Consider the following 57,671-nt stretch of genomic DNA (forward strand, 5'->3'; position numbering starts at 1 on the left):
GCCCCGCCGGCCCGGGGCGACCCGGCCCGGGTGGCGGCCAGGGGACGCGACCACCGGCGCGGACGGCTCCCCCGGCCCGCAGGCCCCCGAACTGGCGACGTCGCATACGCGTCCTCCTCGTCCTCGTCCTCGCGGTCCTCGTCGCCTGGGGCGCCTTCCTCGTGTGGGTCCCCATTCATGCCTGGAACAGCGTGACGCGGATCGACGCGGCACCCGCCGGTGATCGCCCGGCGCCCGGCAAGGGGCACAACTACCTGCTCGTCGGCTCCGACAGCCGCGACGGCCTCACCGCGGCGCAGCGCAAGGAGTACCGGACCGGCGGGGACGTCGGTCAGCGGACCGACTCGATCATCCTCGTCCACACGTCCTCCAGCGGGAAGTCGTCGCTCGTGTCGATCCCCCGCGACAGCTATGTGCCCATCCCGGGTCACTCGTCCAACAAGATCAACGCCGCCTACTCCCTCGGCGGGGCCAAGCTCCTCGTCCAGACCGTCGAGCAGGTGACCGACCTGCGCATCGACGGGGTCATGGAGATCGGCTTCGGCGGGTTCGCCGGCCTCGTCGACAGCGTCGGCGGGGTGTGGATCTGCGTGCCCTTCGACATGAACGACAAGGATGCGGGGATCAACCTGAAGAAGGGATGCCAGACCCTCGACGGCAAGAACGCCCTGGGATACGTCCGGGCCCGGCACTCCGACCCGCGTGGCGACATCGGTCGGGCGGCCCGGCAGCGGCAGTTCCTCGCGGCCCTCATGAAGAAGGTCGCGACGCCCTCGACCGTCCTCATCCCGACCCGCTACTACCACACGATGATGTCCATCGCGTCCGCCGTGCGGGTCAGTGACGACATGTCGATATCCGACGCCGTCCGCGTCATGAAGACCCTGCGGGGCACGAGCAGCGGCAACACCCTCAGCTTCACCGTGCCGCTGTCGACGTGGAACTACCCCACAGCCAATGCCGGCAGCGCCGTGAAGTGGGATACCGAGCTCGCCAAGCAGCTGTTCCGGGACCTGCGCGAGGACAAGGCCCTCACCGCGCCGCCCAAGGGCACCGACGGCCAGCCGACCGGCTGAGCGCGCGGCACGTCACCCGTCGAGGAACGCCTCGACGAACCGGGCGGCCGCCTTCCCGTCCTCGAGGGACGCGAAGCGCTCGCGGAACCTCGCATACGACGCGGCATGCTCGGCGCTCACCTCGTCGAGACGGGTGAGCGCCTCGATGACCTCCATCGTGTGGGTGAGCAGCGGCCCCGGAGCCTCGGCCTCGAAGTCGAAGTAGAAGCCGCGCAGGTCGTCCCGGTACGACTCGAGGTCGTAGGTGAAGAAGAGCATCGGGCGCCCGGTGTTGACGAAGTCGAACATGACCGACGAGTAGTCGGTGATGAGCACGTCGGACACGAGATAGAGGTCGCTGATGTCGGGGTAGCCGGACACGTTGCGGACGAAGCCCCCGAACCGGCCGGTGTCGATCTGGGCGGCCACGAGCTGATGCCCGCGCACGAGGACGATCGCCGAGTCGCCGAGCTCGCGGTGGAGCTGCTCGAGGTCGAGCTTGAGCGTCATCTGGTACCGGCCCGCCGCGTCGTACTGGTTGTCACGCCACGTCGGTGCGTAGAGGACGACCCGACGGCCGGGTGGCAGGTTCAGTCGGGCGCGCGTCGCCTCGGTCCGAGCCCGGCGCTCCTCGTCGTGGAAGAACACGTCGTTGCGGGGATAGCCGATCTCCAGGACCGGCCCGTCGTATCGGAAGGCACGGCGGAAGATCTCCGTCGAGTAGTGGTTCGGCGAGACGAGGCTGTCCCAGGTGTTCTTGTCCCGCTCGAACTGCACGAGGTACCTCGGGTTCGACATCTGGAGGTTCTCGATGTCGAACCCGATCCGTTTGAGCGGCGTCCCGTGCCAGGTCTGCCCGTATCGGGAGCCAGTCCGCTTGACGAAGCCGGGGCGCATCGAGTCGTTGGTCACGAGCCACCGGGCGCGGCCGAGCCGTCGGTAGTACTCACGACCGCCCGCGATGACCGTCTCGACGCCCTCGGGAACCTCGACGCCGTGGTCCTCCACGGCCCAGATCATCCGGCGGGTGTCTCCTCGGCGGACGAGCTCCTCGTGGATGGCCCGGGGGTTGTCGGCATACTGCCGGCCCTTCCAGGCCTCGAAGAGGATGACATCCTCCAGCGGCAGGCGCCGAGCGAGCCGGTAGTCGTACCGGCGGGCCCGCTCCCGGTGGAGCTTCCCGCGGTCGCTCCACGACCCGGCGCCGTCGACGGCCAGCCGGACCTCGTGCGCACCTGACGATCGCAGGAGCAGGCGGATCGGCGGGTAGTCGCCCGGCTCACCGAGGCGCTGCTCGGTGTCGCCGGACATCCGGAGAGGCAGCACGGGCCGCGCATCGTCGAGCCCCTCGACGACGAGCGACCATTCCCCTGGAGTGAGCCACCGCAGCACGGCCTCGCCGGGGCGGCCGTCTCGGGGAAGGAATGCGCTCCACCGCTCGCCGGACACGCTGAGCGGCAACGACCGGCGCTCCGCATGGTGGACGAGCTCGATCGTCCGTGCCGTGGAGCCCATCATGAGCCCCTCCAGGCGCAGCCCCTCGGGCTCCCACGCGAACGAGGTGACGAGGGGGCGGCAGGAGGTGTCGCGGATCGTCGCGCCGAAGAGACCACCCGCCTCGACGACGAGGAGACGTCCCCGGACGGTCGCCACGATCTCGGGGATCCCCGGGTCGAGCTCGAGCGGCAGCGCGAGAGGACCGTCCTTGCCATCGGGTCCGGCGAGCCGCAGGCCCGACGCGTCCGACAGCCGTGCGCGCTGCGCCGCCACGAGCTCGTCGATCGTCGCGTCGTCCACCGCCTCCCCCGAGTCGGGAACGACGACCCAGATCCGCACGAACCGATCGGCCACCGACTCGGCATGGACTCCCAGGCGCTCCAGGGGTATGCGTGCGCTCCACTCGCCGTCCGACTCGGTGACCGGAACCGTCGCACCCTCCATGGACTCGTCGGAGGACAGATAGAGCCGGGCGCCGCTGAGACTCGCGCGACCGATCGGACGCAGGCGGAGCACGAGGTCCTCGGCGCCGAACTCGGCGTCGGTGAGGACCGCAGGGGTCCGCCGGACGGCGATCCGCAGCCGCCGTCCCCGGTATGCCGGGATGGCGAGCTGGTCCTCGGCGACGAACGACCGTCGCGGGTGCCGGGCGCGGCTCAGCTCCGGGCGCTGGACGTCGGACCCGCGCTGCGCGATGGGGGTCGCGACCTGGGTCAGGACCTCGAACTCGGTCGCCGACTCACCGGGGGACAGCCGCAGGGCGGCGGCCGGGATGGTGGCGAGGAAGCCGGCACCGTCGTACGTCACGGCGGCCCCCGTCGTCTGCGCCGTGAGGTCCGGCCGGCGGACCCGCTTGGCGGGCACGGTGTGCCGCTGGCCGCTGCCCGCGCGGCGCAGCTGGATCCGGTGCAGGGAGGTGAGCGGGCCGTGGTCCGACACCCGGTGGATGAAGGCGTGCCCGTCGATCCTCAGGTCCCCGCCCTCCCACCAGACGTCGCGGATGCCGGTCGTGAGCGGCTGGGACCGCGACACCCGGTAGACGCTGTCGGGCACCCCTCGGGAGGAGTCCCGCAGGAAGGGCAGGTCGGCATACAGGTGGATCCCGTGCCGGACGAACCGGCCGCGGTGGGCCGGCACGCGGAGGAATTCGACGAGCTCGTGGAGCTCCTCCTCCATGCCGTGGGCGATGAGGTGGTACTGGAGCCTGCGCAGGGGGACGAGCTCGGCGACGACCCCCGGGTCGACTCCGCGGAGGTAGGCGCCGCACAGCTCGACGACCTTGTGGAAGAACTCCTCGTCCCCCGCGTGGAGCACATCGACGAAGAGGGGGATGTCGATGCGGAGCGCCTTGCGCTCGTGGAGTCGCTTGTCCTCGGGCGTCCCGGCGCCGTCCAGGAACCGGTCGACCGCCTCGACGGCCGCCATCCGGTCCTCGAGGTTCTTCACCTCGGCGCGCCGCTGGGTGATCGACTGCTCGGCGGTCTGCCGTTCCCGCCAGAGGTAGACCGGTTGGGTGATGACGTCGACCGACCGGGCGAGGAAGTGCGCGGGAAGGGTGAAGGGGATGTCCTCGTAGAACACGCCCTCGGGCGCTCGCAGGCCGTGCTCGAGGAGGAAGGCTCGGCGGAACACCTTGTTCCACGCAGTCGTGTCGTAGATGAGGTCGGTGGTCCGGCGGATGTGGGTCCGGACCCGGGTGCCGGTGATGGCGAGCCGGTGCAGAGGGGAGGGGAAGGTCTGGGCCCCGTCGAAGCGCAGCACGCCGCCGCTCACGATGTCGCTGCCGCTGCGGACGATCGTGCGCATCATGAGCTCGTAGGCGTCGGTGGGCACGAGGTCGTCGGAGTCGACGAACGCGATGTAGTCCCCGGTGCTCGCGTCGAAGCCGATGTTGCGGGCCCGGCCCAGCCCACCGTTGTCGACGTGCAGCACGGTCCAGTGGTCGCGGCCTGCGGCGAAGTCGTCGGCGAGCCGCCCCGATCCGTCCGTCGACCCGTCGTCGACGACGACGACCTCGATGGGGTCGTAGGTCTGCCCGGCGAGGGACTCGAGGCAGGCCAGCAGGTAGTCGCGGACGTTGTAGACCGGCACGACGACGCTGAGCAACGGCGCCTGTCCCTGCCCGAGGTCGACAGACGAACCGCGCTCGGAGTGGGTCGTGGGCTCCGGCGGTGTGGTTGCAGCAGGCACGGACAGTGAGTATGGCAAGGGAAGCGGTCCGCGGGTCACTCAGGCGCCGATCGCGCGCGCGAACTCCGCGAGGGCACTCTCGTTGTAGGCCATGGCGTCGAACGGCGGAGCCGGCACCTCACCGCGCAGGGCGGCGCGCATCCCGTCGGCCAGGGGCTCGACGTCGCATCCGACGATGAGGCCCTCGTCGTCCCCGAGGGCGCCGCGCACGGACCCGAAGGCCGTCGTGACGATGGGCAGGCCGAGGACCCGGGCCTCGAGGATGGTCATCGGCTGACCCTCGTAGTCGCTCGACAGGACGAACACGTCGCATCTCGCCATGACGCCCCAGGGATTGCGGACGAGGCCGGTCAAGGTGACCGCGTCGTCGAGGCCGAGCTCCGCGACGAGCGCCTCGACCTTCCCCCGCAGGGGTCCGTCGCCGACGATGACCAGGCGGGTCGTCGGAGACTCGGCATGGACGGCGGCGAACGCCCGGATGAGCCGCTCGTGGTTCTTCTCCGGCGAGATCCGCCCGACGCTGACGAACCGTCGGCCGCCGGGCGGAAGGGCGGGCAGCACGACGTCGTGCTCGCCGGCGCCGCGGACGACGCGCTCGGCGTCGATCGTGTTCCGCGCCGACACGTAGTGCTCCGGTGGAGCGAACTCGGCGAGCTTGCCGGCGTTGATGTCCCGCAGTGCGCTGCTCACGCTGACGAGGCGGTCGTAGAGCCGGTATGCCGTGAAGACGGCGCGGAGGGACCGCTCGTTGGCCCGCTGGCGGCCGTGCATCCGCATCCGGTCCGCCTCGAGGTCGTTGTGCAGCCAGACCGCCCGGGTGGTCGACCGGCCCTGGGCGAGGAGGAAGACCCAGAAGGGGGAGTAGCCGCTGTAGTCGACGATGTGGTCGAACGCCGCATCGCCGACGCATCGCCGCCACTCCTGCTCGAAGAAGACATCCATCCTGCGCATGCCTCGCGCCCCCATCGCCGTCCCTTGGGAGAGCAGCCGGCGGTAGTCGACCCACAGACCCATGCGTGGCGGTTGCCCGGCGATCCGCGGGATGCGGCGGATGTCGCCGGGGATGGCCCGCACGTTGGCGCGCTCGTCGTCGCTCTCCGGCTCGCGGTAGAACGCGGTGACGTCGAACCGGGAGCGGTCGATGTGGCGCAGGAGTCCGAGCCCGGCCGTCGTGATCCCGTTGGACCGCATCCCACCGAGGTAGAGGAGCATGGTCCGCCGGCCGTCGCGCGGCAGGGGCGCGACGGCATACCCGTCGTGCCGGCCCCGCAGGACGATGTCGACGACCCGCTCGGCGGCGTGTCCGTCGTCCTTGGGCGCGAATCGCCGGGCCGCGTCGCGCACGGCCTCCCCGTGGGTGACCACGGGGTCCCCCGGTCCTCCGGAGTGCGCCTGTCGCACGACGGCAGCCAGCTCCTCGACGGTCGTCACGACGGGACCGGGCAGCTCGGAGGGCGCGAGGTAGGTCCCCCGGTCGGCCCGGTAGCGGTCGTCGTCGGGGGTGAAGAAGACGACCGGGCGACCGAGCGGGAGATAGTCGAAGAAGATGCTGCTGTAGTCCGTGACGAGGACGTCCGCGAGGGCGAGAGCCGACCCCGTGGGGAGGGAGTCCGGGACGAGAAGTCCGCGCAGACCCGCTCTGCTCGCGGCCCCGGCCGCGAGCGTGTGGTGGATCTTGGCGAGGACGCAGTAGCCCTCTCCGAGGCGCGTGGACAGCTCCGCGACCTGGCTCTCGAGGTCCGCGAGGTCGTCCTCCGGCCGGGCGAACGACGCCCCGTGCCAGGTCGGCGCCACGAGGACGACCCGGGACCCCTCCGGGATCGAGACGCCACCAGCCGCGAGACGACGGGCCACCTCACCACCTGCCCCGTCGAGCCACTGCCGGTCCGTCCGCGGCCCACCCTCCTCGATGACCAGGGCCGGGCAGACGTTGTCGAGGCGGTAGCCCGACACGTACATCCGCTGGGTCATCCACGGGCTCCCGGAGAGGAGGTAGTCGCACATGAGGAAGTTGCGGACGACGTTCCGGGTGGCCACGCCGGGGTCGGGCTCGTCGTAGCCCATGACCTTCAGGGGCGTCCCGTGCCACGTGTTGAGGTAGACCTGTTCCGGGCGCTTGACGAACTGGGGCGGGAAGGTCGAGTTGTTGACGAGGACACCGGCGGTCGCGAGGACCCGGTCGTATGCCGCGGAGTCGCGGCGCACGAACCTCACCCGTGGGTGGCTGCCGAACTCGGCGAGGACGTCCGGATGCCGCTGCGGGTCGTCGAGCACCCACACGTGGCGCAGGTGGACGAGATCGGGGGCGGCGAGAGCCGCACGGAACACCGCCTCGGGGTGGCACGCCATCCCGTGCCCGAAGGAGGACTCGTAGAGGACGACGTCCCGCTCGACCGGCCGGCGCCGGTCGCGGGCGCGACGCTCGATCGCCGGAGCCCGACGCAAGGCCCTGGCAGCCTTGCGGATGACGTCCACCACGGCGGCCGTGCTCCTCTGGTGTGGGGGCCGAGATCCGGTCTCGGCCGTGACCCGCCACACCCTAGATGATCTGTATGACCGCTCTGTGTACGCGCTCGGCGGGGCTCCATCGGCCGGGGGCGAGGCGTCGCCACGACCCGCGGGTGTTCGGGCGGACCCCGTGTCGGCCGCGACACCTGGGGTAGATTCAGCACGCGCGGGCGCCGCCCATCCCCACCCGCGCGGGAGGAGATGTCGCGTGGCCGAGAACGACGTCGTGACCAGGAGCGTCGCCGAAGGACGCGAGGAGTACTGGGAGCACTGGTACGCCCGCAGGTCCTCGGCGGGTCAGGCGCGCCCCGTGCCCTCGCAGTTCGCGGCCTTCGTCGTCGGTGAGCTCGACGGGCCCCACGACATCGTGGAGCTCGGGTGCGGCGGCGGGAGGGACTCCCTCTTCTTCGCCTCGTACGGGCACCGGGTCGTCGGGGTCGACGCGTCCGCCGCGGCGGTCTCCTCGTGCGAGCAGCTCGCCGACGGCTTCGGCGTCGACGCGCGGTTCGTCCATGCCGCCGTCGACGATCCCGGGCTGCCCGATCGCGTCGGCGCTCCCCAGCATCCCCGGGCCGTCTACGCGCGCTTCTTCGTCCACGCCATCACCGACGAGGAGGAGGAGCGGTTCCTCGATCTCGCGGCGAGGCTCACGACCTCCGGCGATCTCCTCGCCGTGGAGTACCGGACCATCCGCGACCGGAGCGGCGAGAAGGAGACGGGTGCGCACTATCGCCGCTTCGTCCTCCCCGCTCGCTTCCAGTCCCGTGCCCTGGAGCGGGGTTTCGACGTCGAGTACGACGTCGAAGGGTTCGGTTTCGCGAAGTATCGCCACGACGACGCCTACGTGGCGCGGACGATCTTCCGGAGGCGGTGACGTGACGGACTCCGCCCGGCTCGAACCGCTCCGTCGGGTCGCCGAGGCGGCTGCGGATCGGTTCCCCGAGGTCGGACATCTCGGTCCGGGCGGTGTTCTCCACGTCGACGTGCCGCACTCCGCCGTGACCGCGGTGCGGCTCGAGGTTCCCGGCAACGAGTTCCTCCACGTCCAGACCATCGGGCTGCTCGGTGAGGGCGGCGTCGATCTGTCGGCCGGCGCACGGGTCGCCGTGTCCTCCTGGTACGGCCAGTACGAGGCCGCGTTCAGCACCGATCGCCTCTTCGACACGGAGCATCCCACCGGCACCGTCGTGCACACCGAGCGCGGCAACCCGGCCTGGCTCGAGATCACCTTCCCCCGACCCGTTCCCCTGCGGCGGATCGTCATCCGGAACGTGCCCATCCGCACCGCTCGCCGCCTGCGCGACCTGCGGGTGCTCGTCACGCGGAGGTGGCGCCGTCCCACCGTCGTGTTCGACGGAGGGCGTGCCTCCGCCGACCTCGAGCGGCTCACCGAGCCGCTCCGGTCGGACCCCGACGAGGCGGTCCGCGCACTGGTCCCGGTGCTCACCGCGGTCGTTCGAGGCGACTACAAGCAGGCCCGAACGGACCTGGACGGCGTCACCGACCTCGGGGCCGACACCCGCCGCGAGTTCGTCGACATCCTCAACACGACGCTCCTGCCGCGTCGACAGCTGTGGTGGACGACCCACGGGCCCACGCGCGCGTTCCGGTTCTGGTCGCCCGAGGAGCAGGTCCGCTACGTCCGCTCGGCCGCCGAGATCGCCGAGGCGCTCACCGGCCTCACGCCCAACGTCAGCCTCGGCTTCGGCTCGGTCCTCGCCGCCGTCCGGGACCACGCGCTCATCCCGCACGACGACGACCTGGACATCATCATCGGGTTCGAGCCGGAGGAGGCACGGACCCTGCAGGACGGTCTGGCTCTCGTGTCGGAGTTCCTCCAGGCCCGCGGATTCGTCGTGAAGGGGAACTTCTCGGCGCACCGGCACGTCTCACGGCCCAGGCGCAAGCATGTCGACGTGTTCGTCGGGCTCTTCGAGGGGGACGTCGTCTCGTGGTACCCGGGGCCGCGCGGCGGGCTCACCCGGGACGTCGTCTTCCCGACGACGACCATCGCGCTCCTCGGCGTGGACTGCCCGGTGCCGGCGCGTCCCGAGGCCTACCTCGAGGGGGTGTACGGGCCCGGTTGGCGCGTTCCCGACCCCGGGTTCGCGCATTCCTGGGACCGTGCGGCATACGCCGACATCAGCGGGAGTCCTGGCCCGGCCTGAGCGATGCGCCCGCGCGAGGGCCCGCGACGGTGGGCACCATGGCCGCCTCGTCGTGCGTCCGCGAGCAGTGCGTGAGCGCCGATGTCCTCGGCCTCGACCCTCGCCCGGGGTCTGTGCCACGCGGTGAGGGGGTACGCCCGTCACGCCGTGCGCGCGGCCGACTGCCGAGCCACGCCACGATGGCGGCCGCGAGCCGACTATCGCAGGAGCTGGCGGGCCATGACGAGGCGCTGGATCTGGTTGGTGCCTTCGTAGATCTGGGTGATCTTGGCGTCGCGCATCATCCGTTCGACGGGGAAGTCGCGCACGTAGCCGGCGCCGCCGAGGAGCTGGACGGCGTCGGTGGTGACCTTCATCGCGACGTCGGAGGCGAAGCACTTGGCGGCGGCGCCGAAGAAGGGCAGATCGGGCTCGCCGCGCTCGGACTTGGCCGCCGCGACGTAGACCAGCTGCCGGGCCGCCTCCAGCTGCATGGCCATGTCGGCGAGCATGAACTGCAGCCCCTGGAACTCGGCGATCGCCTTCCCGAACTGCTTGCGGTCCTTCACGTATGCGGTCGCGACGTCCAGCGCACCCTGGGCGATCCCGACCGCCTGCGCCCCGATGGTGACCCGGGTGTGGTCCAGCGTCGCCAACGCGATCTTCAACCCCTCCCCGACCGCCCCGACGACCCGGTCCCCCGGGATCCGGCACCGGTCGAAATGCAGCTCCCGGGTCGGGGACCCCTTGATCCCCAGCTTGCGCTCCTTCTCCCCGAAGGTGAACCCCGGGTCGGACCTCTCCACGACGAACGCCGTGACGTTCGACCCTCGCCGCCCGTCGGGGTCGGTCACCGCCAGCACCGTGTAGTAGTCCGACACCCCGGCGTTGGTGATCCACGACTTCTGGCCGGTCAGCACCCACCCGTCGCCGTCGGCGACCGCCCGACACCGCATCGAGGCCGTGTCCGAGCCCGCCTCCCGCTCCGACAACCCGTAGGAGAACGTCGACCGGCCCTCCGCGACCGGCGGCAGGTACCGCGCCTTCACCTCCTCGCTCGCGCCGATGATGAGCGGCATCGTGCCCAGCTTGTTGACGGCCGGGATCAGCGACGCCGACGCGTCGACCCGGGCCACCTCCTCGATGACGATGCACGTCGCCAGCGCGTCCGCCCCCACCCCGCCGTACTCCTCCGGGATGTGCGGGGCGAAGAAGTCGCTCGCCACGAGCGCGTCGTGCGCCTCCTGCGGGTACCTCGCCTGCTCGTCCACCTCCGCCGCATACGGCGCGATCTTGTCCCGCGCGATCTCCCGCACCGCTTCACGGACCGCCTCGTGGTCCTCGGACAGGCGATAGACGTCGAAATCGGGGTTCCCGCTCATGGTCCCCGATGTTACCCGCTGGTATGCCGACGCCTGGCCCGTCCTCTCCCCCCGGCTGACCTTCGCACGTGCCGAGCTGATGTCCTCGAACCGGCCACGGGACAGCAACAACTCGGCACGTGCAGAACCCGTCGTCGCACGTGCCGAGCTGATGTCCTCGAACCGGCCACGGGACAGCAACAACTCGGCACGTGCGGGGAACGCCGGCGAGGAGGAGCGTGCGGGGCCCGTCGGGGTCAGCGGACGACGATGCGGGGCGGGCCGGCCACCGTCTCGCCGATGACCGGATAGCCGGGGACCTCCCCGACGACGAGCAGTCCGCCGCTGGTCTGCGCGTCGGCGAGCACGAGGAGGTCCTCCTCGTCCACGCCCGGGCCGACGTCGAGGTCGTCACGTACCCATGCGAGGTTGCGTCGCGTCCCACCACTGACGAAGCCCTCGGCGACCGAGCCGCGGACGCCGTCGAGGACCGGGACGGCACCGACGTCGACGCGGGCACCGACCCCGGAGGCTCGGCACATGGTGAGGAGGTGTCCGAGGAGGCCGAAGCCGGTGACGTCGGTTGCCGCCACGACGCCGGCGGCGACGGCGGCGGCCGACGCGGCGGCGTTGAGGGTCGTCATCACGGCGACGGCGCAGGTGAAGACCTCCCCCGTCGCCTTGTGCCGTGAGTTGAGGATGCCCACACCGAGCGGTTTGGTCAGCGTGAGCGGCAGCCCGGGTCGGGCTGCGTCGTTGCGCAGCAGGCGCTCGGGGTCGACGAGACCGGTGACGGCCAGGCCGTAGAGCGGCTCCGGCGCGTCGATGCTGTGGCCGCCGCCGAGCGTTCCGCCCGCCGCCGCGACGACATCGGCGCCCCCGCGGAGCACCTCGCCGAGGACGTCGTCCGGCAGGATCGAGCGGGGCCAGCCGACGAGGTTGAGGGCGATCACCGGCCGGCCACCCATGGCATACACGTCGGAGAGGGCGTTCGTCGCCGCGACGCGGCCGAAGTCGTAGGGGTCGTCGACGACCGGGGCGAAGAAGTCCGTCGTGGAGACGACGGCGAGCCCGTCCGCGACACGCAGGACGGCGGCGTCGTCGCCCGTCCCGAGGCCGACGAGGAGGTCGGGCCCGGTCGTCGGACCCCGCAGCCCGGCGAGCACGCCCTGGAGCTCACCGGGAGGGATCTTGCAGGCGCAGCCGCCGCCCGCCGCGAACTGGGTCAACCGGACATCCACCGTCACACGCTAACGCCGAGCCCCCGTCGGCTGCCCGGCGGGCCACCTGTTCCCGACAGGCACGCACGTCGCGGCTCGACCGCGCGGCTGTCGTCTGTCCGCGACCCGAGGACCTCAGGCCGTGAGGGTGCCGCCCTCGAACCGGCAGCTCATCGTCCCGTCGGCCGCGGTCACGGTGTTCGCGAGGGGGTAGCCGTACGGGCCCGTCGCCCCACCCTCGGACTGCCACGCCGAGAGGATCCGCCCGACGACGGCATACGCCGCCTTGCCGGTGAGCGCCCACAGCTCGCCCTTCTGGAACGCCTGGCTCGTCCCTCGGGACCTGCTCGTCACGGCACCGGAGGGGAATCCGAGGATGCCCGTGTCCTCGCCGAGCGCGGAGTATGCGGTCCACATGACTCCGGCGACGACCTGCGTCGTCGTCGACGCGCTGTCGGTGATGCACCCCCGCTGGAACCGCTGGATCCACCGGGCGTCCGAACGCTGGACCAGCGGCCCGGTCGGATAGCCGAGGACGCCGGTCTCGCGCCCGTGCGACTGCCACAACGTCCAGCGGATGCCCCAGACGACCTGCGTCGTCGTCGCCGTACTGTCGACGATGCAGCCGTTCTGGAAGGCCTGGATCCAGGCGCCCGACCCGAGGTCGACGTATCCTGCCGTCGGATAGCCGAGCACGCCGTTCTCCCGCCCGTTCGCCTTCCAGACGGTCCACCGGTACCCCCATACGACCTGTGTCGTCGTCGAGGCGCTGTCGACGATGCATCCGCCCTCGAAGGGCTGCAGCCACCCACCGTCCTTCAGCCCGGTCGTCTTGTCCGCGGTGGGATAGCCCAGGACCCCCGAGGTGCCGCCGCTGCCGGCCCAGACGCCCCAGACGAAGGCGGTCACCGCCGACGCGGACGTGGTCGGCGTGTCGTAGATGAAGCCGTTCTGATACTTCACATAGGTGCCCCGCCGAATGCCGTCGTTGGGCACGCGCACGGGCCCGAGCGAGGCCCCGAGCCAGGAGGCGCGGTCGCCGAGGGCCTTGTAGTGCGAGGAGATCGGCCCCCACTGGGGCAGGTAGGGCGAGGAGTGTTCGGCGGTCCGGTCGTCGCTGAACGACGTCGTCGTGCACCTCTCCCACTGGTAGGGAGGGACGCAGCTGACGAGGCGGCAGTGCACGCCGCCGCTGCACGAGACCTGCGTGTTGCACTGGCCGTAGCGGAAGGCGTTGCAGCAGTTGAGGCGCTGGTCGCAGGTCGCCGTCGAGCCGTGCGAGCACGAGCAGCTCCAGCACCTGCTGTCGCAGATGTGGTCCGAGCACCCGCTCGTGCACTTCGAGCAGGTCGCGTTGCAGTCGACGATGTAGCGGTACCCTCCCCCGCACCACGACGAGCCGGCCGCCTTCCACCACCCGGCCGCGAAGCTGCCCGGCGGGCAGGTGTTGGCACCCTTGTTGACCGTCGCGCAGAAGATCGACCAGCCGCCGGACGGGGTGTTCCCCGGTCCGCAGATCGTGTCGTATGCCGCGACGGGCCGCAGGGCGTACGTGCGGGGGTTCGTCGCGAGCGCGGATCCGGCGACGGCCGCTCCGACGAGGACGTCGCGCCGGCTCACCGGCCGCATCCGTGCCGAGAGCCAGTGGACGAGGCGGCTCGCCCCCCGACCGCCGCTCGTCGCGGCCTCCAGGGCCCCGTCCGGCCGGGTGCTCATGGCATACCTCCCTCTCGCCGCATCGTCGCGGCGTCGGTGACGGAGACGGTCCGGACGACGGCGTCCGCCTTCGGCACGAGGGCCATCCGACGGGCGTGGCTGCCGATGACGGTGTAGAGGCAGAACGCGCGCCCGCCGACGCTGAAGAAGTGCTGGCTCGCGCTCATCCCCGGCAGGTGCCGCGGCATCCGGTTGCCGGCGAACTGCGACGGTGCGAGGCGGGGCACGCCCTGCGTGGCGAACAGTCCGTGATCGGCGGCCTCGGAGCCGTACTCGAGCAGGGCGACGAAGACGTCGTCGGGTCCGAGGACGTCGACGAGACCCCCGCCGAAGTCGCCGGTCGACGGCGGGATGGGGCGGGTGCAGGCCTGCAGGACCGGGTGCGGGACGCCGTCGACGGGCACGGAGGCCCTATCGCCGGTGGGTCCGACGCTCCGCACGCCCGCGCCGGCGCTCGGGCCGGGTCGCCGCCGGATCTGCAGGCTCCAGTCGCTCGGTGCCTGCGCCCGGATGCCGTATGCGTCGGCCCGTCTCGCCATGTCCGCTCACCCCTCCACCGGCGTCGCGTCCCATCGACCCTAGCGGACATCTGCGCAGGTCGGCGGCCCACGCGTCCGCGTCGTCGGGCCCTCTGGGCTCGACCTGACCGGTCGGCGGTCGCGATCCGCCCGCCCGGGGCTACCGTCGAGCATGTGCACGAACATCGGCGATTCGACGACGAGGCGGCGACCTGGGACGACGACCCCGGCCACGAGAGACGACAGGTCGCGGTGGCCAGGGCCATCGAGGAGGCCGTGGACCTCGGTCCCACGACGAGCGCCGTCGACATCGGCGGGGGCACCGGGCGGCTGAGCATCCTGCTCGCCGACCGGGTCGGCTCGGTGGTGGTCACCGACCCCTCCGCCGGCATGGTGCGGGTCGCGCGGGAGCGGATCGACACGGCCGGCCTCGGCGACCGACTGCGGGCCGTCCAAGCGGACCTGACGGTCGACCGGCTCGAGGGGACCTACGACGTGGCGTGGAGCTCCATGGCCCTGCACCACGTGCACGACCTCGACGGGCTGCTGCGCGCCGTGGCGGCGCTCCTGGCCGACGGTGGCCGGCTGGCCATCGCCGACCTTGACAAGGACCCCGACGGCGCCTTCCACGCCGACAAGACCGACTTCGACGGACACCACGGGTTCGACCGGCACCACCTCGCCGAGCAGCTGACCCGCGCCGGCTTCGCCGACATCCGCTTCCGCGACGCCACGACCATCCGCAAGGGCGACCGCGACTTCGGCCTCTTCCTGTGCACCGCCACCAAGAGGAACGAGCCGAGCGCACCTCGCTGAGCGGGACAAGGCCGCTCCGAACGCCCGACCGACGACCGACGACCGACGGACACCCAACACCCGACGAGCCTCGTGCTCGCCGTGCTCCAGCCGCGCGTCCTCCGCCGGCGCCAACGGCGTATTGGGTGTCCGTCGGCCCGACCGGTGGCGCCCAGGGCGTCGGCGAGGATCTCCCGACGAGCTCGGGGGCGAGCTGCGAGCTCAGGCGAGGGCGAGCCAGGCAACGACGACCGCTGCGAGCCCGAGGGCGACCTTCGCGGCGACGTCGGCGCGCGGCGCCCACCGCTCGACGCCGTCGAAGAGGCGATGCAGGTCCGCCGGCGCGACGACCCGGACCGTCAGCAGGAGCGGGAGCGCCCGGGCCAGCCCGAAGGCACCTCCGACGAGCGCGCCGACCCCCGGACGGCCGGTCCAGGCGGCGAGGAGGACGACGGCATACGTCGTCGAGCTCGTGACGATCGTGACGAGCCCGACGCCGAGCTGCGCACCGTAGCCGACCCCGGTGACCCATCCGCGGTAGCGCCCGATCCACTCGACGTCGACCTGGCGCGGCCAGGTGGGCAGACGCAGGCCGCCGATGCGCAGGTCGAGGGCCAGCCCGAGGACGAGGAGCACGGCGAGGAGGAGGAGACCCGTCGTCGAGCCTCGCCACCCCGTCGGCGCGAGACCGCCGAGCAGCCCGGCGATCGCACCGACGGCGAGCCCGCCGAGGAGGGAGGAGAGGATGTATGCCGTGGCCGTCAGCCACCAGCGGGACGCGCGTGCCCGCTCACCGAGCGGGCTGATGCTCGAGAGCATCGACTCACCTCAAGGGGACCACGTGGCGCGCACCGCGGCGACGACCGCCATCGGGAGCCCGACGACGAGGCCCACGCCCGCGGGGTTCATGCCCCGCCCTGGGCGCCGTCCCGATCCGCCGGCTCGCCGCGCGATCCGGAACCGGCCGGGCCGCCGCGTGAGCCGGAACCGGCGGGTTCGCCCGATCCGGTCGGGTCGCCCCATCCGCCCAGGTCGCCCGAGCCGGCCGAGCCCGCCGAATGCGGGTCACGGCCCGGCGCCTGCGGGTAGAGGCTGGGATGCCCGGGCGTGATGCCGGCGGCGCGCAGTTCGGCGTCCATCCGGCTCGGCTCGTCGCGCTCGCCCCGGTCGAGGACGCCCGCCGCGCCGGTGCCGTCGTCGACGCCGCGACGCACGAGGCCCGCGTCCTCGACGGCCTGGCCGAGCAGGTCGCGGACCTGCGGCCACGTCGAGGCCGAGCCCTCCCCGACGATCCTCCCCGCCTCGACGAGGACGAAGTACGGCGAGCCGGGGACGTCGTAGTCGGCCCACGCCTCGTCGGAGCGGACGAGGTCGAGAGCCGGCGGCGCAAGGCGGCGCAGCGCCGAAGGGCTCTCCTCCGCATCCCCCTTGACGACCGCGACGAGTCCGGCCCCGCCGGGCACGGCGACCGGGTCGGCGAAGGCGTCCCAGAACGTCGCGCAGACCGAGCACCCGCTCGTGAGGAACGCGAGGAGGGTGCGTGACCCCGCCTCGGTCACCCGAACCGCCCGGGCTGCGCCGTCGAGGGTCCGGCCGACGACGTCGGGGGCCGTCGCCGAGGCGGACGGGGGCCGCTCGGCCCGGACCACCCCCGGCTCGATGTCGACGTGGACCGGCCCGGTGCCCTGGCCGCTCGAGGCGCCGGCCTCCCGCTCCAGCTCGAGGCCGGCGCCGAGCTCGTGGAGTGCCTTGAGGATGAGCGCATGACTGCGCAGCAGGCCGAGGACCAGGACGCCGAGCAGGACGATGGCGACGCCCTCGGCGACGACCGCAGTCAGCATGGACCACTCACCTCCGCCCCGTGCTGCGGACGGCGGCCGGCGTCACCGTCGGAAGGACCGCCATCACCTGCCATGCGAGGAAGCCGACGAGCCCGGCGAGCAGGAGGACCGCGACGACGGTCCCGACGGGCGCGCCCGTCCACGGAGCACCGAGCGACAGGCCCGTCGACGACGGCGTGACGGGCGGCCGGACGGCGATCGCGAGCGCCACGAGCGCGGCACCCGCGGTCGACGCGGCGTGAGCGATGGTCGGAGGCGTGTCCGCCCGGCCGAAGCAACCGCACGAGGCGAGGACGCCGCCACGGCGCAGCGCGACGACGACGAAGGCGGTGAACACGGTATACGAGATGGCCAGGAGGAGGGCCGTGGGCCGGGACGGACGGACGACGGCGGCGACCCCCACGACGACCTCGACGGCGGCGACCATGCGGACGAGGCGGCGGCCCGACGGCCAGCCCGCCGAGCGGAGGGCCCGGACGAGCGGCATCGGGTCACGCAGCTTGGGGACCCCGGCGAGGACGAGGAGTCCCGCCGCGGCGAGGTAGGGACCGGCCAGCGCGGTCCACACCCATCCCGAGGCGCTCCAGGAGTCCTTCATCGGCCTCCCTCAGCGGCGCCCGAGGTGCCAGAGGTGACCGTGCTCGCGCCGGTCGACGAGCTCGGGGATGACCTCGCGCTCGAAGAGGGCGATCCCGGTCGTGTCGTAGGCGGCCTCGGGGAAGTAGCAGATGGCATACGTCATGCCGAGCTTCTCCAGCTCGCGGAGCTTCTCGACGATCATCTCCGGGGTGCCGACGAGCGGACCCCGGCGGGCCTCGGCGACCTGGCGGTCGACGACCTTCTCGGGGACGCCGGCGCCGTGGAGGCGGTCGGCGAGCTGACCGATGCGCTCCTCGACACCCCTCTCGGTGCTCCCCACGAAGACGTTGTAGTCGGCCGTCCGGACGATCTGGGAGACGTCGCGCCCGATGTCGTCGCAGTGGCGCCGCAGGATCGCCGACTTGGCCGCGAAGACCTCGGGGGTGCCGTCGAAGTTCGTGTAGTCGGCGTACTCGGCCGCGATCCGCAGCGTCTTGCGTTCCCCGCCGCCGGCGATCCACATCGGTATGCCGTTCGCCCGGGACCCGGGGTACGACGTGCCCTGCAGCGGGCGGGGCCAGCAGCGGGCGCCGTCGACCTTGTAGTGCTCGCCGGCATACGTCGCCTCACCGGTGGTCCACATCTGCCGGAAGATCTCGACGCCCTCCCGGAGGCGCGCGAGCCGCTCCCCCGCCGAGGGGAAGCCGTAGCCGTACGCGCGCCACTCGTGCTCGTACCACCCGGCGCCGATGCCCATCTCAACGCGTCCCTCGGAGATGACGTCGACGGTCGCGGCGACCTTGGCGAGGAGGGCGGGGTTGCGGTAGCTCATGCACGAGCACATCTGTCCCAGCCGCACCCGGCCGGTCACCGCGGCGAGCGCGGCCATGAGCGTCCACGCCTCGTGCGTCGCGTCCTCGCTCGGGACGGGCACGGTGTGGAAGTGGTCATAGACCCAGATGGAGGTCCAGTCCTCGTTGGCGTCGACCCGGCGGGCCAGGCCCGCCATGACGCCCCAGTGCATCTCCGGCTCGATGCCGACGAGGTCCATCCGCCAGCCCTGGGGCACGAACAGTCCGAACTTCACTCCGGTGTCTCCCTCGACGAGGTCGTATGCCACGCCCGGCCGGGCGGCGCTCTCCGCGAGCAACCCTAACCCGGCGAGCGGCCCCCGGTACGGTGTCACCCGTGTCCCGCACCACCGTCGCCGTCGTCGGCACCTCCTACGTCGGCCTGTCCATCGCCGTCCTCCTCGCCGAGCGCAACGACGTCGTCGCCTACGACATCGACGCCGACCGGATCGCGTTGCTCCGGCAGGGCCGCAGCCCCATCGCGGACCCGGACATCGAGGAGCGGCTCGGAAGCCACGACCTGTCGCTGCGGTTCACCCTCGACCGGACCGAGGCGTATGCCGGCGCCGACTTCGTCGTCATCGCGACGCCGACCGACTACGACCCCCGGACGAACTACTTCGACACGAGCACCGTCGAGCAGGTCATCGGCGACATCGTCTCCATCAACCCCGACGCCGTCATGGTCGTCAAGTCGACCGTCCCGGTGGGCTTCACCCGGGACATCCGCGGACGGCTCGGGACGGGCAACGTCATGTTCTCCCCGGAGTTCCTCCGCGAGGGCCGCGCGCTCCACGACAACCTCCACCCGTCGCGGATCGTCGTCGGCGAGGTGAGCGATCGCGGCCGGCGGTTCGCGAACCTCCTCGCCGAGGCCGCGCTCGACGAGGATGTGCCGGTGCTGCTCACCGGCTCGACGGAGGCGGAGGCCATCAAGCTGTTCGCCAACACCTACCTCGCGATGCGGGTCGCGTACTTCAACGAGCTCGACACCTTCGCCTCGCTCCACGGGCTCGACACGCGCCAGATCATCGACGGTGTCGGACTCGACCCGCGGATCGGGCCGCACTACAACAACCCGTCGTTCGGGTACGGCGGCTACTGCCTGCCCAAGGACACCAAGCAGCTCCTCGCCAACTACGAGAACGTGCCGCAGACCCTCATCGAGGCGATCGTCACGTCGAACACCTCACGCAAGGACTTCGTCGCCTTCGACATCCTCGCGCGCCGGCCCAAGGTCGTCGGCATCCACCGCCTCATCATGAAGTCCGGCTCGGACAACTTCCGGTCCAGCAGCGTCCAGGGGATCATGAAACGGCTCAAGGCCAAGGGCGTCGAGGTCATCGTGTACGAGCCCGAGCTCGCCGAGGCGACGTTCTTCGGGTCGGAGGTCGTGCGGGACCTCGACGCCCTCAAGGCGCGAGCGGACCTCATCGTCGCCAACCGGCGGTCGCCCGAGCTCGCCGACGTCGAGGACAAGGTCTACACGCGGGACCTGTTCGGCGCGGACTGAGCTGTCCCCCGATCGCCGCGCTCCCATCCCGTCTCTCGCCCCACTCCTCCCATCCCGCCCCGCCCGATCCCGTCCCGTAGCGCTCGGGACCGACTCTGGAACCGACCGTCGGAACACGACCTGGGGGACACGCCTCCCCCACGGCGGCGCTTCCTGGTCGCCGGGTCCATGATGGCCTCATGGGCGTGAAGTTCCAGAACGACCGGAATCTCATCCGCGACCTCCTCTTCGACCCCGGCACCTGGATCGTCGTCGGCCTCTCGCGGAACACCGAGCGGGCGGCCTACGGCGTCGCGCGGTGGCTGAAGTACGAGCAGCGCAAGGGGATCATCCCCGTCCACCCGAGAGCCGAGGAGGTGTTCGGGTCGCCCGCTTACGCGACGATCTCCGACATCCCCGACCAGGACATCAAGGTCGTCGACTGCTTCGTCTCCTCCGACAAGGTCGGGAAGGTCGTCGACGAGGCGATCGCCAACAAGGACCGCCTCCAGATCGACGCCGTCTGGATGCAGCTCGGGGTCGTCGACCATGTCGCCGCCGACCGGGCCCGGCGCGCGGGGCTCGGCGTCGTCATGGACACCTGCCCCAAGATCGAGTTCCCGCGGGTCGCCCCCGCCGAGTAGGTTCCCTCGACCCCGTCAGCCCCCGCGGAGACCCGCCACCTCGCCTGATGAACCCTCGCAGGTCTCGCCACCTCGCCTGATCAACCCTCGCAAGTCTCGCCACCTCGCCTGATCGACCCTCGCAAGTCTTGCCACCTCGCCTGATCGACCCTCGCAAGTCTCGCCACCTCGCCTGATCAAGCCTCCCCCGGGGGCTCGCCGCCTCGCCTGGTCTCGGCGAGCCGCCCCGGAGAAGTCGCTTTATCGGGTGACCCGATAATCCGCGCGCCAGCTTTATCGGGTGACCCGATAAAGCTGCTCCGGGGTGAACGCAAGGGTTCCGGGGTGACCCCGAAAGACGGAGCTTCACCCGGCATTCGTTGTCGGGTGAAGCTCAGTCTTCTGGGGTCACCCGATAAAGCGAGTCGGGGGACGAAGCGAGTCAGGGGGGCGGAGGACCGTCAGGAGCAGGGTGTCAGTCGCCGCTGGCCAGGCGCTCCTGCAAGGCCCGGCCCTTGGCCTGCGCCTGCGCGCTGAGGTCGGCCTGGAAGGCGACCATCGCCGCTCGGACCCGCTCGGCCTCCGGCCCGGCGCCCGAGCCGATGATCCGCGCGGCGAGGAGGCCGGCGTTCCGGGCGCCGCCGATCGAGACCGTCGCGACCGGCACGCCGGCGGGCATCTGGACGATCGACAGGAGCGAGTCCATCCCGTCGAGGTAGGCCAGCGGCACCGGGACGCCGATGACCGGCAGCGGCGTGACGGAGGCGATCATTCCCGGCAGGTGCGCCGCGCCGCCGGCGCCGGCAATGACGACGCACAGCCCGCGGTCGGCGGCCGACCGGCCCCAGGCGATCATCTCCGTCGGCATCCGGTGGGCGGAGACGACCTCCGCGGAGTAGGCGATGCCGAGCTCGTCGAGGGCTGTCGCCGCCGCCTCCATGACGGGCCAGTCGCTGTCGCTGCCCATGACGATGCCGACGACGGGGCCCGGCGCGACGACAGGAGAGCTGGCCGGAGCATCGACAGGAGAGCCAGCTAGCGCGTCGACGACAGAGCCGCCCGGCGCCTCGACAGGAGAGCCAGCCGGAGCATCGACAGGAAAGCCAGCCGGAGCATCGACTTGAGAGCCAGCCGGAGCATCGACAGGAGAGCCAGCCGACGCGTCGACAGGAGAGCCAGCCGACGCGTCGATGGGAGAGCCGGCGGCCGGCATACCGGAGCCGCTCATTCGGTGATCACGCCTCGGAGGTAGTCGGCGGCATGGCCCGCCCGGTCGCGCAGGTCGTCGAGATCCTCACCGGTGACGTTGACGTGGCCGATCTTGCGTCCGGGTCGCACCCCCTTGCCGTAGAGGTGCAGCTTGAGCTCGGGGTCGCGCGCCATGACGTGACGGTATGCCGGGTAGAGGTCGGGGAAGTCGCCGCCGAGGACGTTCGCCATCACCGTCCACCCCGCACGTGGGCGAGGGGAGCCGAGGGGCAGGTCGAGCACGGCCCGCAGATGCTGCTCGAACTGGCCGGTCACGGCGCCGTCCATGCTCCAGTGCCCGCTGTTGTGGGGGCGCATCGCGAGCTCGTTGACGACGAACCCCTCCCCGTCGCGGGTCTGGAACATCTCGACGGCGAGGATGCCGGTCACCCCCAGCTCGCCGGCGATCGTCAGGGCCGCGGCACTGGCGCGGGCGGCGAGGTCGGGGTCGAGGTCCGGAGCCGGCGCGAGGACCTCGGTGCAGATGCCGTCGGTCTGGACCGTCTCGACGACGGGGTACACCGCGGTCTGCCCCGACGGGCTGCGCGCGAGGAGGACGGCGACCTCCCGGAGGAAGTCGACCTTCTCCTCCAGGAGGATCCCGCGCGACAGCGGCCCGTCGCCCCCGGCCTGCTCCGTGGCGACGGCGAGCCACTCCGCCACGTCGTCGACGGAGTCCGCGACGAGCACCCCCTTGCCGTCGTAGCCTCCCCGGGGCGTCTTGGCGACGACGGGCCAGCCGACCTCATCGGCGAAGGCGGCGACCTCGTCGGCGGTCGCGGCGACGGTCCATCGCGGGCACGGCACGCCGAGCGCGGTGAGGCGCTCCCGCATGGCGACCTTGTCCTGGGCGAAGACGAGCGCCTCCGGCGTCGGATGCATCGGTATGCCGGCCGCGGCGAGCGCCGAGAGGACCGGCGCCGGCACGTGCTCGTGGTCGAAGGTCACGACGTCGCACGCCTTCGCGAAGGTGAGGACGGCGTCGACGTCACGGTGGTCGCCGACGGGGGCCGACGGGATGACCTGGGCGGCCGCCGCGTCGGGCGACTCGGCGAGGTTGCTCAGCGCGATGGCGAGCTCGGCCGCCGGGCCGGCACACATGCGGGCCAGCTGGCCTCCTCCGACGATTCCGACGACGGGGAACCCGCCCGGGGCTCTGCGCGGTTCGGTCACGCCGGGAGTCTAACGAGCGCGGTCAGGACCGTCGTATGCCGACGGGCTCCCTGCCGGTGCGCGACGGGCCACCGCGGGCCGTGATCGGCTCGCCACCGACCCAGACGCCCCCGACGTCCGACGTCGTGCCGAGCGCGAAGACCTTGGACAGGGCGTCCTCGGCGCAGCGGGCGTTCGCGAGCCCGACGGCGAGAGGGTCGCCGGCCTCCGGCGTCACCCACACGGCATCGAGCTGCTTGCCGACCGACAGGTCCCCGATCTCCTCGGCCAGCCCGAGCGCCCGCGCGCCCGCACCCGTGGCGAGCCACAGCAGATGGGTCGAGGTGAGCGGCATCCCCTGCTCGCCGAGGAGGCGTTGGAGGAAGTAGGCCTGCAGCCCCTCCTTGAGCATCGAGAACCCCGTCCCCGCACCGACATCGGAGCCGAGGGCGACGTGCACGCCGGACTCGACGTGCCGCCGCAGCGGGAAGAGGCCCGACCCGAGCGCGGCGTTGCTCGTCGGGCAGTGGGCCACGGCGGAGCCCCGGGCCGCGAGGGTCGCGAGCTCGGCGTCGGTGGGGTGGACGTTGTGGGCGAGCAGGCTCCGCACCGTGAGCAGACCGAAGCGGTCGTAGCTGTCGACGTAGGACGCCCCGTCGAAGAGCGCGCCCACCTCGGCGATCTCGCGGAGGTTCTCGTTGACGTGTGAGGTGAACCAGGCGCCGTCGAGCGCGGCGAGGGACGCCGCGCACGCCTCGAGGATGCCCTCGCTCGCCGAGAGGGAGAACCGGGGCGTCACGGCATACCGGAGCCGGCCCTTCCCGTGCCAGCGGGCAGCGAGCCCGGCGGTCTCCTCGTAGGCGCGCTCGGGCGTCGTGAGGAGCGGGTCGGGGAGGATCCGGTCGGAGGTGACGAGCCCTGCCGTGATCCGCAGGCCCCACCGGTCCGCCGCCTCGAACATCGCGTCGACGGCGCCGGCGAAGTGCGACCCGAACACGAGGGCGGTCGTCGTCCCGGCGTCGACGAGACCGGTCATGAAGTCCCGGGCGACCTCTCGCGCGTAGTCGACGTCGCGGAGCCGGACCTCCTCGGGGAGCGCGCACTCGTCGAGCCAGTCGAGCAGCGGCATACCGAGCCCGCCGATGACCCGGACCTGGGGGAAATGGACGTGCGTGTCGACGAGTCCGGGAAGGAGAACCCCGTCGCGCAGGTCGACGACCTCCTCCTCGGGATGGTCGGCGCGCACGCTCGCGAAGGGTCCCCGCTCGCCGATGACGCCGGCCTGCTCGACGAGGATCCCGCAGTCGTCCTCGGCCCGCAGGACGCCGCCGGCGAAGGGGTCGTCGGGCGTGTCGAGGACGGTCGCCCGGATGATCATGTCGGCACCCGCGCGGACGCCCGCTCGGCCTCGAAGACGCGCAGCAGGTCGGCCGCGACGCTCACGGCGATGGTGGCCGGCTCCTTGCCGACGAGGTCCGGCAGCCCGATGGGCGTGCGGATCCGCGCGAGCTCGGACTCGGTATGCCCTTCTGCGGCAAGGAGCTTCCGGAACCGTGCCCACTTGGCGGAGGACCCGATGAGCCCGACCGAGCCGAGGTGCCGGCAGCGCAGGGCGGCGTCGCACAGGGCGGCGTCCTCCGCATGGTCGTGGGTCATGATGAGCACATGCGTCCCGCGAGGGACCTCGCCGAGGACCAGCTCCGGGACGGGCGCGTGGTGGACCCGGACCCGCGCGACGGCGTCGTCGAGCACCGCGAGCCGGTCGCGGCCGAGCTGGTCCGCGCGGGAGTCGACGAGGTGGAGCTCGACCTCGTGGCGAGCGAGGACGCGCGCCAGCTCGATCCCCACGTGCCCGATGCCGAAGACGGCGACGGACGGCACGACCGGGAGCGGCTCGAGCAGGAGGGTGACCTCTCCGCCGCAGCACTGCCGGCCGTGCTCCGTCGCAGCCCGGTCGCTGAGCCGGAGGGTCAGCTCCTCGGGGATGCCATGCCCCTCGGCGAGCATCTCGCGGGCGCGGGCGACGGCGGTCGCCTCGAGGTTCCCGCCACCGACGCTCGCCCACGTCGCGTCGGCCGCGACGACCATCTTCGCGCCGGCCGCCCGGGGCGAGTGCCCACGGACGTCGACGAGGGTGACGAGCACCCCGGGGCGCCGCTCGGTGCGCAGCCTCTCGATCGCGGCCAGCCAGTCCATGTCAGCCACCGGGCCGTCAGCGACCGGACCGCACGCCGGCGGCGGCCTGCTCGGACCGCGGGTGGAGCCGGTGGGCGTCCGCCGCGAGCTGGTCCGGCTCGATGCCCGGGGCGCCCTCGACGGCGGGTGTCATGTGCGGGGGCTCGCCGTGGCCGCGCGCCTCCTCGACCGCCCAGAACACCGCCTCGGGCGTCGCCGGCGAGGCGAGGTCGACGCTCGTCCCCGGGGGGCCGAACGCCGCGGCTGCCTGGCGCAGCGCCTCGCGGACCGAGAAGGCGAGCATGAGCGGAGGCTCCCCGACCGCCTTGGAGCCGTAGACGGCGCCCTCCTCGTGGGCCCGCTCGAGGAGGCTGACGGTGAACTCCCGCGGCATCTCCGACAGGCTCGGCAGCTTGTAGGTGCTCGCGGCCTGGGTGGCGAGCCGGCCACGCGACGGCCCGTCGGACTCGTCCCACCGCAGGTCCTCGAGGGTGAGCCATCCCGCGCCCTGGACGTAGCCGCCCTCGATCTGGCCGAGGTCGACGAGGGGCGAGAGGCTGTCGCCGACGTCGTGGACGATGTCGACCCGCCGCGTCCGGTAGGCACCGGTGAAGCCGTCGACCTCGACCTCGGTGGCCGCGGCGCCGTAGGCGAAGTACTTGAACGGCTCGCCGTGGAAGCTCGTCGAGTCCCAGTGCAGGCCCTCCGTCCGGTAGTAGCCCGCGGCGAAGAGCTGGACCCGTTGGAAGTAGGCCTGGTTCACCAGGTCGGCCCACGCCACCGTCTCGGACCGGCCGAGCCCGCGCACCACGCCGTCCCCGAAGCGCACGTCGGCCGGCGGAACGCCGAGCTGTCCCGCCGCGACGACGGCGAGCCGCTCGCGGATCTGCTCGCAGGCGTTCTTCACGGCGCCGCCGTTGAGGTCGGCGCCCGAGCTCGCGGCCGTCGCCGAGGTGTTGGGCACCTTGTCGGTGCGGGTCGGCGCCAGCCGGACGGTCGACAGCGGGACGCCGAGCGTCGTCGCCGCGACCTGGAGCATCTTCGTGTGGAGCCCCTGCCCCATCTCCGTGCCACCGTGGTTGACGAGGACCGAGCCGTCCTTGTACACGTGGACGAGGGCACCCGCCTGGTTGAAGGCGGTGAGGTTGAAGGAGATCCCGAACTTCACCGGGGTGACGGCGAGGGCCCGCTTGGTATGCGGGTGGGCCGCGTTGAACGCCGCGATCTCGCGTCGGCGGTTCGTGACGTCCCCGCGCTCGATGACCTCGTCCCACGTGGCGACCAGTCGCTCCGGGTGCCGGACCGGCTGGCCGTAGGGGGTGGCCTGACCTGCCACGTAGAAGTTCCGGCGGCGCAGATCGATCGGGTCGAGGCCGAGGAACGGCGCACAGCGGCCGAGGATGTCCTCGATGACGAGCATCCCCTGGGGTCCGCCGAAGCCCCGGAAGGCCGTCTGGGACGTCTTGTTCGTCCGGGCGATCCGGCCGTTGACCCTGATGTCGGGGATCCAGTAGGCGTTGTCGATGTGGCACAGCGCCCGGGCCAGCACCGGCTCGGACAGGTCGAGGCTCCAGCCGCCGTCGGAGGTCAGCGTCGCGTCGAGCGCCTCGAGGCGGCCGTCGTCGGAGAACCCGACCCGCCACTGGGCGTGGAACCCGTGCCGCTTCCCCGACATCGTGATGTCCTGGGTCCGGTTGAGGCGCAGACGGACCGGGCGGCCGGTGAGGGTGGCCCCGAGAGCCGCGATCGCGGCATACCCGTGCGGCTGCATCTCCTTGCCCCCGAACCCTCCGCCCATCCGGAGGCACTGGACGGTGACCGCGTGGCTCGGCAGGCCGAGGACGTGGGCGACGATGTCCTGGGTCTCCGACGGGTGCTGGGTGCTGCACTGGACGAAGATCTGGCCGGCCTCGTCGACGTGGGCGAGCGAGCAGTGCGTCTCGAGGTAGAAGTGCTCCTGGCCGGCGAACTCGAACGTCCCGCTGAAGACGTGTGCGGCCCGGGCGATCCCGGCCTCTACGTCTCCCCGGACCATCGTCGGCTGGCCCCCCTGGAAGCTGCCGGCGACGATGGCCTCGCTCACCGTGACGAGTGCGGGGAGCGGCTCGTAGTCGACCTCGACGGCGGCGGCCCCGAGCCGGGCCGCCTCGAGGGTCTCGCCGAGCACCCAGCAGACGGAGTGGCCGAAGAACATGACCTCGGACGGGAAGAGCGGCTCGTCGTGCTTGATCCCGGCGTCGTTGACGCCCGGAACATCGGCGGCGGTGAGGACGCGGACGACGCCGGGAACCTCGAGCGCCGGGGTCGGGTCGAGCCGCGTCACCCGCGCATGCGCATGCGGGGCCTGGACGGGATGGGCGTGGAGGACACCGTGCGTCCGACAGGTGAGGTCGTCGGTGTAGAGGGCAAGCCCGGTCACGTGGAGTGAAGCGGACTCGTGCGGGATCTCCTGCCCCACAACGGCATTCGCGGGTCGTTCGGACAGGCTGCTCATGCTCCCACCTCCTGCGGGGTCGCGGTCTCGGCGTGCAGCCGGAGCAGGGCGGTGCCGAGTGTCGCGCTCCGGTATGCGGCGCTCGCCCGGTGGTCGTCCATCGGCGTGCCCTCCCCACGCATGACCTCCCCCGCGGCGCGCGCGGTCTCGGCCGTCCAGGGCCGGCCCTCCAGCGCGGCCTCGGTGGCATACGCCCGGATCGGCGTCGCCGCGACCCCGCCGAGCCCGATCCGCGCCGTGGCGACGATGCCGTCGCGGACGTCGAGGGCGAACGCCGCGGCCACACTCGAGATGTCGTCGAAGCGACGCTTGGCGATCTTGTGGAACGCCGTGGTCCCGCTGAGCGGCAACGGGATCCGCACGGCGCGGATGAGCTCGCCGGCGCGCCGGACGCTCTGCCGGTATCCGGTGAAGTAGTCCACGAGCGGCACCTCACGCTCTCCCCCGACCGAGGCGAGGACGACGGACGCCTCGAGCGCGAGGAGGACGGGAGGGGTGTCGCCGATCGGCGAGCCGGTGCCGAGGTTGCCGCCGATCGTCGCCGCGTTGCGGATGAGCCGGGAGGCGAACTGCGGGAAGAGCTCGTCCAGCAAGGGGATACGACCATGGAGAAGTCGCTCCACCTCCGAGAGGCTGAGCGCCGCGCCGATCTCGATCCGGTCGTCGGCCACCTCGAAGGTTCGCAGCTCCGGGAGCCGGTCGATGCCGACGGCGTATGCCGCCCGCGCTCCGCGAAGGTTGACCTCGACTCCCCAGTCGGTCGACCCCGCGACGAGGCGGGCGTCGGGATGCTCGGCGAGGAAAGCGAGGGCCTCGGGCAGGTCGGCCGGCCGCGCATACGTCCCCGTGGGACCGACGAGCCGGGTCGCCGGCGCCGCGGGAGGCGGGCCGCTCCGGCGGGCGGCGAGGACGTCGTCCGCGGGAGGCGTGCCGAGCGCGAAGGCCGCGTCACGGATCGGCCGGTAGCCCGTGCAGCGGCACAGGTTGCCCGACAGCGCGTGGAGGTCGAAGCCGTTGGGGCCGTGCTCGTCGTCGACCTCGACCGGGGTGCCGTTGGTCGCGGCCGGGGCGCAGCGGTCGGCGCGGTAGTACTCGGCCGCCATGCTGCAGACGAAACCCGGAGTGCAGTAGCCGCACTGGGAGCCGCCGCGGGTCGCCATCTCCCGTTGGACCGGGTGCATGGCGTCCGGCGTCCCGAGACCCTCGGCCGTGACGATCTCCTGGCCGTCGAGGGCGGCGATCGGCGTGAGGCACGCGTTGATGGCCGTCCACCGGGTGCCGCCGCCCTCGTCGGGCCGGGCGACGAGGACCGAGCACGCGCCGCACTCGCCCTCCGCGCAGCCCTCCTTGGCGCCGGTCAGACCGCGCATCCGGAGCCAGTCGAGTGCCGTCGTGCTCGGGTCGGTCCCCCCGAGGGGACACTGCTGTCCGTTCACCGTCGTCAGCTGCGTCGTCATCGTGCGCTCCCAACGCCTCTTCGGCCATCATGCTCCCCGCGACGCGTCGTCGCGTCGAGGGCACGGTTGGGTCGCTGCGTTGCGGAGGCCGGCTGGTTATCCGTGCGGAACAGCCGGCGCTCGTCCGTGGGTCCACGCCCTCGGGTCCGTCCGATGCTACGGCACCTCGGGGCGGAGATCAATGGTTTTGGAAAACGAATTCCGTATCGTGGACTCTGTCGATCGTGGGTCATGGGGTCGACCGACCTCAGGCGACGAGCCCGGCCCGCCGCAGCAGGGTCGTGCTCGCGGCGACCGCCCCGCGCGTCAGGTCGTCCTCGTCCACCGCGCTGAGGCGGTCGCGCTCGACGACCGGCCTCCCGCCGACGAGGAGCAGCTCGAGCGGTGGGGGTGAGCCGATGACGAGCCCGGCGACGGGGTCGGCGAGGTCGGCGTGGGCCAGGCCGTCGACCCGCCAGAGCGCGAGGTCGGCGGCCTTGCCGACCTCGATCGAACCGATCCGGTCGTCCCAGCCGAGGACGCGTGCGCCCCCGATCGTCGCCAGCTCGAGGGCGTCGCGGACGCCGAGGGCCTGCGGTCCGCCGACGGCGCGCGCGAGCAGCAGCGCGTGCCGCGCCTCCTCCAGGAGGGCGGACGCCTCGTTGGATGCGGCGCCGTCGACGCCGAGCCCGACGGGGACGTGGGCCGCCAGCAGGTCCCTCGTCCGGGCGATGCCTGCCCCGAGTCGCGCGTTCGACGACGGGCAGTGCGCGACACCGGTGCCCGATGCCGAGAGGCGGCCGATCGCGTCGTCGGAGAGGTGGACGCCATGGGCCAGCCACACGTCGTCGCCGAGCCAGCCGAGCGACCCGACGTAGTCCACGGGGGTCGATCCGAAGCGCTCCCGGCAGAACTCCTCCTCGTCCCGCGTCTCGGCGAGGTGGGTGTGCAGCCGCACGCCGCGGTCGCGGGCGAGGGCCGCGCTCTCGCGCAGCAGGTCGGCGGTGACCGAGAAGGGCGAGCAGGGCGCGACGCCGATCCGCACCGTCGCCTCGGGCGAGGGGTCGTGGTACCGGTCGATGGCGTCGGCGGTCGCCGCGAGGATCGCGTCGACGGTCTCGACGACCGCGTCCGGCGGCAGTCCGCCGTCCCGCCGGCCGAGGTCCATGGACCCGCGCGTCGGGAGGAACCGCATACCCACCTCCCCCGCCGCCCGGATCTCGGCGGCGGCGAGGAGGTCGCCGCCGTCGGAGGGGAAGACGTAGTGGTGGTCCATCGACGTCGTGCACCCGGACAGCGCGAGCCGGCCGAGCCCCGCCGCGGCCGCCGCGTGGCCGATGTCCTCGTCGAGCCCCGCCCACACCGGATAGAGCGTCGTGAGCCACTCGAAGAGCGTCGCGTCGACGGCGAGACCTCGGGTCACCCATTGGTACAGGTGGTGATGGGCGTTGACGAGCCCGGGGGTGAGGACACAGCCGCGTCCGTCGACGATGCGGGCGTCGGTCGGTCGCGGCGCCGGTCCGCTCCCGACGGCGGCGATCCGACCGCCCTCGACGACGACGTGGCCCACCGCATGCTCGACACGGTGCGGGTCCATCGTGACGACGGCGCAGCCCTCGACGGCGAAGGCGGTCGGATGCGCCATGCTCAGGCCTCGGTCGAGATCTGGCGGGTCCGGGCCGAGTGGATCGGGTTCGCCTCGGCCACCAGGTCGTCGAACCGGTGCCCGGCGATCTTGGAGATCTCGACGAGAGCGGCGGCGTGCTCCTGGCGCGGCGAGTTCCCCAGCCGGACCCGGCCCTGGGCGATGACCGACTCGGCGGACTCGTGGTCGCGGGCGCAGACGATGAGCGGGAAGCCGAAGCGCTCACGGTAGGCCCGGGTGACGGCGGTCAGCTCCTCGTGCTCGAGCGCACCGAGGTGGGTCAGGCCGACCGAGGACTGGTCGAGGCGCGAGCCGGGACCCTCGTCGCCGAGGGCGACACTGTCGGCTCCGAGGTTCGGGTATGCCGCGATGAGGACGTCCTCCTCCTCGTCGCTCGCCGAGAACAGCGCCTCCTGGAACGCCTGCCTGAGGTCCTGCGTGTCGGCGAACGGGCGCCGGTCGTAGGCCCGCTCGACGGCCCAGTGCGGCCCCTGGAACAGTCCGGCGAAGGTCGCGACGAAGGTGTCGCGGTCCATCTCGTTGACCTGGTCGAGGCGGACGAGGCCGGCGCCCGGCGAGCCCGCGACGGCCGGGCCGAAGTCCTTGCCGACGTGGTGGAAGACGAGGTTGAGGATGATCGCGGTCAGCGAGCCGATGGTGATGCCGGAGCCGAGGATGATCTGGGCCCAGTCCGGCACCGCCTTGGCGACGTCGGGCTGCACGGTGACGTACACCGCGACGCCGAGGGAGGTCGCGACGATGACGACGTTGCGGTGGTCGTGGAAGTCGACGCGCGAGAGCGTCTGGATGCCGACGACGGCGACCGTCGCGAACATCGCGAGCGCGGCGCCCCCGAGGACCGGGTGTGGGATCCCGGCGACGACGGCTCCCGCCTTGGGGATGAGACCGAGGACGATCATGAACACCCCGGCGGCTGCGACGACGTAGCGCGACAGGACGCGGGTGAGCCGCACGAGCCCGACGTTCTCGGCGAAACACGTGTAGGGGAAGGAGTTGAACACCCCGCCGATGACGGTCGCGAGGCCGTCGGCCCGCAGCGCCCGCGCGATGTCGTCGCGGGTCACCCGCTTCTGGACGATCTCTCCCGTCGCGAAGACGTCACCCGTCGTCTCGACGCCCGTGATGAGCATGACGACGACCATCGAGACGATCGCGGCGAGCGAGAACTTCGGCCAGCCGAAGAAGAAGGGCGTCGTCACCCCGAGCCAGTGCGAGCCGCCGACGTCGGCGAACTGGGCGTCACCGAGGATCCACGCGACGAGGGTCCCGACGACGAGGCCGACGAGGACGGCGATGGTCGCCATGAAGCCCTTGAAGACCCGCTGGATGACGACGATGAGGAAGAGGGTGCCCATGGCATATGCGAGGTTCCGGCCGCTCTCGGGGTGGAGCGACCCGGCCCCGCCGACGGCGTCGGTGGCCGCGACCGGCAGCAGCGCGATGCCGATGATCGTGATGACCGAGCCGGTGACGACGGGCGGGAAGAAGCGGATGAGCCGGCTGAAGTACGGGGCGATGAGGAAGGTGACGAGGCCGGCGACGATGACCGCGCCGTAGATGACGACGAGGCCGTCCGTGCCGCCGCCGTGGGCCAGCCCGATGGCGATCATCGGGGACACGGCGGTGAAGGTCACGCCCTGGAGCAGCGGCAGCCGCACGCCGACCTTCCAGAAGCCGATCGACTGGATGATCGAGGCGATCCCGCAGGTGAACAGGTCGGCGTTGATGAGGTGGATGAGCTGCTCGTTCGTCAGCCCGATGGCGCCGGCGAGGAGGAGCGGGACGACGACCGCGCCGGCGTAGAAGGCGAGGACGTGCTGGAAGCCGTAGATGGCCAGCTTCGGGACGGGCAGCACCTCGTCGACGGGGTGCTTGGGTCGGGCGACCGGGCGGTCGGCGGTGGTTGTTGTCATGCCGGAGACTCCTTTGTCCGGGCCTCTCGCGAAGGCCGTGCTCGGCGGGCGAGATCTCATCCGGAATATCGGATCGTGGAATTTGGATTTCGCTTGGCAGAACTGTAGGCATTCATCGGCAGGGCGTCAACGGGTTCCGCGGATCGGATCGACGACGAGCTCGAGGCATCGGTGACCGTCAGGCTCCCCGTGCCGGGTGGCGTCGCCGAGCGACGTCGGGTGAAGCCCAGCTTTCGAGTGACGTCGGATGAGACCCCGTCTTCCGGGGTGACCCCACAACGTGTGCCTTCACCCGACAAGCGACGTCGGGTGAAGCCCAGTCTTCCGGGGCCACCCCGCAACACGTGCCCATGCCAGGTGCTCGCTTTATCGGGTGACCCGACAAAACGTGTGTCGCCTCGCCCGCGGGGCCGGGCACCGTGCCAAGCAGCGTCGAGTGCGACCCCGTCTTCCGGGGTGACCCCACAAGATGTGCCTTCACCCGACAAGCGACGTCGGGTGAAGCCCAGTCTTCCAGGGTCACCCGACAAAACGTGCCCACGCCAGGTGCTCGCTTTATCGGGTGACCCGATAAAGCGTGTGTCGCCTCGCCCGCGGGGCCGGGCACCGTGCCAAGCAGCGCCGAGTGCGACCCCGTCTTCCGGGGTGACCCCACAAGGTGTGCCTTCACCCGACAAGCGACGTCGGGTGAAGCCCAGCCTCCAGGGCCACCCCGCAACACGTGCCCACGCCAGGTGCTCGCTTTATCGGGTGACCCGACAAAGCGTGTGTCGCCCCCACCCGCCGGGGTCGAGCGGCGTCGGGTGAGTGCCAGGCTCCACCCCGCATACCGGCGCCTCCGATCTGGGCCCCCAGGAGAGCCGGTTATCCTCCCCGGGTGCCCGCCCTGCTGACCCGCGCCCGCGACGCGGTCAACGTCCTCTACCGCGAGATGATCAAGTTCGGCATCGTCGGGGCGGTCGCCTTCGTCGTCGACCTGGGCGGCGCGAACCTGTTGTGGCACACCGTGATGCCCGACAAGGTGACGACGGCCAAGATCATCTCCGGGGTCGCCGCCACCCTCGTCGCCTGGGTGGGGAACCGGGCCTGGACGTTCCGGCACCGGCGCAACCGCCCGGTGGCGCACGAGGTCTCGCTGTTCTTCGTCGTCAACGGCATCGCGCTCGTCATTTCGACGGCGACGCTGGCCATCAGCCACTACGCCTTCGGCTTCACCGGAACCCTCGCCGACAACATCGCGACGATCGTCGGCATCGGGCTCGGGACGCTGTTCCGCTTCTGGGCCTACCGCCAGGTCGTCTTCGCCCGCGAGCCGATCGCGACCGAGCAGCGGGCCGACTCCGAGCCCCTCCCCTGCGATCCTGACGGTGTCGAGCCGCAGCGGACCGACTCCGAGCCCCTCCCCCGCCATCCGGACGGAGAAGTTGCGTCCTGACGGAGCAACTGCTCCGTCAGGACGCAACTTCTCCGTCCGCGCTGTCGCTGCCCGTCCGCGCTGTCGCTGCCCGTCCGCGCTGTCGCTGCCCGTCCTCGCTGTCGCTGTCCGTCCGCCCGAGCTGTCCGGTCAGGCCGGGGCCTCGCTGAGGAAGAGCGCGAAGACGGCCGGCTGGGCCGAGACGAGCTCGAGCCGCCCACCGTTGGTCTCGGCGAGGTCGCGGGCCAGGGCGAGCCCGAGCCCGCTGCCCCGCGACGAGACGGACCGCTCGAAGACGTGGGGGGCCAGGCTCGCCGGGATGCCGTCGCCCTGGTCGCTCACCTCGACGACGACGGACGGGCCCGACCGCCGGGCCGCGAGCTCGACCGTTCCGCGGCCGTGGGCGAGGGAGTTCTCCAGGAGCGTCGAGAGGATCTGGGACAGCGCGACGGGCGTCGACATGACGAACAGGCCCCGCTCCCCGCTCACCCGGACGCTGCGCCTGGCCTTCTCGAAGGCGACCTGCCACTCCCGCTGGAGCGAGGCGATGACGGAGTCGAGGGACACCGACGGCGTCGGCGCCTCGACGCGGCGGCTCCGGGCGAGGAGGTCGTCGACGACCTTCGTGAGCCGCTCGACCTGGTCCATCGCGATCCCCGCCTCGTCGCGGACGATGTCGAGGTCGTCGGTCGTCCCGATCTCCTCCAGGCGCATGAGGAGGGCGGTGAGGGGGGTGCGCAGCTGGTGCGAGGCGTCAGAGGCGAACTGGCGCTCGTTGGACAGCGAGGAGGTGAGGGCCTGAGCGCTCTGGGAGAGGACGTCGCTGACCCGGTCCACCTCGGCGATGCCCGAGTCGAGCGGCTGGAACCGCGACTCCCCCGCGCCGAGCCGCTCGGCCCGGTCCGCGAGCTGGGCGATGGGTTCGGAGATCCGGCGGGCCTGCATGCTCGCGATGAGCGCCCCGACGGCGAGCGCGCCGAGCGAGAGGAGGAACGGTATGCCGAAGAGCAGGATCGGCTGCCACCCCCACGTGAGCCCGCGGACCAGGTCCAGCCGCTGGGGCATGGGCTGGGCGAGGAAGTAGGCGACGACGCCGAGGATGGGGACGAGGACGACGAGCAGCGCGACGAGGACGGCCAGGACGGTCGAGCGGAGGAGCAGACGACGCATCGCGGCTCAGGTCTGCTCGGTGTCGAACCGGAACCCGTGCCCGCGCACGGTCGTGATGTAGCGGGGCTGTGCCGCGTCGTCGCCGAGCTTGCGGCGGAGCACCGAGATGTGCATGTCGAGGGTCTTGGTCGACCCGAGCCACGAGGTGTCCCAGATCTCCTTCATGAGCTGCTCGCGGCTGACGACCTTGCCCGACTCCCGGACGAGGACCCGGAGCACCTCGTACTCCTTGGCCGTCAGCTGCAGCTCGGTGTCGCCGAACCAGGCCCGGCGGCCCTCCTCGTCGATGCGCACCCCGGGCGGGCTCGCCGCCTCCGTCGACTTGCGGCGCAACAGCGCACGTGTCCGGGCGAGCAGCTCGGCGAGCCGGAACGGCTTGGTGACGTAGTCGTCGGCCCCGGCGTCGAGCCCGACGACGGTGTCGACCTCGTCCGCGCGCGCGGTGAGGATGAGGACGGGCAGGGTGTGACCCTTGGCCCGCAGCCGGCGGCATACCTCGAGACCGTCGAGCCGCGGCAGGCCGAGGTCGAGGACGAGGAGATCCGGGTCCTCCTCCGCGGCGGCGAGCGCGCTGACCCCGTCCGCGCACACCTGCACCTCGTAGCCCTCCCGGCGCAGCGCCCGGGCCAGGGGCTCGGAGATCGCCGGGTCGTCCTCGGCGAGCAGCACGCGGGTCATGGGGTCGATGGTAGGTCGTCGGCGGCGAGGCCCCGCGGCACCATTCGGACGGTGAGCCGGGATCTCCGCGGCGCGCGCCCGGCATACGCCCTCTCCGGAGGGGGCACCATGCCCCGCTCGTCGTCGGTCGGCCCCCTGCGGACCGGCATTCCCCTCATCCCTGCTCCTCCCGTGGGCGGGTGCCCGTCGTGCGCAACAGCTCCCTCGGCGTCACCGCACCGATCCCCCGCAGATGCCGGCGGCGTTGCCACCGCAGCTCGAACCCGCTGACCGACCCGATCGGCCGGGCCAGGGCGTCGTCGACGAAGACCCGGCCCGGCGGGGTGACCGCGGTGAGCCGGCTCGCCCGGTTGACCGTCGTCCCGAAGACGTCCCCGAGCCGGGAGAGGACCGGGCCGTATGCCATGGCCACCCGGACGTCGGGCAGCAGCGGGTCCTCGGTCATCGCGTCGACGAGGTCGAGGGCGATGGCGGCGGCCGGCGCGACCTCCTGGTGGACGAAGAGGACCTCGTCGCCGACCGTCTTGATGACCCGGCCGCCGTGAGCCGTGATGATGTCGGAGGCGAGCGCCTCGAACCGCTGGACGAGCACGGCGAGCTGCCGCTCCGTCATCCGCCGCACGAGGGCGGTGAAGTTGACGAGGTCGGCGAAGCCGACGACGCGGGTCGGGTTCCCCGCCGCGCTGTCGTCCTCCGGGTCGGAGTCGGCGAGCATCCTCGTGATGGCGGCGGCGAGGTGCCGTCTCCAGGCGTAGACGAGGAGCGGCTCGAGCTCGTCGGCGAGCTCGACGAGGCGCGTCGAGGCGGCCGCCGCGACCCCTCGGTCGGAGACGCTCCGGGCGTCCTTCTCCCCGATCTCGGCCTCCTGCTCCGGCGACATGAGGCTCTCGGCCATGAGCTGGGTCTGCCACACGCTGAGCCGGTCCATCGTCCGGGCGAAGGCCCGGGTCATCGACAGGGCCGTCGTCTCGTCGAGTCCGGCTCCCTCGCCGAGGCGGGTGGCCCGCCGGAGCGCCTCGACGTCGGCCTCGGTGAACATCGCCTCGTCGTCCTCGGCGAGCGGGAAGCCGAGGGCGTGCCAGAACCGCTCGGCCGGCTCCGGGCCCACCTCCGCCCCGTCGGACACCTCCTTGGCGCGCAGCGTGGCCGGGCCGCCGAGGAGGCGCCCGAGCAACTCCTGCCCGAGGCGGATGTCAGGATCGTCGGCGTCGGGATGCGCGCGGTCCCACGGTCCGATGTCCGGGCTCGTGACCACGCTCACCTCGTTCCTGCTCCGCCCGCGGCGGACGTCAGCGTCCGCGTCGCACGTGGACGACGTCTCCCGCGGCGACCGACCGGGTCCCGGCGGACGTCGCGAGGACCAGTCTGCCGTGTGCGTCAATGCCTGTCGCGCGGCCGGTCATCCTCTCCCCTCCCGGAAGGTGTACGACGACGTCCGCTCCGAGCGTCGCGCAGGCCGTCGCATACGCCTCCCGCAGGCGCTCCGGCCCCCCCCGGAGGGTCGCGTGCCACCGGGCCAGCCGGACGAGGTATGCGACGAGCAGGCTCTCCCGGTCGACCCCGCTCGCGCCGGCCAGGGCGAGTGAGGTGGCCGTCTCGACGGGCAGCTCCTCCCGCGTCTGGCTCACGTTGAGGCCGACGCCGACGACGACCCCACCGTTGATGTCGGGGCCGCCGGCGATGGGGTGGGTGTCGGGGAAGCCACCACTGCCGGCGCTGCTGGTGCCTCCGCCTCCGTCGTCCCTGCCCCCGGCAACGAGCTCGCAGAGGATCCCGCAGACCTTCCGTTCGCCGTCGGCCGGGACGAGGACGTCGTTGGGCCACTTGAGGACGGTGTCCAGGCTCGCCACCTCGGCGACGGCCTCCCGCACCGCGAGGCCCGTCGCGAGCGGCAGCCACGCCGGCGCCTCGGTCGGCGGGACGAGCACCGACACCGCGAGCGCCCGGCCGGGCGGCGTCGACCACGCCCGCCCCAGCCTCCCCCGGCCCGCCGTCTGCTCGTCCGCGACGACGACCGTCCACCTCGGCCGCTCCGACGCCAGCGCGTTCGTCGAGGCGACGGAGGCGTGGACCTCCACCGCCGCATACGGCGTGGGGCTCTCGCGAAGCCGGGTGAGGAGGTGCGTCGCATCGAGATGCGGCAGGTGGCCCATAGCCCGGCAGGCTAGCCAGATGACCTCGTGACCCTGTCGCCCGGCCCCGGGACTCCGGATGCCGGGGGCACCGGAGAACCGGTCGACAGGAGGGCGGCGGGGTCGCGGTCCGGCTTCCGGATCTCGCGTGTGATGCCCGCGACGAGGGCGGGGGCGATGTCGGAGGGCTTGACTAGGCTCGGCCGGGCGGCACCGACACAGGCGTGTGGGGCGCGGCCCAGGCCCGCAGGAGGGCCGACGTGGAGGCGAGGGCACCGCAGAGCGAAGGAGCGATGGATGGCGGAGAACGCACGGACCGCAGAGGCCAAGGCACCCGACCTGCATACGACGGCCGGCAAGCTCGCGGACCTCAAGCGCCGCGTCGCGGAGGTGGCGCACGCCGGGTCCGAGCGCGCGGTCGAGAAGCAGCACGCGCGGGGCAAGAAGACCGCCCGCGAGCGCCTCGCCCTGCTCCTCGACGAGGGGTCGTTCGTCGAAATGGACAAGTACGCCCGGCACCGGAGCAACCAGTTCGGCCAGGAGAGGAACCGGCCGTACGGCGACGGCGTCGTCACCGGCTACGGCACCGTCGACGGACGCACCGTCGCCGTCTTCGCGCAGGACTTCACGGTGTTCGGAGGCTCGCTCGGGGAGGTCTTCGGGGAGAAGATCGTCAAGGTCATGGACTTCGCGATGAAGATCGGCTGCCCCGTCATCGGACTCAACGACTCCGGCGGGGCCCGCATCCAGGAGGGCGTCGTGTCCCTCGGCCTCTACGGCGAGATCTTCCAGCGCAACGTCCACGCCTCGGGCGTCATCCCCCAGATCTCCCTCATCATGGGCCCCTGCGCGGGCGGCGCCGTCTACTCCCCCGCGATCACCGACTTCACCGTCATGGTCGACCAGACCTCGCACATGTTCATCACCGGTCCCGACGTCATCAAGACGGTGACCGGCGAGGACGTCGGGATGGAGGAGCTCGGCGGGGCGCACACCCACAACACGCGCTCCGGCAACGCCCACTACCAAGGGGACGACGAGGAGGACGCCATCGAGTACGTCAAGGCGCTCCTGTCGTACCTGCCGAGCAACAACCTCGAGGACCCCCCGGCATACGAGGTGGAGAACGACCTCGCGCCGACCGAGGACGATCTGTTCCTCGACACCTTCATCCCCGACTCCCCGAACGTCCCCTACGACATGCGGACCGTCATCGGGCACGTCGTCGACGACGGCGAGTTCCTCGAGGTGCAGGCGCTCTTCGCGCCGAACATGGTCGTCGGCTTCGCCCGCATCGAGGGTCGCTCGATCGGCGTCGTCGCGAACCAGCCGCTCCAGCTCGCCGGCACCCTCGACATCGACGCCTCGGAGAAGGCCGCCCGCTTCGTCCGGACGTGCGACGCGTTCAACGTCCCCGTCCTCACCTTCGTCGACGTCCCGGGCTTCCTGCCCGGCACGTCGCAGGAGTGGAACGGCATCATCCGCCGCGGTGCCAAGCTCATCTTCGCGTATGCCGAGGCCACCGTCCCGAAGGTCACCGTCATCACCCGCAAGGCGTACGGCGGGGCCTACGACGTCATGGGGTCCAAGCACCTCGGCGCGGACATCAACCTCGCCTGGCCCACCGCGCAGATCGCCGTCATGGGCGCCCAGGGAGCGGTAAACATCCTCTACCGCAAGCGGATCCAGCAGGCCGTCGACGCCGGAGAGGACGTCGACGCAGTCCGCAAGCAGCTCATCGACGACTACGAGGAGACCCTCGCCAATCCCTACATCGCCGCCGAGCGCGGGTACATCGACACTGTCATCTCCCCGTCCAACACGCGGATGAACGTGACGAAGGCGTTCCGGGCGCTGCGCAACAAGCGGGAGACCCTCCCGCCCAAGAAGCACGGGAACATTCCCCTATGACCCGCTCGCAAGCTCGCGGCTCATCGGGGGCCCACCCTCTGACCCGGACACACACTCACGGCCCATCCGGGACCCACCCCCTGACCCGGACACACACTCACGGCCCATCCGGGACCCACCCGACGAGCCGGACACACACTCACGGCCCATCCGGGACCCACCCGACGAGCTCGCACCCGAGGAAGAGGGTCATGTGATGACCCAGGAGAGGCCGCCCCTCGTCGTCATCGACGGATCGGCGACCGACGAGGAGGTCGCCGCACTTCTGGCCGTCCTCGCGGCCTCCTCGGGTTCGGCGGCCGACACCAGTCACGCTCCGGCGCGGCATACGAGCTGGGCCTCTCGAGAACGTGGCGCCGGCGCTCCCCGTCGGCCCGGCCCGACCGCCTGGCGGTCCTCCGCGCTGCCGTCCTGACCCTGTCCCCTCGCGGTCGAGGTATTCCCCGCCCTCCGCACAGTCACCAGATACCTCCGCCCCCAGGCCCCGACGAGTCGAGGTACCTCAAGACGCCGACATGGTCACCAGATACCTCCACCCCCAGGCCTCCCCACGAATCGAGGTATCTCAAGACGCCGGCATGGTCACCACATACCTCCACTCCCAGGCCTCCCGGTGGTCGAGGTAGCTGGTGACCTTGGCAACGCCCCCGCATACCTCGACCCCCGCGCTACCCCCACGAGTCGAAGTACCTCAAGACGCCGGCGCGGGTCACCAGATGCCTCCACTCCCAGGCCTCCCGGTGGTCGAGGTAGCTGGTGACCTTGGCAACGCCCCCGCATACCTCGACCCCCGCGCTACCCCCACGAGTCGAAGTATCTCAAGACGCCGGCATGGTCACCAGATACCTCCACCCCCAGGCCTCCCCCACAAATCGAGGTATCTCAAGACGCCGGCGTGGTCACCACATACCTCCACTCCCAGGCCTCCCCCGACGAGTCGAGGTAACCCGAGAACCGCCTATTGCGGTCGAGAGGGAGCCTCCACTCCCACCTGTTGCCCTCCGCACACGACTGCTTGCACAGGCCGACCGTTGAGGAGAACCCCTCCCCTGCCGCACAGGATCGCCCGGGCCGACCTGCTCGTCCACTTCCTGCCCTGGTCGCCCTCACTGTCGCGGTGACCTTGGCAACGTCACCGCATACCTCGACCACACCCCGACCTCGCGAGTCGAAGTATCTCGGGACCTTCGCCCAGTCACCAGATACCTCCACCCCCGCGCCACCGCCACGAGTCGAGGTAACACCTGACGTCGGCAGGGTCGCGCCCGATGCACCGACGGGGCAGGTCGCCAGAAACGGCTTGCCCCCAGGCGGCCGTCGACATAGCGTCGAGGCACACGGAAAGGAGGTGGTCCAAGAAGTGATTTCCCATTGGACGCGTGAGGTGACTGGGCGCTAGCGCGCTCGATGCGCGAGAGCGCAATCCACACCAGCTCACCGCAGCCCGCGGACCGCGGCGGTCGTCCCCGTCGCGCGGCACCACCTCCTCACCGAGGGTCGGCCAGGTCCGCGGGCTGTTCCTCTTCCGAGGCGAGGCGCCCAGGGCCGCGACCGGCCGCCGCATCAGGCGAGGCGAGCCAGCTCGTCCTCGGTCAGCTCGAGCGCGAAGGACTCCACGAGGTCGGGCACCTGCTCCGGAGTGCGGGCACTCGCGATCGGCCCAGCGACGGTGGGCTGCTGTCGGAGCCAGGCGAGCGCGACGGCGGCGACGCTCACCCCGTGCGCGGCGGCGATCTCGTCGAGAGTCTCCAGGAGGGTTACGTTCCGCGGATCCCCGAGCAGCGCCTCGCCACGGGACGCCCGCTGGGAGTCGACGGTCCGGCCGGGACGGTACTTGCCCGTGAGGAAACCCGAGGCGAGCGCGTAGTAGGGCAGCTCGACGATCCCGAGGTCGGCCAGCGTGGGCGCGAGCGACGTCGCGAAGTCCCGCTCGACGAGGTTGAAGTGGTCCTGGGCGACGGTGACGGGGGTGAGTCCCGCGTCGCGGGCGATGTCGACGGCGGAGCGCAGCCGCTCGGCGGTGAAGTTCGACGCGCCGACCTCGCGAACCTTGCCGGCGCGCACGAGCTCGTCGAAGACCGCGACGACCTCCTCCTGCGGCACCCCGGGATCGTCGCGGTGGGCGTAGTAGAGGTCGATGTGGTCGGTCCGGAGGCGGCGCAGCGAGTCCTCGACGGCGGCACGGACGTTGTCCGGGGACAGCCCAGGCCGGGTCGGGAGGGAGAAGACCTTCGTCGCGATGACGACCCGGTCGCGAACGCCGGGTCGGGCCGTCAGCCACTCGCCGATGAGCGTCTCGGACTCCCCGCCCTTGTTGCCCGGCACCCGGTGCATGTAGGAGTCGGCCGTGTCGATGGACCTCCCGCCGGCATCGACGAATGCGTCGAGCACGGCGAACGTCGCGGCACGGTCCGCGGTCCAGCCGAAGGGGTTGCCGCCGAGGACGAGGGGTCCGAAGTCGAGATGAGTCACGTATGCCGCAACCCACCCGCCCCGCCGAACCTTCCATCCGTCTCACGACGTGAGCCTCGGCCGGGCGACCGTGGGTGCGTCCCCCAGGCACTCGTGGGTGACCTGACCCACCCTGCAGCCTGGGTCAGGTCACCCACGAGCGCGCCGCGCGCCCGGCCGGGCCGGAGCCGGCCTCGGTCCGATGGCGCGCCAGTCCGGTGGAGAAGGTGGTGGGGCCTGTCGGAGCGCCGGGATAGGTTCGACAGGTGACCGACAACCCCACCAGCCCCGCCCCGATCCGACCGGTGACCGCCGTCGACCGCCTCGCCGACGAGTACTTCGACGCGGTCGTCGAGGCGAGCCCGATGACGGCCACCTATCTCGGCGTGCCCGGCCGCGACGACGAGCTCGACGACCTCTCGCTCGAGGCGCTCGAGGAGCAGTCGCAGCTGCGCCGCCGGACCCTCGCGGCCCTCGACGGACTGAAGCCCGTCGACGACGTCGACCGCGTGACGATGAGCGTCCTGCGCGAGCGCCTCGGCCTCGCGGAGGAGACGTATGCCGCGGGCTACGACGAGATGGACCTCAACGTCCTCGCCTCGCCCCTCCAGGGCATCCGCGACACGTTCGACCTCATGCCGACCGCGACCGACGACGACTGGGCGACCATCGCTCGCCGGATGACGCAGGTGCCGCGAGCCCTCGACCAGTACCTCGACGTCCTCGCCCACGGCGCCGCCCGTGGCCTCGTCGCGCCGCGGCGACAGGTCGAGGAGTGCATCACCCAGTGTGCCGAGCTGACCGCCGACGACGGGTACTTCGCGCGCCTCGTCGCCGGGGCGACGGCCGGGGACGCCGATCTGTCGCAAGCCGTACGCGATGAGCTCGAGTCAGGGGTCCGGGAGGCGGCGGACGCGTATGCCGCGGCAGGCGAGCGGCTCGCGCGTGACCTCCTCGACAAGGCGCCCGAGTCCGACGCCGCGGGCCGCGAGCGCTACCTGCTCATGTCGCGCTCCTTCCTCGGCACGACGGTCGACCTCGACGAGACGTATGCCTGGGGCCAGGAGGAGCTGGCCCGCATCACGGCCGAGATGGAGGAGGTCGCGGGGCGCATCCGGCCCGGCGCCACGGTCCGCGAGGCCATCGCGGCGCTCGACGTCGACCCCGCATACCAGCTCCACGGCACCGACGAGCTCAAGGCGTGGATGCAGGGCAAGGCCGACGGGGCGATCGCGGCGCTGTCAGGGACGCACTTCGACATCCCTGAGCCGGTCCGCACCATCGAATGCCTCATCGCCCCGACGCAGACGGGCGGCATCTACTACACGGGGCCGAGCGACGACTTCTCCCGGCCGGGGCGCATGTGGTGGTCGGTGCCCAAGGGCGTCACGGAGTTCGGGACGTGGCGCGAGCTGACGACCGTCTACCACGAGGGGGTGCCGGGACATCACCTCCAGGTCGCCCAGACCGTCTTCCGCCGCGAGCTGCTCAACAAGTACCGCCGGATGATGGTGTGGTGCTCCGGCCACGGCGAGGGATGGGCGCTCTATGCCGAGCGGCTCATGGCCGAGCTCGGGTACATGGACGACCCCGGTGACCGGATGGGACTCCTCGACGGCCAGTCGCTGCGCGCGGCCCGGGTCGTCCTCGACATCGGCATCCACTGCGGGCTCGAGGCACCGGCCGAGGTCGGCGGCGGAGCCTGGGACTACGACAAGGCGTGGACCTTCCTCACGGCGCACTCGAACATGGACGAGGCGTTCCTGCGGTTCGAGCTGAACCGGTACCTCGGCTGGCCCGGTCAGGCTCCCTCGTACAAGATCGGCGAGCGGATCTGGCGGCAGCTGCGCGCGGAGGTCGCGGCGCGCGAGGGCGACGCGTTCGACGTCAAGGCGTTCCACCGGCGGGCGCTCGACCTCGGGAGCACCGGCCTCGACACCCTCCGAGAGGCGGTGCTCGGCATGAGCGGATGAGCCGACATCTCGACGCCCGGGACTCGCGGGCACGATCGCGCGGGCACGATCGCGCGGGCATGCACTCGGGCACGAACTCGGGGGCACGCACGCGCGGGCATGAACTCGGGCCACGAACTCGGGCCACGAACTCGGGGGGCTCGAAATCGGCGCAGGAGCCGAGGCGCGGCGACAATGGGCCGGTGCAGTTCGCCTTCACCCTCGTCGTCATCGCCGGGACCGTCATCGTCGTCTCCCGTCTCGCGAGTGGCCGAGGGTTCCCCGTGCCGCTCGCGATGCTGGCCGTCGGGGTCGTCGGCTCGCTGCTGCCCTTCGTCCCCGACCTCGACCTGTCGCCCGAGGTCGTCCTCTTCGGGCTGCTCCCGCCGCTGCTCTACGCCGCCGCGATCCAGACCTCGCTCATCGACATCGAGGAGAACCGGGTCACGATCATCGGCCTGTCCGTCGGCCTCGTGCTCTTCACCGCCGCAGGGGTCGGCGCGCTGGTCCACGTGCTCCTCGGCATACCGTTCGCGCTCGCCTTCGCCCTCGGCGCTGTCGTCGCACCACCGGACGCCGTGGCCGCGACCGCGGTCGCCCGGCGCATCGGCCTGCCACGGCGGATCACGACGATCCTCGAGGGCGAGTCGCTCCTCAACGACGCGACGGCACTCGTCTCGCTGCGGACCGCACTCGCCGTCGCGGGACTCGCGACGGGCCACCACGGTGAGCACGTCGTCCGGCACGTGACGGCCAACTCGGTGACGCTCGCCTTTCTCTGGGCCGTCGTCGGCGGCGTGGGGATCGGCGTCGTCGTCTTCCTCCTCGTCGGGTGGGTCCGACGACAGCTCACCGAGACGGTCGCGGACACCGCGCTGTCCTTCGTCGTGCCGTTCCTCGCCTACCTACCCGCCGAGTACGTCGGTGCGTCGGGGGTCCTCGCCGTCGTCACGGCCGGGCTCTTCCTCGCGCACAAGTCCCCGATCCTGCAGAGCGCCGCCTCCCGGATGTCCGAGCGGATCAACTGGGCGAGCATCACCTTCCTCCTCGAGAACGCCGTCTTCCTCCTCATCGGCCTGCAGATCTCGCACATCGTCATGGACGTCGAGGACAGCTCGGTGTCCCTCCCGTATGCCCTCCTCGTCTCGCTGCTCGTCCTCCTCGCCTGTCTCGTGCTCCGGCCGCTGTGGTGCTTCCCGTTCCGCTTCCTCGCCGACCGGATCGCGCACCGGCGGACACCTCCACGACACATCGCCGTCGTGTCGTGGGCCGGTATGCGGGGAGTCGTCACCCTGGCGGCCGCGCTCACGATCCCGACGTATGCCGACGACCGCTCGGTCCTCGTCCTCGTCGCGCTCGTCGTCACGGTGGGGACCCTCGTCCTCGGGACGTTCACGCTGCCGATGCTCGCCCGGGCGCTCGACGTGAGAGGCCCCGATCCCCGGGAGGACGCGCTCCAGGAGGCGACCGTCGTCCAGGCGGCGACGAGCGCCGGCCTCCGGGCCCTCGAGAAGGATCCCGACTCCGAGCAGCACGCCCTGGAGATCATCCGACGGCAGGCCGACATGCGGGTCAACCGGGTGTGGGAGCGGCTCGGGACGCTGCGCGGCGACGACGGCGCCTCCGAGACGCCGAGCGAGACGTACCGCCGGATGCGGCTCGCCATGCTCGACGCCGAGCGGGCCAAGGTGTTGCGGATCCGCGACGCCGGGTCCGTCGACCACGAGGTCCTCCAGTCCGTCATGAACCAGCTCGACGCCGAGGAAGCGGCCCTCCAGTGGGGCGTGACCCGTCAGGCCCGGCTCCGCGACGCCGTCCTCAGGGCCCCCGACCGGGTCGCCGCCTCGTGCGAGCACCTCGCAGCGGCCCCCGACAGCACGGTTCCGAGGACTCCCGAGGGGTGCGAGGAGTGTCTCCGCCTCGGCTGGGACTGGGTCCATCTGCGCCTGTGCCTCACGTGCGGACACGTCGGCTGCTGCGACTCCTCACGCGGCAAGCACGCGGACGCCCACTACGCCGAGACGGGCCACCCCGTCATGCAGAGCCTCGAGCCGGGCGAGGCCTGGCGCTGGTGCTACGTCGACTCCGTCCTCGGCTGACGACAGTCGGGTTGACGATCGTTCGGTCCCGAACTGGCGTTGAGGCGCCGATTGGCCGATGACCGCCAGGATCGACCAGTCGAATAGGGTCGCCGGCGTGACCGTCCGCCTCGTCCTCGCCTCCGCCTCGCCGTCACGTCGCGAGCTGCTCCACCGGGCGGGCGTCGAGCCGACCGTCCATGTGAGCGACGTCGACGAGGACGCGATCCTCGAGCGGGCCGTCGCGGCATACGGACCCCTGGAACCCGCCGACGTGGCCCTCACCCTCGCCCGGGCGAAGGCGGAGGACGTCACCGCTCAGCTCGCCGGGCTGTCCGAGGCCACCGCCGACGCGATCGTGCTCGGCTGCGACTCGGTGCTCGAGCTCGACGGCCAGGCTCTCGGGAAGCCGGGCACGGCCGAGCGGGCGACCGAACGCTGGCGGGCGATGCGCGGACGGACGGGCATCCTGCATACCGGCCATTGGGTCGTCGACGACCGCGAACCGGATGCGGGCGGAACGGGCGGGACCCTCGGCGCGACGGCCTCGACACCCATCCGGTTCGCCGAGGTGACCGACGAGGAGATCGCCGCGTACGTCGCCTCCGGGGAGCCCCTCGGGGTCGCCGGCGCCTTCACGCTCGAGGGCCGCGCCGCGCCGTACATCGAGGGCATCGAGGGCGATCCGAGCAACGTCATGGGACTGTCGCTGCCGCTCCTACGCCTCCTGCTCGCCGAGCTCGACATCCCCTGGCCGGACGTCCTCGCGACCTGACGCCCGGGCGCTAGACGGTCCGCTGGTAGGAGCGGATCGCGCGCACCGCCCAGAGGAAGGCGAGGGCGGCCAGGACGGCGAGACCGCCGGCATGCCACCACGCCGCGTCCGGGTAGGAGCCGGTGAGCCCGCCGCGCCCGAGCTCGACCGCCCAGGACATCGGGTTCCATCGCGCGACGGTGCCGACCCAGCCCGACATGAGCGAGGCCGGCATCATCGTCGTCGACAGGAACGTCGCGGGCAGCACGACGAGCTGCGACAGGCTGATGAGCGCGATCTGGCTCCGCGTCGTCAGCGCCACCGCGCTCGAGCAGCAGCAGAAGATCGCGGCGAGCAGCGTCGCCACGGCGATGCTCGCGGCGATCCCGGTGGGCCCGCCCGGGTACCGCGCGCCCGCGAGCCAGCCGATGCCGAGGACGACGACCGACTGGGCCAGGTTGATGATCAGCTGCTGCGCCAGCTGACCGGAGATGATCGCCGAGCGCGAGACGGGCGAGGTGAGGTACTGGTCCATGACGCCGGAGCCGATGTCGTCGATGAAGCCCGTCCCCGCCCAGGCGCCGGAGTACAGCACCGTCATCATGAGGATGCCGGGCACGAGGTATGCGACGTAGCTCGACGATCCGAACGCCGGCAGTGCGCCGACCGCGCTGAAGACGTGGCCGAACAGCACGATCCAGATGACGGGCTGGACGAGGGACATGACCGGTCCCCACGCCTGTCGCATGACGACGATGAGCCAGCGGCGCAACACCTGACTGGTCTGGGTGAACCATCCTGAACGCGCGGCGACGATCGTCATGCTGCCGTTCCCTTCTCGCTGTTCCGGCTCGTGGGGTCCGCCGGTCCCGTCGCAGGGGCGACCTGGGCGCCGGCGAAGGTGTGTCCGACGAAGTGCAGGTACACGTCGTCGAGGGTCGGATGGGAGGCCGCCACCTGTCCGTAGCGGACTCCCGCCGCGTCGAGCGCCGAGATGACGGCACCGACCGCCGTCGACGCGTTGTCGGTGCGGGCGGCGAGGACGCCGTCGACCCCGGACGTCTCGACGACGACGTCGCGCAGGCCGGGCAGCGGCCCGACGGCGGCGCGGACGACGACGGGGTCGGGCTCGATGAGCGTCACCCGCAGCGAGTCGCCGTGTAGCGCCGCCTTGAGCTCGGCGGGTGTGCCCCGGGCGACGACTCGGCCACGGGTGACGAGCGCGAGCCGGTCGCTCAGCCGGTCCGCCTCCTCCATGTAGTGCGTCGTCAGGACGACGGTGAGGGCGGACTGGCTCGACAGCCGCCGGATCTCGGCCCACATCGCCGCCCGCGCCTCCGGGTCGAGGCCGGTCGTCGGCTCGTCGAGGAACAGGACGCTGGGCCGGTGCACGAGCGCCGCGGCGACGTCGAGCCGGCGGCGCATGCCCCCGGAGAAGGTTCTCACGGGACGGCGCGCCGCGTCGCCGAGCCCGAACTCCTCGAGGAGGACCCGGGCCCGCATGCGGGCGGCGGCGGGTCCGACACCGCGGAGCCGGCCGGCGATCTCGAGGTTCTCGACGGCGGTGAGGAGCGGGTCGGTGCTCGTGCCCTGCGAGACGTAGCCGATGGCTGCGCGGACGGCGTCGGCGGCGCGTCCGACGTCGTGCCCGCCCACGGTGGCCGTGCCATCCGTCGGGCGCGAGAGGGTCGTGAGGATCCGGATGGTCGTCGACTTGCCGGCGCCGTTGGGCCCGAGCACGCCGAACACGCAGCCGGTCGGCACGGTGAGGCTCAGGCCGTCGAGGGCCCGGACGGCGGGCCGGCGGCCGCGGCCGGGGTAGGTCTTGACGAGGTTGCGGGCCGTGATGGCCGGGGCGGCCGTGCCGGTCGGGTGCGCCGGGTGGGCCGGGTGGGCTGGGTGGTTTTCGGGCATGGCGAAGCGTCCTCTCGCTTCCGAAGTGTCTGGGTGGGTGGGTGGCTGGCAGCCCAGCCGGACGGCTCAGCCGCCGGGTGGTCGGGGCCGGAAGAGCATGCGGGCGAGGACGAGCATCGTCGCGGCGAGGCCTCCGACGACGGCGAGCAGCCCCCACCACCAGCCGACGGTGAGCCCGAGCGCGACGATGACGCCCAAGGCCACGAGCCAGATGACGACGGTGTAGATGCCGAAGCGGGCCGCGGCCTCGGGATCCTCCTCGAACCGGTTGGGCGACAGCTGTTCCGCCGCAGAGCGGGTCCACGCCTTGTGGCGGTTGGTCTGGGTCGCGCCGAGCCAGGCGAAGACCGCCACGGCGACGACCGCCAAGAGGGCCGCCGCGATGACCAGAGCGGTGTCGTCCGGGTATGCGGCGAAGGCGCCGGCGAGCGCGAGCGCCGCCAGGGCGACCCCGGTGGCGGCTCCGAAGCCGGCGGCGCGCTGCCGGGGCAGCGGGTGGTTGTGCGTCGTCTCCTGCAGGAGCGCGTCGGCCGTCAGCATGCCAAGCGGCACGGCGACGAGAGCGGCGAGACCGAGTAGGCCCGCCACCCCGATGGAGACGAGGGAGGTCACGCCGAGCCCGAAGAGGGCGAGAGCGACGGCCGCGACGACGCCGAACAGCACGGTGCGCAGCACGAAGGCCGGCCGCGGTCGCACACGGTGCTGCGCGAAGGCCGTTGCGTCGAAACGCGGCTCGGGTCGGCGGCCACCCGGCTCCGACCCCTGCGCCGCTGCCTCGCCGGCCGTCGCACCCGCCGCGTCCGGCCCTCCGAGGAGCTCGCGCACGTCGCCCAGCTCGTCGATGGCCCGGCGGGCGGCCTCCGCGGGTGTCGCTCCTGACGCCTCGAGCTCGTCGACCCGGGCAAGGAGGTTCGCGCGGATCTCCTCCTTGAGGTCCTGGGTCTGCGGGTCGAGCTCGACGCCCGCGAACGCCTCGTCGAGAAGGCGGTGGATCTCGGTGCTCATCGGTCGGCGCCTCTCTCGGACGTCTCGGTCAGGTTCAGGAGGGAGTCGATGACCCGGCGGGTCGCGACCCAGGTGGCCACGTTGGAGCGGTACACCGCGCGACCGGCATCGGTGATCCGGTAGTACTTGCGGCGCCCGCCCTGCGTCTCGTCACCCCAGTACGCCTCGACGAGCCCGTCCTTCTCGAGGCGGCGGTAGGTCGCGTAGAGGGTGGCCTCCTTGATCTCGTGGGCACCGCCCGTCGCGTCCCGGATCGTCTTGAAGATCTCGAAGCCGTACCGGTCCCCGCCACGGAGCACACCGAGCACGATCGTGTCGGTGTGCCCGCGGAGCAGGTCCGCCGCGAGAGCCTCTTGCTGTGCCACGCCATGTACTATATCAGATCAAGTACTTGGTGACACCACGTCCGCCCGATCTGTCGGGTCGGGCGGACGTGGGAGGGGCGGGTCCGGGCAGGGCGGCTCAGACGGGCGGGATGTCGCGGCGCTTCGTCGCGAAGTGGCGTTCGCGTCCGGCGGCGTACCGGAGGCGGCGCAGCAGCTCGTCGCGCAGGGCATCGGCCTCGACGACCTGGTCGACGACGAGGTCGGCTGCGAGGCGCTCGAGGTCGACGTCTGCGACGTACTCGGCCCGCCGCGCCGCGATGTAGGCGTCGCGCGCCTCGACCCCGGACGCCGCCTCGACCTCGGCGATCTTGTTGGCATACACCGCGTTGACCGCCGCCTCGGGGCCCATGACGGCGATCCGCGCCGTCGGGAGGGCGATCGTCGCGTCGGGCATGAACCCCGGACCGCCCATCGCATACAGGCCCGCGCCGTAGGCCTTCCGCACGATGACGCAGACCTGCGGCACGGTCGCGGCGGCGACGGCCGACACCATCTTCGCGCCGTGCCGGATGATGCCGCCGCGCTCGACCTCCGAGCCGATCATGAACCCCGGCACGTCGGCGAGATAGACGAGCGGGATGGAGTAGGCGTCGCACATCCAGATGAAGCGGGCCGCCTTGTCGGCACTGTCGCTGAAGAGCACACCGCCCTTGACGGCCGAGTTGTTCGCGACGACGCCGACGGTCTCGCCCTCGAGCCGCCCGAACCCGACGACGAGCTCGGCGGCGAACAGCGGCTTGATCTCGAAGAACGAGTCGTCGTCGACGAGCCCGTCGATGACCTCGTGGATGTCGAACGGCTGGCTCTCCCGCTCCGGGACGGTATGCCGCGTCAACGGCGCGGACGGCAGCTCCGGCGCGTAGGACGGCAATCCCGAACGCCACGACTGCGGCACGTAGGAGAAGTAGAGACGCGCGAGCTCGATCGCCTCCGTGTCGTCGGTGGCGAGCAGGTCGCCGACCCCGGAGACCGTGCAGTGCATCCGTGCACCGCCCATCTCCTCGAGCGAGACGCGCTCTCCGACGACCATCTCGGCCATGCGGGGCGACCCGAGGTACATCGAGGCGTTGCCCTCGACCATGATGACGATGTCGCAGAACGAGGGGATGTAGGCGCCGCCGGCCGCCGACGGGCCGAACAGACAGCAGATCTGCGGCACCTTGCCCGACAGGGCGACCTGGTTGTGGAAGATGTGACCGGCACCCCGGCGGCCCGGGAACATCTCGACCTGGTCGGTGATCCGGGCGCCGGCCGAGTCGATGAACCAGAACACCGGAAGCTCTTCTCGCAGAGCGGTTTCCGTCGCTCGAACGATCTTCTCGACGGTCCGCGCCCCCCAGGACCCCGCCTTGACCGTCGGGTCGTTGGCGATGACGATGACGGGCCGTCCGTCGACGGTCCCGTGACCCGTGACGACGCCGTCGGCCGGCAGGCCCGCCGCCCGCGCGTTCGCGAAGCGGCCGTCCTCGACGAAGCTCCCCTCGTCGAGGAGCAGCGCGATGCGGTCGCGGACGTAGAGCTTGTGCTGGCTCGCGAGCTTCGCGGCCGCCTTCTCCGGGGGGGTCTGCGAGGCGAGGTAGGCCGTCGCGAGACGTTCCCGGAGCTCGGTGACACCCGCGTCGGCCCCCGCATCGGTCCCGGTGGCGAAGGGCGCGGAGGAGGAGTCGGTGGGCGACGGCATACCGACCACTGTGTCAGGCATCGCCGGGGCCTCAGGCGGTGGGCAGGCCGAGGTGGCGGCCGATGACCATCCGCTGGACCTCGCTCGTCCCCTCCCCGATCTCGAGGATCTTGGCGTCGCGGTGGAAGCGGGCCACGGGGTACTCCTCCATGAAGCCGTTGCCGCCGAACACCTGCGTCGCGATGCGGGTCGCCGCGTTCGCCGCCTCGGTCGAGTAGACCTTCGCGACGGCGGCGGCCTGCTTGACCTCCGCGACCGAGCGCCGCCCGGCCTCCTGCTCGTCCTTGAGCCACGCCGCCTTGTAGGTCAGGGCCCGGGCCGCCTCGGCCATGACGGCGAGGTCGGCGATCGGGAATGCGACGCCCTGGTTGGCCCCGATCGGCTTGCCGAACGCGGTGCGCGTCTTCGCATACGCCGTCGTCTCCTCGAGCATCCGCTGGATGCATCCGACGGCGAGGGCGGAGATGGCGATCCGGCCGTCGTCGAGGGTCTTGAGGAACTGCCGGAAGCCCTGGCCCTCCTCCCCGAGGAGGTTCGCGGCCGGGACGCGGCAGCCGCTGAAGGTGAGTCCGTGGGTGTCGCTCACCCACCAGCCGAGCTTGTCGTATGCCGGCTCGACGGTGAACCCCTCGGTGCCGGACGGCACGAGGATGGCGCTGATCCGGGCGGACCCGTCGTCGTTGGTCCCGGTGCGGGCGGTGACGGTGACGACCGAGGTGACCGGGGTGCCGGAGTTGGTGATGAACGCCTTGGCGCCGTCGATGACCCACTCCTCGCCGTCGAGCCGTGCCCTCGTCCGCGAGGCTCCGGCGTCCGACCCGGCGTCGGGCTCGGTGAGGCCGAACCCGGCGAGGGCACGACCGGCGACGAGATCGGGCAGCCAGCGGTCCTTCTGCTCCGGCGAGCCGTAGGTGAGGATCGGGTTGATGCCCAGGCCGACCCCGGCGGACAGGGTGATGCCGACGGACTGGTCGACGCGGCCGAGCTCCTCGATGGCGACGCACAGGCTCGTGAAGTCGCCGCCCGCACCGCCGAACTCCTCGGGCACGACGAGGCCGAAGAGCCCGAGATCGCCCATCGTGGGCACGAGGTCGACCGGGAAGTGGTGGTCGCGCGTCCACTGCGCGATGTGCGGCTCGACCTCCGCCTCGGCGAAGTCGCGCACGACGCGGCGGAAGTCCTCGTGCTCCTTGCTCAGCTCGAACATCGGCGGTCTGGCTCCTCAGGGGTCGGGACGACAGCAGGATCTCTGCTTGACGTTTACGTAAAGGTAAAGCATGATCGGTCGCATGACAAGTGCGCCGGTCGACGACGCGACGTGGACGATCGCCGAGATCGCCGACGAGTTCGGCGTCACCCACCGGACGGTGCGGCACTACGAGGAGCTCGGGCTCATCTCCCCCGAGCGGCGAGGCACGTCGCGGATCTATCACCGCCGCGACCGGACCCGGCTCGCGCTCATCCTCCGCGGCAAGCGGCTCGGGTTCCCCCTCGAGGAGATCCGCACGATCATCGACCTCTACGACACCCCGCGGGGCAAGGCGAGCCAGCTGCGCTACGTCCTCGCCCAGATCGACGAGCGGCGCGCGGACCTCGAGCAGCGGCGCCGCGACCTCGAGGACGCACTCGTCGAGCTCGACGCCTTCGAGACTCGCTGCCGCGCCGACCTCGACCGCCTCCCCTGACCTCCCGAGCTCCCGGTCCCCCGCTCTCCCCGACCCGGACTCGCTCTATCGGCTCTCCTGACTGATCCGTGGGTCAGTTTCGCCCGGGCGAGCGTCGCTTTATCGGGTCACCCCGGAACACTGAGCTTCACCCGACAACGAATGTCGGGTGAAGCTCAGCCTTGTCGGGTGACCCGATAAAGCGAGCAGGCGGCGGGTCGGTGGCCGGAGCGTCCCACGCTGGCACGTCGGGTGAGCGGGCGAGGTCAGGTGAGCGGGCGAGGTCAGGTGAGCGGGCGAGGTCAGGTGAGCGCGGCGAGGAAGTCGTCGATCTCAGGGGCGGTCGGTGCGCTCGCCGGTCCCCGTCGGGTCACCTTGACCGCGGCCGCCGCATTGGCCCGGCGGCAGGCCTGGGCCCAGTCCATTCCGGCGGCGCGGCAGGCGACGAGGACACCGGTGTGGCAGTCCCCCGCGCCGTTGGTGTCGACAGGCTCCTGGGGGAACCCCGGGACGTATGCCGTGCGCCCCCCGAGTCGAACGGCGCATCCCCTCGCGCCGTCCCGCACGATGGCGACGGCGCTCTCCGGGAGCAGTGCCGAGAGCTGGGCGGGAGCCTCCTGGAACGCCTCCACTCCGGTGACCGCCGCGGCCTCCTCGGCATTGCTCGTCCACACCGTCGTCCGGGCCAGCACGTGGGCGCGCAGCTCCTCCGGCAAGGCACTGAACGCGGCCCCCGGGTCGAGGACCACCTCCACGCCGGGGGCGAGCCCGTCGAGGAAGGCGAGGAGCGGGTCGCATACGGGCGGCAGCAGCGAGTAGCCGCTGAGGCACACGAGATCCCCCGGCTCCGGGTGGCTCGAACCGAAGGTCTGCGTCGTGACGCAGCGCTCGGCACCCATCGTCGTGACGAAGGTCCGCTCCGCCGACTCCTCGAGGAGGACGACGCAGACGCCGGTGTCGAGGTCGCGCAACCGAGGGCTCGACAGCGTGACCCCCTCCGCGACGAGAGCGTCTCGGACGAGGTCGCCGTTCGGGCCGGTGCCGTGGGCTCCGGCATGGACGCAGGTGGCGCCCGATCGCGCGGCGGCGAGGAGGATGTTGACGGCTCCCCCGGCATACCGTCGCGCGCTCGTCGCCATGACATTCTGTCCGCGGCGCGGCAGGCCGGGCACCTCCAGGACCTCGTCGACCAGAGCCTGTGCGGTGTGGATGACCCGCCGCCGGGGTCCGCTCATGAGGAGCAAGTATGCCGGTCCCCACCCTCCGTGGGGTGAGACGAGGCACGTGCAGGGTTGTCGTCGTCCCCCGGCCGATCCGACGACATCTTCTCGGCACGTGCGGGGTTGTCGTGGTCGCCGGCGCGATTCGACCACGACAAGCCCACACCTGCCGACACGCGCCGCCCACTGTCGAGGCGAACCACTCCCGGCGACGAGGGCAGCCGGGATTGGACGGGACGGCCGGGGCTGGAATGCTGGCACCCATGGCGCAGACGCAGGCCCCGACGACCCTCCTCATCCTCGGCGCTCACGGCGACCTCACCCACCGGCTGCTCCTGCCGGGCCTCGCGACCCTCCTCGACGCCGATCGCCACCGCCACGTACGTGTCGTCGGGGCCGATCGTGTCGAGGTGAGCCACGAGGACTGGACGGCCCTCGTCGCCGACTCCTTCGGCCTGGCCAAGGTCCCCAAGAAGGTGGCCGATCCGGTGCTCCGAAGGACGGCATACGTCCGAACCGACGTCCTCGACGCCAACTCCCTTCGGCAGGCTGTCGAGGCCGGTGGCGACGGGCCTCTCGTCATCTTCTTCGCGCTCCCGCCGCAGATCACGATGAAGGCGTGCGAGATCCTCGCCCGTCTCGATCTCCCGGCGACGACCCGCCTGGCCCTCGAGAAGCCGTTCGGCACGGATCGCCGGAGCGCGGTCGCCTTCAACCGCCTGCTGTCTCGCGCCGTCCCCGAGGACAACATCTTCCGGATCGACCATTTCCTCGGCGTCTCAACGGTTCTCAATCTCATCGGTATGCGGTTCGCCAACCGGGTGCTCCAGCAGGTGTGGGACGGCGAGCAGATCGAGAAGGTCGAGATCGTCTACGACGAGGACCTCGCGCTCGAGGGACGGGCCGGGTACTACGACGGAGCCGGCGCCCTCAAGGACATGCTCCAGAGCCACCTGCTCCAGATGCTCTCCATCTTCGCGATGGAGTCGATCGCGACCCTCGACGCCCGGGAGCTGCAGGAGCAGAAGTCGCAGGCGCTCCGCGCGACGCGGCTCTGGGGCGGCTCGCCGAAGCGGTCCTCGCGCCGGGCGCGCTACACGGCGGGAAGCATCGGAGACCGGGCCATCCCCGACTACGCGAAGGAGGAGGGCGTCGACCCCGCCCGCCACACCGAGACGCTGGCCGAGGTCACCCTCGAGGTCGTCAACAACCGGTGGAAGGGCGTCCCGTTCGTCCTACGTAGCGGGAAGGCCCTCGGCACACCGCGCAAGCAGGTCGTCGTCCACTTCCGGCCGGTCGCCCATGTGCCGAAGGGGTTCCGCGGGGAGACCGGCGGCGACCGCCTCGTCATCGATCTCAAGCCGGGCGGCGTGTCGTTCACCGTGACGATGAACGCCGAGGGAGACCCCCTCGATCTCGAGCAGAAGACCCTCTCCGCGACCCTCGCCGCGCCGCGGATGCAGCCCTACGGCGAGGTCCTCGGGTACATCCTCGACGGCGACCAGCTGCTGTCGGTGGGCGGCGACGCGGCCGTCGACTGCTGGCGGATCATGGAGCCGGTCATCACGGCGTGGGCGGCGGACAAGGTTCCTCTCGAGTCGTATGCCGCGGGCTCGGCCGGCCCCGACGGCTGGCCCTCCAACGCCGACGCCTGAGCGCTCCGCCGGCCGACGCCCAGGTCCGTCCGACGCCAGATGGTCCGCGGGCCGACGCCCAGCGTTCCAAGCCACACCGGATGCTTCGCAGGGCCGACGCCCAGCGTCCGACCCCACGCCCGATGGTCCGCAAGCCGACATCCAACGCCAGATCGACGCCCAGCGTTCATCGGCCCGGACCAGCTTTATCGGGTGACCCGATAAAGCTCAGTGTTCCGGGGTCACCCGATAAAGCGTGGACTCGGGGTTGTGGGGTGACCCGATAAAGCTGCTCGCCTCGCCCGGCCCTGCCCCTTCCGACCTGGCATGGACGGGCGTGACACGGACGGGCGCGGGCGGTCGGGGTGCTCAGGGGATCCGCGACCGGACGGCATACAGCTCGGGGAAGAAGGTGAGGTCGAGCGCGCGGCGCAGGAAGTCGACACCGCTGCTGCCGCCCGTCCCCGGCTTGTGCCCGATCGTCCGGGTGACGACCTGCAGGTGCCGGAACCGCCACTCCTGGAAGTTGTCCTCGATGTCGACGAGCTCCTCACACGTCTCGTAGACCCCCCAGTGCTCGCCGGGGGCGGCGTACACCGCGGCGAAGACGTCGACGAGCCCCTCGTGGAGAGCGGGCGGCTGGGTCGCGTCGCGGTCGAGGACGTCCTGCGGGATGGCGTAGCCGCGGCGCGACAGGTAGGCGAGGAAGACGTCGTAGAGGCTCGGCTCGTGGAGCAGCTCGTCGAGCATGTGGTGGGCCGCGTCGTCGTGGTCGAAGACCCGCACCATGTCGACGTTCTTGTTGCCGAGGAGGAACTCGACGGCGCGGTACTGGTAGCTCTGGAACCCGCTGCTCGTCGCGAGCCACGGCCGGATCTGGGCGTACTCGCTCGGCGTGAGCGTCGCGAGGACAGCCCACTGGTCGGTCAGCGTGTGCTGGATGTGCTTGACCCGTGCGAGCCGCTTGAGCGCCGGCTGCAGCTCGTCGGCCATGAGGAGTGAGCGCGCCGAGCGGAGCTCGTGGACGAGGAGCTTGAGCCACAGCTCGCTCGTCTGGTGCTGGATGATGAACAGCAGCTCGTCGTGCTGCGGCGGGTCGCTGCGCGGATGCTGCGCCGACAGGAGCCGGTCGAGGTCGAGATAGGTGCCG

General features: G+C 71.8%; 45 protein-coding genes (1 of these 45 only partly in view). 14 read left to right on the plus strand and 31 right to left on the minus strand.

The window, feature by feature from the left end; all coding sequences use genetic code 11:
* Positions 1-1,076: LCP family protein (locus BN12_RS06955; RefSeq protein WP_327152642.1), on the plus strand; the 1,076-nt coding region annotated here is incomplete at its 5' end.
* A gap of 12 nt (positions 1,077-1,088) precedes the next feature.
* Here the strand turns inward: BN12_RS06955 and BN12_RS06960 are convergent.
* On the minus strand, positions 1,089-4,742 hold the full coding sequence (locus BN12_RS06960) for a bifunctional glycosyltransferase/CDP-glycerol:glycerophosphate glycerophosphotransferase (protein WP_162233062.1): 3,654 nt from the start codon (positions 4,740-4,742) through the stop codon (positions 1,089-1,091).
* Positions 4,743-4,781: 39 nt separating this feature from the next.
* Positions 4,782-7,220: a glycosyltransferase gene (locus tag BN12_RS06965; RefSeq protein WP_048551195.1), complete on the minus strand. Its 2,439-nt coding sequence runs from the start codon at positions 7,218-7,220 to the stop codon at positions 4,782-4,784.
* Positions 7,221-7,458: 238 nt separating this feature from the next.
* On the opposite strand from BN12_RS06965, the gene BN12_RS06970 reads away from it, so the two are divergent.
* A complete protein-coding gene (locus tag BN12_RS06970; protein ID WP_048551197.1) occupies positions 7,459-8,124 on the plus strand; it encodes a class I SAM-dependent methyltransferase in 666 nt (221 codons plus the stop codon).
* A gap of 1 nt (position 8,125) precedes the next feature.
* Positions 8,126-9,418, plus strand: a complete 1,293-nt coding sequence (locus BN12_RS06975) for a hypothetical protein (protein WP_048551199.1) — start codon at positions 8,126-8,128, stop codon at positions 9,416-9,418.
* A 197-nt stretch (positions 9,419-9,615) separates the two neighbouring features.
* On the opposite strand, the gene BN12_RS06980 is transcribed toward BN12_RS06975, so the two are convergent.
* From BN12_RS06980 to BN12_RS25045, 4 genes are all read right to left on the minus strand, one after another.
* Positions 9,616-10,779, minus strand: coding sequence for an acyl-CoA dehydrogenase family protein (locus tag BN12_RS06980; protein WP_048556078.1), 1,164 nt, complete (start codon positions 10,777-10,779; stop codon positions 9,616-9,618).
* 236 nt (positions 10,780-11,015) lie between these two features.
* Positions 11,016-11,999 carry a selenide, water dikinase SelD gene (selD, locus tag BN12_RS06985; RefSeq protein WP_083454951.1) on the minus strand — a complete coding sequence of 328 codons (984 nt, stop codon included), beginning with the start codon at positions 11,997-11,999 and terminating at the stop codon, positions 11,016-11,018.
* 114 nt (positions 12,000-12,113) lie between these two features.
* Positions 12,114-13,694 carry an LGFP repeat-containing protein gene (locus BN12_RS06990; protein ID WP_048551203.1) on the minus strand — a complete coding sequence of 527 codons (1,581 nt, stop codon included), beginning with the start codon at positions 13,692-13,694 and terminating at the stop codon, positions 12,114-12,116.
* Entirely contained in the window at positions 13,691-14,233 is a 543-nt protein-coding gene (locus BN12_RS25045) for a hypothetical protein (protein ID WP_048551206.1), read from the minus strand. The genes BN12_RS06990 and BN12_RS25045 overlap by 4 nt, the downstream gene beginning before the upstream one ends.
* A gap of 153 nt (positions 14,234-14,386) precedes the next feature.
* On the opposite strand from BN12_RS25045, the gene BN12_RS25050 reads away from it, so the two are divergent.
* Positions 14,387-15,028 (plus strand): class I SAM-dependent methyltransferase, encoded by a 642-nt coding sequence (locus BN12_RS25050; RefSeq protein WP_048551208.1) that lies wholly within the window; start codon positions 14,387-14,389, stop codon positions 15,026-15,028.
* Positions 15,029-15,229: 201 nt separating this feature from the next.
* Here the strand turns inward: BN12_RS25050 and BN12_RS07005 are convergent, their stop codons facing one another.
* The 4 genes from BN12_RS07005 to BN12_RS07020 form a co-directional block, all read right to left on the minus strand.
* The gene (locus BN12_RS07005; RefSeq protein ID WP_048551210.1) at positions 15,230-15,826 is read right to left on the minus strand and encodes a hypothetical protein; all 597 of its coding nucleotides are present in this window, start codon (positions 15,824-15,826) and stop codon (positions 15,230-15,232) included.
* 86 nt (positions 15,827-15,912) lie between these two features.
* A complete protein-coding gene (locus BN12_RS07010; protein ID WP_048551212.1) occupies positions 15,913-16,848 on the minus strand; it encodes a hypothetical protein in 936 nt (311 codons plus the stop codon).
* A 7-nt stretch (positions 16,849-16,855) separates the two neighbouring features.
* The gene (locus tag BN12_RS07015; protein WP_157635389.1) at positions 16,856-17,446 is read right to left on the minus strand and encodes a MauE/DoxX family redox-associated membrane protein; all 591 of its coding nucleotides are present in this window, start codon (positions 17,444-17,446) and stop codon (positions 16,856-16,858) included.
* Positions 17,447-17,455: 9 nt separating this feature from the next.
* Positions 17,456-18,514, minus strand: a complete 1,059-nt coding sequence (locus tag BN12_RS07020) for an LLM class F420-dependent oxidoreductase (RefSeq protein ID WP_048556079.1) — start codon at positions 18,512-18,514, stop codon at positions 17,456-17,458.
* 101 nt (positions 18,515-18,615) lie between these two features.
* Here BN12_RS07020 and BN12_RS07025 point away from each other — a divergent pair, with 101 nt between their 5' ends.
* Positions 18,616-19,791 (plus strand): nucleotide sugar dehydrogenase, encoded by a 1,176-nt coding sequence (locus BN12_RS07025; RefSeq protein WP_048551215.1) that lies wholly within the window; start codon positions 18,616-18,618, stop codon positions 19,789-19,791.
* A gap of 179 nt (positions 19,792-19,970) precedes the next feature.
* A complete protein-coding gene (locus tag BN12_RS07030) occupies positions 19,971-20,414 on the plus strand; it encodes a CoA-binding protein (protein WP_048551217.1) in 444 nt (147 codons plus the stop codon).
* Positions 20,415-20,868: 454 nt separating this feature from the next.
* On the opposite strand, the gene purE is transcribed toward BN12_RS07030, so the two are convergent.
* From purE to uraD, 8 genes are all read right to left on the minus strand, one after another.
* Positions 20,869-21,360: a 5-(carboxyamino)imidazole ribonucleotide mutase gene (purE, locus tag BN12_RS07035; RefSeq protein ID WP_048551219.1), complete on the minus strand. Its 492-nt coding sequence runs from the start codon at positions 21,358-21,360 to the stop codon at positions 20,869-20,871.
* Positions 21,361-21,617: 257 nt separating this feature from the next.
* On the minus strand, positions 21,618-22,814 hold the full coding sequence (locus BN12_RS07040) for a 5-(carboxyamino)imidazole ribonucleotide synthase (protein ID WP_048551223.1): 1,197 nt from the start codon (positions 22,812-22,814) through the stop codon (positions 21,618-21,620).
* 22 nt (positions 22,815-22,836) lie between these two features.
* Complete coding sequence (locus tag BN12_RS07045; protein WP_048551226.1) at positions 22,837-24,171, minus strand: guanine deaminase; 1,335 nt, start codon at positions 24,169-24,171, stop codon at positions 22,837-22,839.
* Entirely contained in the window at positions 24,168-24,989 is an 822-nt protein-coding gene (gene xdhC / locus BN12_RS07050; RefSeq protein ID WP_157635390.1) for a xanthine dehydrogenase accessory protein XdhC, read from the minus strand. Before xdhC ends, BN12_RS07045 begins: the two co-directional genes overlap by 4 nt.
* 16 nt (positions 24,990-25,005) lie before the next feature.
* Entirely contained in the window at positions 25,006-27,462 is a 2,457-nt protein-coding gene (xdhB, locus tag BN12_RS07055; protein ID WP_048551231.1) for a xanthine dehydrogenase molybdopterin binding subunit, read from the minus strand.
* Positions 27,459-28,919, minus strand: a complete 1,461-nt coding sequence (locus BN12_RS07060) for a xanthine dehydrogenase small subunit (protein WP_048551233.1) — start codon at positions 28,917-28,919, stop codon at positions 27,459-27,461. The genes xdhB and BN12_RS07060 overlap by 4 nt, the downstream gene beginning before the upstream one ends.
* Before the next feature lie 247 nt (positions 28,920-29,166).
* Positions 29,167-30,543, minus strand: coding sequence for an 8-oxoguanine deaminase (locus BN12_RS07065; protein WP_048551234.1), 1,377 nt, complete (start codon positions 30,541-30,543; stop codon positions 29,167-29,169).
* A gap of 2 nt (positions 30,544-30,545) precedes the next feature.
* Complete coding sequence (gene uraD, locus BN12_RS07070) at positions 30,546-32,477, minus strand: 2-oxo-4-hydroxy-4-carboxy-5-ureidoimidazoline decarboxylase (protein WP_048551235.1); 1,932 nt, start codon at positions 32,475-32,477, stop codon at positions 30,546-30,548.
* Positions 32,478-33,354: 877 nt separating this feature from the next.
* Here uraD and BN12_RS07075 point away from each other — a divergent pair.
* Positions 33,355-33,912: a GtrA family protein gene (locus tag BN12_RS07075; protein ID WP_235432322.1), complete on the plus strand. Its 558-nt coding sequence runs from the start codon at positions 33,355-33,357 to the stop codon at positions 33,910-33,912.
* Positions 33,913-34,041: 129 nt separating this feature from the next.
* Here the strand turns inward: BN12_RS07075 and BN12_RS07080 are convergent, their stop codons facing one another.
* From BN12_RS07080 to BN12_RS07095, 4 genes are all read right to left on the minus strand, one after another.
* Positions 34,042-35,061 carry a sensor histidine kinase gene (locus BN12_RS07080; protein ID WP_048551237.1) on the minus strand — a complete coding sequence of 340 codons (1,020 nt, stop codon included), beginning with the start codon at positions 35,059-35,061 and terminating at the stop codon, positions 34,042-34,044.
* A 6-nt stretch (positions 35,062-35,067) separates the two neighbouring features.
* Positions 35,068-35,739 carry a response regulator transcription factor gene (locus BN12_RS07085; RefSeq protein WP_048551239.1) on the minus strand — a complete coding sequence of 224 codons (672 nt, stop codon included), beginning with the start codon at positions 35,737-35,739 and terminating at the stop codon, positions 35,068-35,070.
* A 154-nt stretch (positions 35,740-35,893) separates the two neighbouring features.
* Positions 35,894-37,000 carry an adenylate/guanylate cyclase domain-containing protein gene (locus tag BN12_RS07090; protein ID WP_053079971.1) on the minus strand — a complete coding sequence of 369 codons (1,107 nt, stop codon included), beginning with the start codon at positions 36,998-37,000 and terminating at the stop codon, positions 35,894-35,896.
* 28 nt (positions 37,001-37,028) lie between these two features.
* Positions 37,029-37,892 carry a biotin--[acetyl-CoA-carboxylase] ligase gene (locus tag BN12_RS07095; RefSeq protein WP_048551241.1) on the minus strand — a complete coding sequence of 288 codons (864 nt, stop codon included), beginning with the start codon at positions 37,890-37,892 and terminating at the stop codon, positions 37,029-37,031.
* Positions 37,893-38,168: 276 nt separating this feature from the next.
* On the opposite strand from BN12_RS07095, the gene BN12_RS07100 reads away from it, so the two are divergent.
* Together BN12_RS07100 and BN12_RS07105 are read left to right on the plus strand one after the other, a co-directional pair.
* A complete protein-coding gene (locus tag BN12_RS07100; RefSeq protein ID WP_048551242.1) occupies positions 38,169-39,782 on the plus strand; it encodes an acyl-CoA carboxylase subunit beta in 1,614 nt (537 codons plus the stop codon).
* Between the two features lie 196 nt (positions 39,783-39,978).
* Positions 39,979-40,197: an acyl-CoA carboxylase epsilon subunit gene (locus BN12_RS07105; protein WP_048551244.1), complete on the plus strand. Its 219-nt coding sequence runs from the start codon at positions 39,979-39,981 to the stop codon at positions 40,195-40,197.
* A gap of 1,148 nt (positions 40,198-41,345) precedes the next feature.
* On the opposite strand, the gene BN12_RS07110 is transcribed toward BN12_RS07105, so the two are convergent.
* Complete coding sequence (locus BN12_RS07110) at positions 41,346-42,254, minus strand: aldo/keto reductase (RefSeq protein ID WP_048551246.1); 909 nt, start codon at positions 42,252-42,254, stop codon at positions 41,346-41,348.
* A gap of 245 nt (positions 42,255-42,499) precedes the next feature.
* On the opposite strand from BN12_RS07110, the gene BN12_RS07115 reads away from it, so the two are divergent.
* The 3 genes from BN12_RS07115 (at position 42,500) to BN12_RS07125 (ending at position 47,038) form a co-directional block, all read left to right on the plus strand.
* Positions 42,500-44,206: a DUF885 domain-containing protein gene (locus BN12_RS07115; protein ID WP_048551247.1), complete on the plus strand. Its 1,707-nt coding sequence runs from the start codon at positions 42,500-42,502 to the stop codon at positions 44,204-44,206.
* 182 nt (positions 44,207-44,388) lie between these two features.
* On the plus strand, positions 44,389-46,284 hold the full coding sequence (locus tag BN12_RS07120) for a Na+/H+ antiporter (protein WP_053079972.1): 1,896 nt from the start codon (positions 44,389-44,391) through the stop codon (positions 46,282-46,284).
* A 58-nt stretch (positions 46,285-46,342) separates the two neighbouring features.
* A complete protein-coding gene (locus BN12_RS07125) occupies positions 46,343-47,038 on the plus strand; it encodes a Maf family protein (RefSeq protein ID WP_048551249.1) in 696 nt (231 codons plus the stop codon).
* 10 nt (positions 47,039-47,048) lie between these two features.
* Here BN12_RS07125 and BN12_RS07130 read toward each other — a convergent pair whose 3' ends face one another.
* From BN12_RS07130 to BN12_RS07155, 6 genes are all read right to left on the minus strand, one after another.
* Positions 47,049-47,840, minus strand: coding sequence for an ABC transporter permease (locus tag BN12_RS07130; protein WP_048551251.1), 792 nt, complete (start codon positions 47,838-47,840; stop codon positions 47,049-47,051).
* Entirely contained in the window at positions 47,837-48,931 is a 1,095-nt protein-coding gene (locus tag BN12_RS07135) for an ABC transporter ATP-binding protein (protein ID WP_048551255.1), read from the minus strand. The genes BN12_RS07130 and BN12_RS07135 overlap by 4 nt, the downstream gene beginning before the upstream one ends.
* 66 nt (positions 48,932-48,997) lie before the next feature.
* Positions 48,998-49,936 (minus strand): permease prefix domain 1-containing protein, encoded by a 939-nt coding sequence (locus BN12_RS07140; protein ID WP_048551258.1) that lies wholly within the window; start codon positions 49,934-49,936, stop codon positions 48,998-49,000.
* A complete protein-coding gene (locus BN12_RS07145; protein ID WP_048551260.1) occupies positions 49,933-50,301 on the minus strand; it encodes a PadR family transcriptional regulator in 369 nt (122 codons plus the stop codon). Before BN12_RS07145 ends, BN12_RS07140 begins: the two co-directional genes overlap by 4 nt.
* A 97-nt stretch (positions 50,302-50,398) precedes the next feature.
* Positions 50,399-52,024 (minus strand): acyl-CoA carboxylase subunit beta, encoded by a 1,626-nt coding sequence (locus BN12_RS07150; RefSeq protein ID WP_235432324.1) that lies wholly within the window; start codon positions 52,022-52,024, stop codon positions 50,399-50,401.
* A 10-nt stretch (positions 52,025-52,034) separates the two neighbouring features.
* Positions 52,035-53,210, minus strand: a complete 1,176-nt coding sequence (locus BN12_RS07155; RefSeq protein ID WP_048551263.1) for an acyl-CoA dehydrogenase family protein — start codon at positions 53,208-53,210, stop codon at positions 52,035-52,037.
* A gap of 82 nt (positions 53,211-53,292) precedes the next feature.
* On the opposite strand from BN12_RS07155, the gene BN12_RS07160 reads away from it, so the two are divergent.
* The gene (locus BN12_RS07160; protein WP_048556083.1) at positions 53,293-53,688 is read left to right on the plus strand and encodes a MerR family transcriptional regulator; all 396 of its coding nucleotides are present in this window, start codon (positions 53,293-53,295) and stop codon (positions 53,686-53,688) included.
* A 281-nt stretch (positions 53,689-53,969) separates the two neighbouring features.
* On the opposite strand, the gene BN12_RS07165 is transcribed toward BN12_RS07160, so the two are convergent.
* Positions 53,970-54,902, minus strand: a complete 933-nt coding sequence (locus BN12_RS07165) for a PfkB family carbohydrate kinase (protein WP_048551265.1) — start codon at positions 54,900-54,902, stop codon at positions 53,970-53,972.
* 248 nt (positions 54,903-55,150) lie between these two features.
* Between BN12_RS07165 and BN12_RS07170 the strand changes: the two genes are divergently transcribed.
* The gene (locus BN12_RS07170; RefSeq protein ID WP_048551269.1) at positions 55,151-56,542 is read left to right on the plus strand and encodes a glucose-6-phosphate dehydrogenase; all 1,392 of its coding nucleotides are present in this window, start codon (positions 55,151-55,153) and stop codon (positions 56,540-56,542) included.
* A 348-nt stretch (positions 56,543-56,890) separates the two neighbouring features.
* On the opposite strand, the gene BN12_RS07175 is transcribed toward BN12_RS07170, so the two are convergent.
* Positions 56,891-57,671, minus strand: partial view of a tryptophan 2,3-dioxygenase gene (locus tag BN12_RS07175; RefSeq protein ID WP_048551271.1) — the 3' portion only. It continues 98 nt past the right edge of the window; the window shows 781 of its 879 coding nt (coding positions 99-879); its start codon lies beyond the right edge, outside the window; the stop codon is at positions 56,891-56,893.

Origin of the sequence: Nostocoides japonicum T1-X7, assembly GCF_001046855.1 — a bacterium.
Lineage (GTDB): Bacteria > Actinomycetota > Actinomycetes > Actinomycetales > Dermatophilaceae > Nostocoides > Nostocoides japonicum.

Excerpts from the sequence above, each read along its gene's own strand:
- BN12_RS07105 (WP_048551244.1), top strand. The coding sequence starts at position 39,979 with ATGACCCAGGAGAGGCCGCCCCTCGTCGTCATCGACGGATCGGCGACC.
- BN12_RS07150 (WP_235432324.1), bottom strand. The coding sequence starts at position 52,024 with ATGCCTGACACAGTGGTCGGTATGCCGTCGCCCACCGACTCCTCCTCC.
- BN12_RS07130 (WP_048551251.1), bottom strand. The coding sequence starts at position 47,840 with ATGACGATCGTCGCCGCGCGTTCAGGATGGTTCACCCAGACCAGTCAG.
- BN12_RS06980 (WP_048556078.1), bottom strand. The coding sequence starts at position 10,779 with ATGAGCGGGAACCCCGATTTCGACGTCTATCGCCTGTCCGAGGACCAC.
- BN12_RS07100 (WP_048551242.1), top strand. The coding sequence starts at position 38,169 with ATGGCGGAGAACGCACGGACCGCAGAGGCCAAGGCACCCGACCTGCAT.
- xdhB (WP_048551231.1), bottom strand. The coding sequence starts at position 27,462 with ATGAGCAGCCTGTCCGAACGACCCGCGAATGCCGTTGTGGGGCAGGAG.
- BN12_RS07085 (WP_048551239.1), bottom strand. The coding sequence starts at position 35,739 with ATGACCCGCGTGCTGCTCGCCGAGGACGACCCGGCGATCTCCGAGCCC.
- BN12_RS07045 (WP_048551226.1), bottom strand. The coding sequence starts at position 24,171 with ATGATCATCCGGGCGACCGTCCTCGACACGCCCGACGACCCCTTCGCC.
- BN12_RS07155 (WP_048551263.1), bottom strand. The coding sequence starts at position 53,210 with ATGTTCGAGCTGAGCAAGGAGCACGAGGACTTCCGCCGCGTCGTGCGC.
- BN12_RS07065 (WP_048551234.1), bottom strand. The coding sequence starts at position 30,543 with ATGGCGCATCCGACCGCCTTCGCCGTCGAGGGCTGCGCCGTCGTCACG.
- BN12_RS07135 (WP_048551255.1), bottom strand. The coding sequence starts at position 48,931 with ATGCCCGAAAACCACCCAGCCCACCCGGCCCACCCGGCGCACCCGACC.
- BN12_RS07080 (WP_048551237.1), bottom strand. The coding sequence starts at position 35,061 with ATGCGTCGTCTGCTCCTCCGCTCGACCGTCCTGGCCGTCCTCGTCGCG.
- uraD (WP_048551235.1), bottom strand. The coding sequence starts at position 32,477 with ATGACAACAACCACCGCCGACCGCCCGGTCGCCCGACCCAAGCACCCC.
- purE (WP_048551219.1), bottom strand. The coding sequence starts at position 21,360 with ATGGGCAGCGACAGCGACTGGCCCGTCATGGAGGCGGCGGCGACAGCC.
- BN12_RS07165 (WP_048551265.1), bottom strand. The coding sequence starts at position 54,902 with ATGAGCGGACCCCGGCGGCGGGTCATCCACACCGCACAGGCTCTGGTC.
- BN12_RS07125 (WP_048551249.1), top strand. The coding sequence starts at position 46,343 with ATGACCGCCAGGATCGACCAGTCGAATAGGGTCGCCGGCGTGACCGTC.
- BN12_RS07160 (WP_048556083.1), top strand. The coding sequence starts at position 53,293 with ATGACAAGTGCGCCGGTCGACGACGCGACGTGGACGATCGCCGAGATC.
- BN12_RS07010 (WP_048551212.1), bottom strand. The coding sequence starts at position 16,848 with ATGCTGACTGCGGTCGTCGCCGAGGGCGTCGCCATCGTCCTGCTCGGC.
- BN12_RS07015 (WP_157635389.1), bottom strand. The coding sequence starts at position 17,446 with ATGAAGGACTCCTGGAGCGCCTCGGGATGGGTGTGGACCGCGCTGGCC.
- BN12_RS07030 (WP_048551217.1), top strand. The coding sequence starts at position 19,971 with ATGGGCGTGAAGTTCCAGAACGACCGGAATCTCATCCGCGACCTCCTC.
- BN12_RS07170 (WP_048551269.1), top strand. The coding sequence starts at position 55,151 with ATGGCGCAGACGCAGGCCCCGACGACCCTCCTCATCCTCGGCGCTCAC.
- BN12_RS25045 (WP_048551206.1), bottom strand. The coding sequence starts at position 14,233 with ATGGCGAGACGGGCCGACGCATACGGCATCCGGGCGCAGGCACCGAGC.
- BN12_RS07060 (WP_048551233.1), bottom strand. The coding sequence starts at position 28,919 with ATGACGACGCAGCTGACGACGGTGAACGGACAGCAGTGTCCCCTCGGG.
- BN12_RS07095 (WP_048551241.1), bottom strand. The coding sequence starts at position 37,892 with ATGGGCCACCTGCCGCATCTCGATGCGACGCACCTCCTCACCCGGCTT.
- BN12_RS07140 (WP_048551258.1), bottom strand. The coding sequence starts at position 49,936 with ATGAGCACCGAGATCCACCGCCTTCTCGACGAGGCGTTCGCGGGCGTC.
- xdhC (WP_157635390.1), bottom strand. The coding sequence starts at position 24,989 with ATGGACTGGCTGGCCGCGATCGAGAGGCTGCGCACCGAGCGGCGCCCC.
- BN12_RS07005 (WP_048551210.1), bottom strand. The coding sequence starts at position 15,826 with ATGCTCTCGAGCATCAGCCCGCTCGGTGAGCGGGCACGCGCGTCCCGC.
- BN12_RS06990 (WP_048551203.1), bottom strand. The coding sequence starts at position 13,694 with ATGAGCACCCGGCCGGACGGGGCCCTGGAGGCCGCGACGAGCGGCGGT.